The organism is Erythrobacter oryzae, from assembly GCF_030271515.1.
Lineage (GTDB): Bacteria > Pseudomonadota > Alphaproteobacteria > Sphingomonadales > Sphingomonadaceae > Erythrobacter > Erythrobacter oryzae.
Genome location: NZ_JASCXI010000003.1, coordinates 493,084 through 546,997 on the forward strand (window position 1 = coordinate 493,084; position 53,914 = coordinate 546,997).

64 protein-coding genes (2 of these 64 running past the window's edge) are annotated in these 53,914 nt (G+C 68.2%); 38 read left to right on the forward strand and 26 right to left on the reverse strand.

The window, feature by feature from the left end:
- From PFX90_RS11260 to PFX90_RS11345, 18 genes are all read left to right on the forward strand, one after another.
- Nucleotides 1-294 carry the 3' end of a ribose-phosphate pyrophosphokinase gene (locus tag PFX90_RS11260; RefSeq protein ID WP_068349956.1) on the forward strand. 642 nt of this gene lie to the left of the window's left edge, so only the last 294 of its 936 coding nucleotides appear in the window; the start codon falls outside the window, past its left edge; it ends in the stop codon at nt 292-294.
- Nucleotides 294-647 (forward strand): ribose-phosphate pyrophosphokinase, encoded by a 354-nt coding sequence (locus PFX90_RS11265; protein ID WP_285712541.1) that lies wholly within the window; start codon nt 294-296, stop codon nt 645-647. The genes PFX90_RS11260 and PFX90_RS11265 overlap by 1 nt, the downstream gene beginning before the upstream one ends.
- Nucleotides 637-1,407: a histidinol-phosphatase gene (hisN, locus tag PFX90_RS11270; protein WP_285712542.1), complete on the forward strand. Its 771-nt coding sequence runs from the start codon at nt 637-639 to the stop codon at nt 1,405-1,407. Before PFX90_RS11265 ends, hisN begins: the two co-directional genes overlap by 11 nt.
- 1 nt (nt 1,408) lies before the next feature.
- The gene (locus tag PFX90_RS11275) at nt 1,409-1,813 is read left to right on the forward strand and encodes a gamma-glutamylcyclotransferase family protein (protein WP_285712543.1); all 405 of its coding nucleotides are present in this window, start codon (nt 1,409-1,411) and stop codon (nt 1,811-1,813) included.
- A 64-nt stretch (nt 1,814-1,877) separates the two neighbouring features.
- Entirely contained in the window at nt 1,878-3,263 is a 1,386-nt protein-coding gene (locus tag PFX90_RS11280) for a 50S ribosomal protein L11 methyltransferase (protein ID WP_285712544.1), read from the forward strand.
- A gap of 147 nt (nt 3,264-3,410) precedes the next feature.
- Nucleotides 3,411-3,614 carry a 50S ribosomal protein L35 gene (gene rpmI, locus PFX90_RS11285; protein ID WP_026092007.1) on the forward strand — a complete coding sequence of 68 codons (204 nt, stop codon included), beginning with the start codon at nt 3,411-3,413 and terminating at the stop codon, nt 3,612-3,614.
- 50 nt (nt 3,615-3,664) lie between these two features.
- Nucleotides 3,665-4,024: a 50S ribosomal protein L20 gene (gene rplT / locus PFX90_RS11290; RefSeq protein WP_086737378.1), complete on the forward strand. Its 360-nt coding sequence runs from the start codon at nt 3,665-3,667 to the stop codon at nt 4,022-4,024.
- Nucleotides 4,025-4,188: 164 nt separating this feature from the next.
- Nucleotides 4,189-5,124, forward strand: a complete 936-nt coding sequence (locus PFX90_RS11295; protein ID WP_285712547.1) for a helix-turn-helix domain-containing protein — start codon at nt 4,189-4,191, stop codon at nt 5,122-5,124.
- A 134-nt stretch (nt 5,125-5,258) separates the two neighbouring features.
- Nucleotides 5,259-6,149 (forward strand): helix-turn-helix transcriptional regulator, encoded by an 891-nt coding sequence (locus tag PFX90_RS11300; RefSeq protein ID WP_285712548.1) that lies wholly within the window; start codon nt 5,259-5,261, stop codon nt 6,147-6,149.
- Nucleotides 6,150-6,242: 93 nt separating this feature from the next.
- Entirely contained in the window at nt 6,243-7,343 is a 1,101-nt protein-coding gene (gene pheS / locus PFX90_RS11305) for a phenylalanine--tRNA ligase subunit alpha (RefSeq protein WP_285712549.1), read from the forward strand.
- The gene (pheT, locus tag PFX90_RS11310; RefSeq protein ID WP_285712550.1) at nt 7,340-9,727 is read left to right on the forward strand and encodes a phenylalanine--tRNA ligase subunit beta; all 2,388 of its coding nucleotides are present in this window, start codon (nt 7,340-7,342) and stop codon (nt 9,725-9,727) included. Before pheS ends, pheT begins: the two co-directional genes overlap by 4 nt.
- Nucleotides 9,724-10,470, forward strand: coding sequence for an SDR family NAD(P)-dependent oxidoreductase (locus PFX90_RS11315; protein WP_285712551.1), 747 nt, complete (start codon nt 9,724-9,726; stop codon nt 10,468-10,470). Before pheT ends, PFX90_RS11315 begins: the two co-directional genes overlap by 4 nt.
- Nucleotides 10,470-10,835, forward strand: a complete 366-nt coding sequence (locus tag PFX90_RS11320) for a hypothetical protein (RefSeq protein ID WP_285712552.1) — start codon at nt 10,470-10,472, stop codon at nt 10,833-10,835. Before PFX90_RS11315 ends, PFX90_RS11320 begins: the two co-directional genes overlap by 1 nt.
- A complete protein-coding gene (locus PFX90_RS11325; RefSeq protein WP_285712553.1) occupies nt 10,832-12,352 on the forward strand; it encodes a peptide chain release factor 3 in 1,521 nt (506 codons plus the stop codon). The genes PFX90_RS11320 and PFX90_RS11325 overlap by 4 nt, the downstream gene beginning before the upstream one ends.
- Nucleotides 12,353-12,390: 38 nt before the next feature.
- Complete coding sequence (locus tag PFX90_RS11330; RefSeq protein WP_285712554.1) at nt 12,391-13,260, forward strand: alpha/beta fold hydrolase; 870 nt, start codon at nt 12,391-12,393, stop codon at nt 13,258-13,260.
- 259 nt (nt 13,261-13,519) lie between these two features.
- Entirely contained in the window at nt 13,520-14,077 is a 558-nt protein-coding gene (locus PFX90_RS11335) for a pyridoxamine 5'-phosphate oxidase family protein (protein WP_285712555.1), read from the forward strand.
- Nucleotides 14,078-14,259: 182 nt separating this feature from the next.
- Nucleotides 14,260-14,598: a P-II family nitrogen regulator gene (locus PFX90_RS11340; RefSeq protein WP_017664998.1), complete on the forward strand. Its 339-nt coding sequence runs from the start codon at nt 14,260-14,262 to the stop codon at nt 14,596-14,598.
- A gap of 14 nt (nt 14,599-14,612) precedes the next feature.
- The gene (locus tag PFX90_RS11345) at nt 14,613-16,034 is read left to right on the forward strand and encodes an ammonium transporter (RefSeq protein ID WP_285712556.1); all 1,422 of its coding nucleotides are present in this window, start codon (nt 14,613-14,615) and stop codon (nt 16,032-16,034) included.
- Nucleotides 16,035-16,586: 552 nt separating this feature from the next.
- Here the strand turns inward: PFX90_RS11345 and PFX90_RS11350 are convergent.
- Genes PFX90_RS11350 through PFX90_RS11365 form a run of 4 tightly spaced genes read right to left on the reverse strand, consistent with a single transcriptional unit; the run spans nt 16,587 to nt 20,016 of the window.
- Nucleotides 16,587-18,176 carry a GMC family oxidoreductase gene (locus PFX90_RS11350; protein WP_285712558.1) on the reverse strand — a complete coding sequence of 530 codons (1,590 nt, stop codon included), beginning with the start codon at nt 18,174-18,176 and terminating at the stop codon, nt 16,587-16,589.
- A gap of 24 nt (nt 18,177-18,200) precedes the next feature.
- Nucleotides 18,201-19,160 (reverse strand): sterol desaturase family protein, encoded by a 960-nt coding sequence (locus PFX90_RS11355; RefSeq protein ID WP_285712559.1) that lies wholly within the window; start codon nt 19,158-19,160, stop codon nt 18,201-18,203.
- Complete coding sequence (locus PFX90_RS11360) at nt 19,153-19,572, reverse strand: hypothetical protein (protein ID WP_285712560.1); 420 nt, start codon at nt 19,570-19,572, stop codon at nt 19,153-19,155. Before PFX90_RS11360 ends, PFX90_RS11355 begins: the two co-directional genes overlap by 8 nt.
- A 12-nt stretch (nt 19,573-19,584) precedes the next feature.
- Nucleotides 19,585-20,016, reverse strand: coding sequence for a protein tyrosine phosphatase family protein (locus PFX90_RS11365; RefSeq protein WP_285712561.1), 432 nt, complete (start codon nt 20,014-20,016; stop codon nt 19,585-19,587).
- Nucleotides 20,017-20,278: 262 nt separating this feature from the next.
- Here PFX90_RS11365 and PFX90_RS11370 point away from each other — a divergent pair, with 262 nt between their 5' ends.
- The 7 genes from PFX90_RS11370 to PFX90_RS11400 all read left to right on the forward strand — a co-directional run bounded on the left by PFX90_RS11370 (nt 20,279) and on the right by PFX90_RS11400 (nt 27,112).
- Nucleotides 20,279-21,064 (forward strand): cold-shock protein, encoded by a 786-nt coding sequence (locus PFX90_RS11370; RefSeq protein WP_285712564.1) that lies wholly within the window; start codon nt 20,279-20,281, stop codon nt 21,062-21,064.
- 133 nt (nt 21,065-21,197) lie between these two features.
- Entirely contained in the window at nt 21,198-22,394 is a 1,197-nt protein-coding gene (locus tag PFX90_RS11375) for an aspartate aminotransferase family protein (protein WP_285712565.1), read from the forward strand.
- On the forward strand, nt 22,391-23,320 hold the full coding sequence (gene argF / locus PFX90_RS11380) for an ornithine carbamoyltransferase (RefSeq protein WP_285712566.1): 930 nt from the start codon (nt 22,391-22,393) through the stop codon (nt 23,318-23,320). The genes PFX90_RS11375 and argF overlap by 4 nt, the downstream gene beginning before the upstream one ends.
- Nucleotides 23,321-23,363: 43 nt before the next feature.
- Nucleotides 23,364-24,263: an Hsp33 family molecular chaperone HslO gene (hslO, locus tag PFX90_RS11385; RefSeq protein ID WP_285712568.1), complete on the forward strand. Its 900-nt coding sequence runs from the start codon at nt 23,364-23,366 to the stop codon at nt 24,261-24,263.
- A gap of 85 nt (nt 24,264-24,348) precedes the next feature.
- Nucleotides 24,349-24,768, forward strand: coding sequence for a DUF3617 domain-containing protein (locus PFX90_RS11390; RefSeq protein WP_285712569.1), 420 nt, complete (start codon nt 24,349-24,351; stop codon nt 24,766-24,768).
- Between the two features lie 45 nt (nt 24,769-24,813).
- Nucleotides 24,814-25,506 carry a 7-cyano-7-deazaguanine synthase QueC gene (queC, locus tag PFX90_RS11395; protein ID WP_285712570.1) on the forward strand — a complete coding sequence of 231 codons (693 nt, stop codon included), beginning with the start codon at nt 24,814-24,816 and terminating at the stop codon, nt 25,504-25,506.
- A gap of 46 nt (nt 25,507-25,552) precedes the next feature.
- A complete protein-coding gene (locus tag PFX90_RS11400) occupies nt 25,553-27,112 on the forward strand; it encodes a spinster family MFS transporter (protein WP_285712571.1) in 1,560 nt (519 codons plus the stop codon).
- 294 nt (nt 27,113-27,406) lie between these two features.
- Here PFX90_RS11400 and PFX90_RS11405 read toward each other — a convergent pair whose 3' ends face one another.
- The 18 genes from PFX90_RS11405 to PFX90_RS11490 all read right to left on the reverse strand — a co-directional run bounded on the left by PFX90_RS11405 (nt 27,407) and on the right by PFX90_RS11490 (nt 42,661).
- Complete coding sequence (locus tag PFX90_RS11405; RefSeq protein ID WP_285712572.1) at nt 27,407-28,558, reverse strand: OmpA family protein; 1,152 nt, start codon at nt 28,556-28,558, stop codon at nt 27,407-27,409.
- Nucleotides 28,559-28,727: 169 nt separating this feature from the next.
- On the reverse strand, nt 28,728-29,192 hold the full coding sequence (locus PFX90_RS11410; RefSeq protein ID WP_285712573.1) for a DUF2793 domain-containing protein: 465 nt from the start codon (nt 29,190-29,192) through the stop codon (nt 28,728-28,730).
- A gap of 16 nt (nt 29,193-29,208) precedes the next feature.
- Nucleotides 29,209-31,392: a phage tail protein gene (locus PFX90_RS11415; RefSeq protein ID WP_285712574.1), complete on the reverse strand. Its 2,184-nt coding sequence runs from the start codon at nt 31,390-31,392 to the stop codon at nt 29,209-29,211.
- Between the two features lie 4 nt (nt 31,393-31,396).
- Nucleotides 31,397-31,816: an NlpC/P60 family protein gene (locus PFX90_RS11420; RefSeq protein ID WP_285712575.1), complete on the reverse strand. Its 420-nt coding sequence runs from the start codon at nt 31,814-31,816 to the stop codon at nt 31,397-31,399.
- Nucleotides 31,813-32,625, reverse strand: coding sequence for a DUF2163 domain-containing protein (locus PFX90_RS11425; protein WP_285712576.1), 813 nt, complete (start codon nt 32,623-32,625; stop codon nt 31,813-31,815). Before PFX90_RS11425 ends, PFX90_RS11420 begins: the two co-directional genes overlap by 4 nt.
- Complete coding sequence (locus PFX90_RS11430; RefSeq protein WP_285712577.1) at nt 32,625-34,949, reverse strand: DUF2460 domain-containing protein; 2,325 nt, start codon at nt 34,947-34,949, stop codon at nt 32,625-32,627. The genes PFX90_RS11425 and PFX90_RS11430 overlap by 1 nt, the downstream gene beginning before the upstream one ends.
- A 15-nt stretch (nt 34,950-34,964) precedes the next feature.
- The gene (locus tag PFX90_RS11435) at nt 34,965-35,546 is read right to left on the reverse strand and encodes a tail tape measure protein (protein WP_285712578.1); all 582 of its coding nucleotides are present in this window, start codon (nt 35,544-35,546) and stop codon (nt 34,965-34,967) included.
- Complete coding sequence (locus PFX90_RS11440; protein WP_285712579.1) at nt 35,536-35,739, reverse strand: phage tail assembly chaperone; 204 nt, start codon at nt 35,737-35,739, stop codon at nt 35,536-35,538. Before PFX90_RS11440 ends, PFX90_RS11435 begins: the two co-directional genes overlap by 11 nt.
- A complete protein-coding gene (locus tag PFX90_RS11445) occupies nt 35,736-36,050 on the reverse strand; it encodes a gene transfer agent family protein (RefSeq protein WP_285712580.1) in 315 nt (104 codons plus the stop codon). The genes PFX90_RS11440 and PFX90_RS11445 overlap by 4 nt, the downstream gene beginning before the upstream one ends.
- On the reverse strand, nt 36,047-36,454 hold the full coding sequence (locus tag PFX90_RS11450) for a phage tail protein (protein WP_285712581.1): 408 nt from the start codon (nt 36,452-36,454) through the stop codon (nt 36,047-36,049). The genes PFX90_RS11445 and PFX90_RS11450 overlap by 4 nt, the downstream gene beginning before the upstream one ends.
- 14 nt (nt 36,455-36,468) lie before the next feature.
- Nucleotides 36,469-36,858 carry a DUF3168 domain-containing protein gene (locus tag PFX90_RS11455; protein WP_285712583.1) on the reverse strand — a complete coding sequence of 130 codons (390 nt, stop codon included), beginning with the start codon at nt 36,856-36,858 and terminating at the stop codon, nt 36,469-36,471.
- A gap of 162 nt (nt 36,859-37,020) precedes the next feature.
- Nucleotides 37,021-37,566, reverse strand: coding sequence for a head-tail connector protein (locus PFX90_RS11460; RefSeq protein ID WP_285712584.1), 546 nt, complete (start codon nt 37,564-37,566; stop codon nt 37,021-37,023).
- A 143-nt stretch (nt 37,567-37,709) separates the two neighbouring features.
- Complete coding sequence (locus tag PFX90_RS11465) at nt 37,710-38,870, reverse strand: phage major capsid protein (protein WP_285712586.1); 1,161 nt, start codon at nt 38,868-38,870, stop codon at nt 37,710-37,712.
- Nucleotides 38,871-38,948: 78 nt separating this feature from the next.
- The gene (locus PFX90_RS11470; RefSeq protein ID WP_285712587.1) at nt 38,949-39,359 is read right to left on the reverse strand and encodes an HK97 family phage prohead protease; all 411 of its coding nucleotides are present in this window, start codon (nt 39,357-39,359) and stop codon (nt 38,949-38,951) included.
- Nucleotides 39,356-39,661 carry a DUF6127 family protein gene (locus tag PFX90_RS11475; RefSeq protein ID WP_285712588.1) on the reverse strand — a complete coding sequence of 102 codons (306 nt, stop codon included), beginning with the start codon at nt 39,659-39,661 and terminating at the stop codon, nt 39,356-39,358. The genes PFX90_RS11470 and PFX90_RS11475 overlap by 4 nt, the downstream gene beginning before the upstream one ends.
- A complete protein-coding gene (locus tag PFX90_RS11480; protein WP_285712589.1) occupies nt 39,658-40,815 on the reverse strand; it encodes a phage portal protein in 1,158 nt (385 codons plus the stop codon). Before PFX90_RS11480 ends, PFX90_RS11475 begins: the two co-directional genes overlap by 4 nt.
- A gap of 26 nt (nt 40,816-40,841) precedes the next feature.
- Nucleotides 40,842-42,206, reverse strand: a complete 1,365-nt coding sequence (locus PFX90_RS11485) for a DNA-packaging protein (protein WP_285712590.1) — start codon at nt 42,204-42,206, stop codon at nt 40,842-40,844.
- Nucleotides 42,203-42,661 (reverse strand): hypothetical protein, encoded by a 459-nt coding sequence (locus PFX90_RS11490; protein ID WP_285712591.1) that lies wholly within the window; start codon nt 42,659-42,661, stop codon nt 42,203-42,205. The genes PFX90_RS11485 and PFX90_RS11490 overlap by 4 nt, the downstream gene beginning before the upstream one ends.
- Before the next feature lie 220 nt (nt 42,662-42,881).
- Between PFX90_RS11490 and PFX90_RS11495 the strand changes: the two genes are divergently transcribed.
- Together PFX90_RS11495 and PFX90_RS11500 are read left to right on the forward strand one after the other, a co-directional pair.
- Nucleotides 42,882-43,520 (forward strand): YqaA family protein, encoded by a 639-nt coding sequence (locus tag PFX90_RS11495; RefSeq protein ID WP_285712592.1) that lies wholly within the window; start codon nt 42,882-42,884, stop codon nt 43,518-43,520.
- Nucleotides 43,521-43,636: 116 nt separating this feature from the next.
- Nucleotides 43,637-43,906, forward strand: a complete 270-nt coding sequence (locus PFX90_RS11500) for an usg protein (RefSeq protein WP_285712594.1) — start codon at nt 43,637-43,639, stop codon at nt 43,904-43,906.
- A 31-nt stretch (nt 43,907-43,937) separates the two neighbouring features.
- Here the strand turns inward: PFX90_RS11500 and spt are convergent, their stop codons facing one another.
- The gene (gene spt, locus PFX90_RS11505; protein ID WP_285712595.1) at nt 43,938-45,176 is read right to left on the reverse strand and encodes a serine palmitoyltransferase; all 1,239 of its coding nucleotides are present in this window, start codon (nt 45,174-45,176) and stop codon (nt 43,938-43,940) included.
- Between the two features lie 2 nt (nt 45,177-45,178).
- Nucleotides 45,179-45,421 (reverse strand): acyl carrier protein, encoded by a 243-nt coding sequence (locus tag PFX90_RS11510; RefSeq protein WP_285712596.1) that lies wholly within the window; start codon nt 45,419-45,421, stop codon nt 45,179-45,181.
- A gap of 136 nt (nt 45,422-45,557) precedes the next feature.
- Here PFX90_RS11510 and PFX90_RS11515 point away from each other — a divergent pair, with 136 nt between their 5' ends.
- Together PFX90_RS11515 and PFX90_RS11520 are read left to right on the forward strand one after the other, a co-directional pair.
- Nucleotides 45,558-46,133, forward strand: a complete 576-nt coding sequence (locus PFX90_RS11515; RefSeq protein ID WP_285712598.1) for a Pycsar system effector family protein — start codon at nt 45,558-45,560, stop codon at nt 46,131-46,133.
- Between the two features lie 94 nt (nt 46,134-46,227).
- Entirely contained in the window at nt 46,228-46,506 is a 279-nt protein-coding gene (locus PFX90_RS11520) for a hypothetical protein (RefSeq protein ID WP_285712599.1), read from the forward strand.
- A 31-nt stretch (nt 46,507-46,537) separates the two neighbouring features.
- Here PFX90_RS11520 and PFX90_RS11525 read toward each other — a convergent pair whose 3' ends face one another.
- Nucleotides 46,538-46,900 (reverse strand): response regulator, encoded by a 363-nt coding sequence (locus PFX90_RS11525; protein ID WP_285712600.1) that lies wholly within the window; start codon nt 46,898-46,900, stop codon nt 46,538-46,540.
- Between the two features lie 95 nt (nt 46,901-46,995).
- Here PFX90_RS11525 and PFX90_RS11530 point away from each other — a divergent pair, with 95 nt between their 5' ends.
- From PFX90_RS11530 to PFX90_RS11550, 5 genes are read left to right on the forward strand one after another with little or no spacing between them, the layout of a single operon-like run.
- Entirely contained in the window at nt 46,996-47,232 is a 237-nt protein-coding gene (locus tag PFX90_RS11530) for a DUF3572 family protein (protein WP_285712601.1), read from the forward strand.
- A complete protein-coding gene (locus PFX90_RS11535) occupies nt 47,229-47,849 on the forward strand; it encodes an HAD family hydrolase (RefSeq protein WP_285712602.1) in 621 nt (206 codons plus the stop codon). The genes PFX90_RS11530 and PFX90_RS11535 overlap by 4 nt, the downstream gene beginning before the upstream one ends.
- 3 nt (nt 47,850-47,852) lie before the next feature.
- Nucleotides 47,853-48,308 carry a RidA family protein gene (locus tag PFX90_RS11540; protein WP_285712603.1) on the forward strand — a complete coding sequence of 152 codons (456 nt, stop codon included), beginning with the start codon at nt 47,853-47,855 and terminating at the stop codon, nt 48,306-48,308.
- Nucleotides 48,305-49,045: a glycerophosphodiester phosphodiesterase family protein gene (locus PFX90_RS11545; RefSeq protein ID WP_285712604.1), complete on the forward strand. Its 741-nt coding sequence runs from the start codon at nt 48,305-48,307 to the stop codon at nt 49,043-49,045. Before PFX90_RS11540 ends, PFX90_RS11545 begins: the two co-directional genes overlap by 4 nt.
- A complete protein-coding gene (locus PFX90_RS11550; protein WP_285712605.1) occupies nt 49,042-50,181 on the forward strand; it encodes a GNAT family N-acetyltransferase in 1,140 nt (379 codons plus the stop codon). The genes PFX90_RS11545 and PFX90_RS11550 overlap by 4 nt, the downstream gene beginning before the upstream one ends.
- A gap of 175 nt (nt 50,182-50,356) precedes the next feature.
- Here PFX90_RS11550 and PFX90_RS11555 read toward each other — a convergent pair whose 3' ends face one another.
- On the reverse strand, nt 50,357-50,677 hold the full coding sequence (locus tag PFX90_RS11555; RefSeq protein WP_285712606.1) for a hypothetical protein: 321 nt from the start codon (nt 50,675-50,677) through the stop codon (nt 50,357-50,359).
- 287 nt (nt 50,678-50,964) lie between these two features.
- On the opposite strand from PFX90_RS11555, the gene dksA reads away from it, so the two are divergent.
- The 4 genes from dksA to PFX90_RS11575 all read left to right on the forward strand — a co-directional run.
- Nucleotides 50,965-51,423 (forward strand): RNA polymerase-binding protein DksA, encoded by a 459-nt coding sequence (gene dksA, locus PFX90_RS11560; RefSeq protein WP_285712607.1) that lies wholly within the window; start codon nt 50,965-50,967, stop codon nt 51,421-51,423.
- 208 nt (nt 51,424-51,631) lie between these two features.
- Nucleotides 51,632-52,009, forward strand: a complete 378-nt coding sequence (locus PFX90_RS11565) for a PilZ domain-containing protein (protein ID WP_285712608.1) — start codon at nt 51,632-51,634, stop codon at nt 52,007-52,009.
- Between the two features lie 130 nt (nt 52,010-52,139).
- Complete coding sequence (locus tag PFX90_RS11570; RefSeq protein ID WP_285712853.1) at nt 52,140-53,588, forward strand: ABC transporter substrate-binding protein; 1,449 nt, start codon at nt 52,140-52,142, stop codon at nt 53,586-53,588.
- 18 nt (nt 53,589-53,606) lie between these two features.
- On the forward strand, nt 53,607-53,914 hold the 5' portion of the coding sequence (locus PFX90_RS11575; RefSeq protein ID WP_285712609.1) for a DUF4112 domain-containing protein. 103 nt of this gene lie beyond the right edge of the window; 308 of the gene's 411 nt are visible here — the first part of the coding sequence; the start codon lies at nt 53,607-53,609; its stop codon lies beyond the right edge, outside the window.

The following is a 53,914-nucleotide window of genomic DNA, read 5'->3' on the forward strand; positions in this document are numbered from 1 at the left end:
CTGATCGACGACATCGTCGATTCGGGCGGCACGCTGTGCAACGCGGCCGAGGCGCTGCTCGAGGGCGGGGCGAAGTCGGTCGCGGCCTATATTACCCACGGCGTGCTGTCGGGCGGGGCGGTGGCGCGCATCAACGGCTCGGCGCTCAAGGAGCTGGTGATCACCGACTCGATCCGCCCGACCGAGGCGACCGAACAGTCCGACCGCATCCGCGTGCTGCCGATTGCCCCGCTGGTGGGCGAGGCGATCCGGCGGATTGCGGACGAGAGCTCGGTCAGCTCGCTGTTCGACTGATGTTTGACCCTGCCGAAGTGCGCGGCCTGCTAATCGAAGCGGCCCGCCAGCGGCAGACCTTCACCTACGGCGCGCTGCTCGGCATCCTCGGCCACACCTTCACGCGCCCACTGATGCGCCAGCTGTGCAAGGTGCTCGACCGGATTGACGAGGACGGTCGGGCGGCGGGCGAGCCGGGGCTGGCGGTGCTGGTCGTGCGCCAGTCGGACGGGCTGCCGGGGCAGGGCTGGTTCGTCAGCCGCACCGGCGTCTACGACGACCTGCCGCTGGAGTGGGAGGGGCCGGAGGCGCGGCGCTATACTCAGGCTCGACAGGCCGAAGCCTTCGATTATTGGGAAGCGCATGACCGATAAAGACCTCGCCCTCGCCCTGCGCCTTGCCGATGCCGCCGGGGCCGCGATCCGCCCCCTGTTCCGCGGCCAGTGGTCCGAGGAGCGCAAGGCCGACCGCTCCTACGTCACCGAAGCCGACCGCGCCGCCGAGGCCGCTATGCGCAAGCTGATCGAGGCGGAATTCCCGCGCGACGGCATCATCGGCGAGGAATACGGCACCCGCAACGAGGGCGCGGGGCGGCAATGGGTGCTCGACCCGATCGACGGCACCACCAGCTTCATCGCGGGCCGCCCGATCTTCGGCACGCTGATCGCATTGCTGCAGGATGGTTGGCCGGTGCTCGGGATCATCGACCAGCCGGTGAGCGGCGAGCGCTGGGTGGGCCGCATCGGCCAGCCGACGCTGTTCAACGGCAAGCCCGCGCAGACCAAACCCCTGAAGGAGCTGTCGGACGCGGTGCTCGCCACCACCAGCCCGCATCTCTTCACCAATGAGGAGGCCGACGCCTTCATGTCGGTCGCCAAGCAGGTGGCGGAGAAGAAGATCGTGTTCGGCGGGGACTGCTACAATTACGGCCTCGTCGCCAGCGGCCATGTCGACATCGTGATCGAGGCGGGTCTCAAGCTCTATGACTACGCCGCGCTGGTGCCGGTGGTGGAGGGCGCGGGCGGGATGATGGCCGACTGGCAGGGCAACCCGCTCGATGCGGGCTCCGACGGCACGGTGATCGCGCTCGGCGATCCGGCGCGGCTCGAGGATGTGCTCGAGGCGATGGGCTAGGGTGCTCCTGTTCGTCTACGGCGTGCTGCGCGAGGGGCTGGGCGACTGGCCGTTCCTCGCCGGGATCGGCCCCGGACGGACCGCGACCGCCAGCGGCGCGCTGTTCGCGATTCCCGATCCGCAGGGCTGGTATCCCGCGCTCGTGCCGGGCGAGGGCACGGTGATCGGCGCGGTGCGCGATGCGAGCCGCATCGACATGGCCGCGGTCGATGCCTTCGAAGGCGCGGACTACGCCCGCCGCCCGATCTCCGTCCTGTGCGCGGGCGAGACGATCATGGCCGAGGCCTACCTCTGGACCGCGCCGCTCCCCGCCAGGGCCCCGCGCATCGCCCATGGCGATTTCGCGCGCTGGCTCGCCGAGACCGGCCGCGCGCCCCTCGGGAACACCCCTAGCCGCGCGCGGTAGGCCCTTAACGGGCTTGGTTAATAACTCCCGGTCAGTGGCCCCATCCGGCGGTCCGGGAGACATCATGACCAAGCAGCTCAAAGCCATCGCCGGTGCCCGCACCATCCTCGAAAACGCCCTTCGCGCCCACGAAGCGGGCGATCTCGCCGCTGCCGAGGCGGGCTATGCCATGGTTATCGAGGCCGGTTACCGCCTCGCGGACGTGCTGCCGATCCTCGCCGGGATGCTCGGCCAGCGCGGCGCGGATGAAGAGGCACTGGCGCTGTGGGAGCGGCTGCTGACGATCGACCCGGGCAACGCGGTGGCGCTGCACGAACAGGGCCTGATCTTCGCCCGCACCGGCCAGCGCGACCGTGCCATCGCCGCGCTCGAGGCGAGCTGCGCCGCCGATCCCGCCAATGCCGTGGCCGCCAACAACCTCGCGGTGTTCCTCGCCGATGCGGGGCGCAAGCACGAGGCTTTGGGCAAGTTCCGCGCGGCGCTCGCGCTCCAGCCGGGCAACATCCATATCGAGCACCAGATCCGCCGGTTGTGCGCCGAGCTGGTGCCCTTCTGGCATATCCCCATGCTCAACGACACGCGCCGCAACGATGCCTTCGAGGCGGCGATCATCGCTGCGATTGCGGCCAAGGGCCACGAAGCGCGGGTGCTCGACATCGGCACCGGCAGCGGCCTGCTGTCGATGATGGCCGCGCGCGCCGGGGCGCTCTCGGTGACCGCCTGCGAAATGGTGCCGGTGATCGCCGACACCGCCCGCGCGATCATTGCAGGCAACGGCCATGCCGAGCGCATCACCGTCCACACCGCCCCCTCGGGCGCGCTTGAGGTGGGCGAACACCTGCCCGCGCGCGCCGACATCCTCGTTTCGGAAATCCTCTCGAGCGACCTCCTCACCGAAAAGGTGATCGACACCTTCGAGGATGCCCATGCGCGCCTCCTCGCGCCCGATGCCATCGTCATCCCGCGCGCGGCGGCTGCCATCGGGTGCCTGGTCGAGAGCCGGGTGCTCGAGGACTATGTCTTCGTCGGCGAGGTCTCGGGCTTCGACGTCTCGGCCTTCGGGGGGCTGGCCTCGCAGAAGCTGCCGATCCACGGCACCATGACCGGCTGGAAGCGCCTGTCGGGCGATGTTGAGCTCATGCGGATCGACCTCACCCGCAAGGCCCATCCGGCCGACCTGCAACTGCTCAGCATCCCCGTGGCGGCCGACGGGGTCGCGGCGGGGATCGTGCAGTGGATGCAGGTGGATCTGGCCGAGGGCATCACCTTCGACAATCACCCCGACGGCTACACCGATGGCGGCTGGTTGCAGGTGCTCCACGCCTTCCCCCAGCCGATCGCAGTGCGCGCGGGCGACGTGCTGCATCTGGCCGCGGGGCACGACCGGGTGACGCTGATCCTGCGCCCGCTCGAGCTGGCGACCGCCGAAGCGCGCGCCAATGCCGCCTGAGCGAGGGCAGGGCGGGCGCGCCTTCCCCCTTGCCTTTCGCGGCTCTCCCGCCTAAGCGCGCGCACTTCACTGACACGAATCAATCAGCCAGCCTGGCGACAAGGGCTGCCATGGCCGGTTCCGACGTGTCTCGATCAGGAGATGAAAATGCCCAAGCTGAAGACCAAGAGCGGTGTGAAGAAGCGCTTCAAGATCACCGCAACCGGCAAGGTCAAGCACGGCGTCGCTGGCAAGCGTCACCGTCTGATCAGCCACAACGCCAAGTATATCCGCACCAACCGCGGCACCTCGGTCCTGTCGGCCAATGATACGCCGACGATCAAGAAGTGGGCGCCCTACGGGCTGGATTGATGCGAGCGGGCTCCGGCCCTCACGCACCTTAGAAACAAGGATATACTGATATGGCACGCGTCAAAAGGGGTGTTACCACCCGCGCCAAGCACAAGCGGATTCTGGACCAGGCCAAGGGCTATCGCGGTCGCCGCAAGAACACCATCCGCATCGCCCGTCAGGCGGTCGAAAAGGCCGGGCAGTACGCCTACCGCGACCGCAAGGTGAAGAAGAGGACTTTCCGCGCTCTCTGGATCCAGCGCATCAACGCCGCGGTCCGCATGGAAGGCCTGACCTATTCGCAGTTCATGCACGGCATCAAGCTTGCCGGCATTGAACTCGATCGCAAGGCGATGGCCGATCTCGCCATGAACGAAGGCGGCGCCTTCAAGGCCGTGATCCAGCAGGCGAAGGCGGCTCTGCCCGCGTAACAGCGGGCGGGGGCAGCGCTTCCGGCGTAAGCCTCGCGCGGCTCCGGCCAGCAAGAATTCAAGGGGCAGGCTTCCTTCGGGTAGCCTGCCCCTTTTGCGTTCCGGTTTGTAGAAATCCGCCAGAACCCTTGTAGAACCGCGCCACATGCGCTTTAGTGCATTGCATGGGGGATGCAGACGACAAGCGCGCTGAAAGGCGTAATGGGCCACTGCCGCCGGAGCGGCTGGTCGCCGAATTCCGCGAACCGCCGCCGGAATTCGCGGGGTGCTTCACGTCCCTTTATCACCTGACGCTCGATCTGCCCGAGGGGGCTGAGCGGGTGACCGATTATCTCCAGCCCGAATGGGCCAATATCCGCTTCTTCTGCGGTACTACGCCGGAAGCCTCGCTCGGCGACACGACGCTAGAAGGCGCGCGATTCGTCGGCACCGGGCCAAGCTCGCGCGCGTGCCATTTTTCGCTCGGCAAGGTGCGGATGTGGGGGGTGGGGTTCCTGCCGCTGGGCTGGGCGCGGTTCTTCGATGCCGATGCGAGCGCGGTCACCAACCTCATCTGCGATGGTGCCGCACACCCGGCCTTCGCCCATTTCGCGCCGCTGGCCGATGTGCTGTGCGATCCTGAATCGGACATCGAGGCGCAGTACGATGCGCTGGTCGCCGCCCTGTCGCGCGCCATGCGGCCGAGCCGCGACGAGCAGCGCATCGCCCGGGTCCACGCCGCGCTGGTCAACGGTGATCACACCTCGGTCCACGACCTTGCCAGCGCCTGCGCGATGAGCATCCGGACGCTCGAACGCGTCTGCACCCGCTATTTCGGCTTCTCCCCCAAATTGCTGATGCGCCGCCAGCGCTTCATGCGCAGCCTCACGACCTTCATGCTCCAGCGCGGCGGGCGCCCGTGGACCGAGGCGATGGACGCGCATTATCACGACCAGGCGCAGTTCACGCGCGAGTTCCGCGACTTCATGACGATGAACCCGAGCGAATATGCCGCGCTCGATCACCCGATCCTGACATCGTTCATGGAGGCGAGGGCGAAGGTCTGGGGGAGCGCCGCGCAGACTCTCGATCCGCCCGCACCCCCGCCGCCGCGACGCTGACGGGCGCCCGGCGACCCCGCTACAGCTGCCGTGCCGATCGTGCTATCCGCGCCGCGCTGGCCCGCACAGGGTCACAAAGCGGTCACATCACGCAGGCCTTGCCGGCGCGCGATGTGCTTGGGGAAGGGGGAAAGATGCACGCGCTAGCGGGGGATTTGGTCCAGTTGCGCTTCGCCTTGCCGGCAGAGCCGCTGCGCCGGTTCGTGACAACCTTCTACCGCACCGACGTGGTCTGTTCGGTAAAACGTCCCTGGCTGGAGGACTGGCTGCATCCGGAATGGGCCAATATCCGCTTCCTCGGCGCGGTGCCTGCGCATTCGGTGATCGGCACGGGGACGGTGGCGCGGTGTCCCGCCTTCACGGTGACCGGGCCGACCAGCCGCGCCGCGCGCTTCCGGCTGGGATCGGGGCACAGCTGGGGCATCGGTCTGCTGCCGCTCGGCTGGGCGCGGATCGTGGCGGCGGGGGCGTGCGACTATGCCGACCGCTTTGTCGATGGCGCGTCTGACCCGGTGTTCGCCGGCTTTGCCCCCCTGTCCGAGGCGCTGGCGGCGAGCGACGGCGATCATGCGAGGGAGCTGGCCATGATCGAATCGCACATGGCCAAATTGCTGGCAGGCCCCGAGCAGCCCGGGGAGGCCGCGATCCTCGCGATCCACGCGGCTCTCGTCGACCCCGACACGCTGACCGTGACCGATATCGCCGCACGGGTGGGGATGCAGGTGCGCAGCCTCGAGCGCCTCTCGCGCCGCGCCTTCGGCTTTCCGCCCAAGCTGCTGCTGCGCCGCCAGCGATTCCTGCGCAGCCTCGCGCAATTCATGATCGATCCGTCGCGCAAGTGGCTCGGCACGCTCGATTGCACCTATCATGATCAGTCGCATTTCGTGCGCGATTTCCGGCGGTTCATGGGGATGAGCCCGTCGCAATATGCGCGCATGCCCAAGCCGCTGCTGGCCGCTGCGGCACAGGCGCGCATGGCAGCGGCGGGGCAGGCGGTGCAGGGGCTCCACGCGCCGACCCCCTGAGGCTCCCCCGAAGCGTCCAACGTCCTTTGCAATCGGGGCGATTTGCCGCTAGCGGGCGGCGGCGAAATCCTCTCGTCCAGAGCATCCAGTTCCATGACCGACATCACATCCCAGACCGAGGCCGCGCTGGCCGCCATCGCCGCCGCAGGCAGCCTCGACGCGCTCGAGGCCGAGCGGCTCGAAACCCTCGGCAAGAAGGGCTGGGTGAGCCTTGCCTTGAAGACGCTGGGCGGGATGAGCCCGGAAGAGCGCACGGCGGCAGCTCCCGCGATCCAGTCCGCGCGTGCCGCGATTGCCGAGGCGCTGGATGCCAAGAAAGCGGCGCTCGAGGCTGCGGCGCTGGAAGAACAACTGGCGCGCGAAACCATCGACCTCACCCTGCCCGCAGTGGCCGCCCCCAAGGGATCGGTGCATCCCGTCAGCCAGGTGATGGACGAGCTCGCTGAGATCTTCGCCGACCTCGGCTTCGCGGTCGCCACCGGCCCCGAGATCGAGGACGACTGGCACAACTTCACCGCGCTCAACATGGACGAGACCCACCCGGCGCGGGCGATGCACGACACGTTCTACTTCCCGGACAAGACCAATGAGGGGAGGGATGTGCTGCTGCGCACCCACACCTCGCCGGTGCAGATCCGCGCAATGCTGGATCAGGGCGCGCCGATCCGCATCATCGCGCCGGGACGCGTCTACCGTTCGGACAGCGACGCCACCCACACCCCGATGTTCCATCAGGTCGAAGGCCTCGTGATCGACCGCGACATTCACCTCGGGCACCTCAAGTGGACGCTGGAGACCTTCTTCAAGGCCTTCTTCGAGCGCGAGGACATCACCCTGCGCCTGCGCCCAAGCTATTTCCCCTTCACCGAGCCGAGCGTCGAGGTCGACGTCGGCTACTCCACCGAAGGCGGCCGCCGCGTCGTCGGCGGGCACGGCGATGCGCCGGGCCATGCGTGGATGGAGCTGGGCGGCAGCGGGATGGTCAATGCGCGGGTGCTGGAATTCGCGGGGCTTGACTCGAAGGAATGGCAGGGCTTCGCCTTCGGCCTCGGGATCGACCGCATCGCGATGCTCAAATACGGGATGAACGACCTGCGCGCCTTCTTCGACGGCGACCCGCGCTGGCTCCAGCACTACGGCTTCTCGCCCTTCGACCAGCCCACCCTGTCTGCCGGCGTGGGAGCACGCGCATGAAGTTCTCGCTGACCTGGCTCAAGGATTACCTTGAAACCGACGCCACCGTCGCGGAGATCTGCGATGCGCTCAATGCCATCGGGCTCGAAGTCGAGGGTGTCGAGGACCCGGCCGAGAAGCTGGCCGGTTTCCGCATCGCCCATGTGCTGACCGCCGCGCGGCATCCCGATGCCGACAAGCTGCAGGTGCTCACCGTTGACACGGGCGACGGCCAGCCGCTGCAAGTCGTCTGCGGCGCGCCCAATGCCCGTGCAGGCATGAAGGGCGTGCTGGGTCTGCCCGGCGCGGTCGTTCCCGCCAACGGCATGGTCTTGCGCAAGAGCGCGATCCGGGGCGTCGAGAGCAACGGCATGATGTGCTCGACCCGCGAGCTCGAGCTGGGCGAGGACCATGACGGGATCATCGAACTGCCCGATGACGCGCCGGTCGGCACCGATTTCGCCGACTACCAGGGCAGCGATCCGGTGATCGAGGTCGCCGTGACCCCCAACCGCCCCGATTGCATGGGTGTCTACGGCATCGCTCGCGATCTGGCGGCCAAGGGGCTGGGGACATTGAAGCCCGTCACCATGCCCGCCTTCACGGCAAGCGGCGCGTGCCCGGTCGAAATCCGCACCGACGACGCCGAGGGTTGCCCCGCCTTCTATGGCCGCGTCGTGACGGGCGTGACCAACGGCCCCTCGCCCGATTGGCTTCAGGCGCGGCTCAAGAGCGCGGGCCAGCGCCCGATCTCGCTGCTGGTCGACCTCACCAACTACCTGATGCTGGGCTTCGGGCGTCCGGCGCACGCCTATGACCTCGCCAAGCTCTCGGGCGCGGTTGTGGCCCGCCGCGCCAATGACGGCGAGGAGGTGCTGGCGCTCAACGAGAAAACCTACACGCTCGACAGCGAAATGATGGTGATCGCCGACGATAACGGCGTGCACGACATCGCCGGGATCATGGGTGGCGAGCATTCGGGGGTGCAGGACGACACCACCGACGTCCTGCTCGAAATCGCCTATTTCGATCCGGCGCGGATCGGCGCGACCGGGCGCAAGCTGGGGCTGTCGAGCGATGCCCGCACGCGGTTCGAGCGGGGGGTGGACCCCGAGTTTCTGGATCAGGGCCTCGATCTGCTCACCGGGCTGATCGTGGAGCTGGCGGGCGGCACGCCGAGCGATGCCGTGCATGCCGGTTCGCCGCCCTCCGCGCCCAAGGTCGTCGCATTCGACCCCGGCCAGACGCTCCGCCTCGGCGGGGTGGAGGTGCCGGAGGCCGAACAGCAGCGAATCCTCGAAAGCCTCGGTTTCACGGTTGGCGAAGGCTGGCAGGTCACCTGCCCGCTGCGCCGCAATGACATCGAAGGCCCGGCTGATCTGGTCGAGGAAGTCGTCCGCATCCACGGCCTCGACAAGGTGGCGAGCGTCGCGCTGCCCCGTGTCGAAGGTGTCGCCCGCCCCACCGCCACCCCGCAGCAGAAGCTCGAGCGCGGCCTTCGCCGCGCCGCTGCCGCCAGCGGCCTCAACGAGGCGGTGACGTGGTCCTTCCTCCCCACCTGGGCCGCCGAGCACTTCGGTTCGGACCAGCCCCTGTGGGTGCTCGCCAACCCGATCAGCGAGGACATGAAGGCGATGCGCCCCTCGCTGCTGCCGGGCCTCCTGATGGCGGCCAAGCGCAATGCCGATCGCGGCGCGGCGTCCTCGCGCCTGTTCGAGATCGGGCGGCGCTATTTCCGCAGCGGCAACGGCCTCAGCGACGAGAAGCCCACCCTCGGCATCGTACTCGCGGGCGAGAAGACCGCGCGCGGATGGCAGAGCGGCAAGGCCAGGCCCTTCGACGCCTATGACGCCAAGGCGCTCGCGCTCCAGCTGCTCGAAGCGGCGGGGGCGCCGGTTGCCAATCTGATGGTGATGGGCGAGGCGGGGGCGCAGTTCCACCCGGGTCAGTCGGCCACCCTCAGGCTCGGCCCCAAGGTGGTGCTGGCGCGCTTCGGGATGGTGCATCCCGCGACGCTCAAGGCCTTCGACGCCGACGGGCCGATTGCCGCGGTCGAGCTGTTCCTCGACGCGATCCCCGCCAAGAAGGGCGCGGCCTTTGCTCGCCCGGGCTTCACGCCTCCGGCGCTGCAAGCCGTGACCCGCGACTTTGCCTTCCTCGTCCCGGCCACGCTGGCGGCGGGCGATCTGGTGCGGGCGGTGCAGGGCGCCGACAAGGCGAGCATCACCGGCGTGCGCGTGTTCGACGTCTTTGCCGGCCAAGGCGTGCCCGAGGGCAAGAAGTCCGTCGCGGTCGAAGTCACGCTCCAGCCGGGTGAGGCGAGTTTCAAGGACGCCGACCTCAAGGCCATTGCCGAAAAGGTCGTGGCGGCGGCGGCCAAGCTGGGCGGGGAGCTACGCGGATGAAGACGGCTTTCATCACCGGCGCCACCGCCGGGATCGGCCTTGCCACCGTGCGCCGCCTCGTCGCGGACGGCTGGCGCTGCGTCGCCACCGGGCGGCGGCAGGAGCGGCTCGACGCGCTGGTCGCGGAGCTGGGCGCGGACAAGATCCACGCGGTGTGCTTCGACGTGCGCGACACCGCCGCGATGGACGCCGCACTCGCCACCCTGCCCGAGGGCTTCCGCGACATCGACCTCCTCGTCAACAACGCGGGCCTCGCGCAAGGCCTCAGCCCGGCGCAGAATGCCAATCTCGACGACTGGCACACGATGATCGACACCAACGTCACCGCGATGGTGGTGCTGACCCGCAAGCTCCTCCCCCAGCTGATCGAGCGCAAGGGCGCGATCATCGCCATCGGCTCGGTCGCTGGGAACTACGTCTATCCCGGCGGCAATGTCTATGCGGGCTCCAAGGCCTTCGTGAACCACTTCACCCTCGCCCTGCGCGCCGATCTCCACGGCACCGGCGTGCGCGTCACCAGCATCGAGCCGGGGATGGTCGAGACCGAGTTCACCCTCGTGCGCACCGGCAGTCAGGAGGCCTCCGACAAGCTCTACGCGGGCGTCAATCCGATGACGGGCGAGGACATCGCCGACACCATCGGCTGGATCGCCAGCCTGCCGCCGCATCTCAACATCAACCGGATCGAGCTGATGCCGGTCAACCAGGACTTCGCCGGCTTCCGCGTCGCGCGCGAAGGGTGATGCGCCGCGAGGTGCTTCTGGCGGTTGGCGTGGCTCTTGCCGGTGTGGCGGTCGCCTGCTGGGTGGGGATGGGCTTTCTCGGCATGACGCCGGGCCATAATGAGGACAGTCTGATGCTGGCCCTGATGGCGGCCTTCTTCGGCGGCTTTCCGGCGGTGCTCGTCCTGCTTCCCACCCGCGTCGCGCTCGCGATCCTGATCGGGATCGCGGTGCTGCTCGGCCTGTGGGGCGCATCGGTGCTCAGCCTGCCCGGCGACGGCGCGATCGGCGGCTTCATCCTGCTGTTTGCCGACGTCGTTTTCCTGCTTTTCGGCCTGTCCATGATCGGCCTGCGTTACGCCATCATCAAGAAGCCCGTTCCATGACCTCCAACCGCCGCACCTTCGCGATCATCTCCCACCCCGACGCGGGGAAGACCACGCTCACCGAGAAGCTGCTGCTCCAGGGCGGCGCGATCCACTTGGCCGGCGAGGTCAAGGCGCGCGGGGCGGCGCGGCGGGCGCGGTCGGACTGGATGAAGATCGAGCAGCAGCGCGGGATTTCCGTGACTTCCTCGGTGATGACCTTCCAGAAGGACGGCATTGTCTTCAACCTGCTCGACACCCCGGGCCACGAGGACTTCTCGGAGGACACCTACCGCACGCTGACCGCCGTCGACTCCGCCGTGATGGTGATCGATGCCGCCAAGGGCATCGAGCCGCAGACCCGCAAGCTGTTCGAGGTCTGCCGCCTGCGCTCGGTGCCGATCCTCACCTTCGTCAACAAGGTCGACCGCGAGGGCCGCGATCCCTTCGAGACGCTCGACGAGGTCGCCGACATGCTGGCGCTCGATGTCAGCCCGCAGATGTGGCCCATCGGCATGGGCGGGGAGTTCGAGGGCCTGCTCGACTTCGCCACCGAAACCATCAGCCGCCCCGAGGGGCCGAGCCGCGAGTTCCTCGGGACCCGCGACACCGCCGCCATTCCCCAGCGCTTCCTCGACGAGATCGAGCTGGCGCGCGGCGGCTACCCCGAGTTCGACCTCGAGGCCTTCCGCCACGGGGACCTGACGCCGGTCTATTTCGGATCGGCGCTCAAGAACTTCGGCGTCACCGAGCTGATCGACGCCATCGCCCGCTTCGCGCCCCCACCGCGCCCCCAACCCGCGGGCGAGGAGCAGATCCCGCCGACCCGTGACGAGGTCACCGGCTTCATCTTCAAGGTGCAGGCCAACATGGACCCCAACCACCGCGACCGCATCGCCTTCATGCGGCAGGTCTCGGGCACCTTCAAACGCGGCATGAAGCTGACCCCGTCAGGGCTGGGCAAGCCGATCGCGGTCCACTCCCCGATCCTGTTCTTCGCGCAGGACCGCGAGCTCGCCGACACCGCCGAGGCGGGCGACATCATCGGCATCCCCAACCACGGCACCCTGCGCGTGGGCGATACCCTGTCCGAGCGCAATCAGGTGCGCTTCACGGGCCTTCCCAACTTCGCGCCGGAAATCCTGCGCCGCGTCCAATTGAAAGACCCGACCAAGACCAAGCAATTGCGCAAGGCGCTCGACGACCTTTCCGAGGAGGGCGTGATCCAGGTCTTCTACCCCGAGATCGGCTCGGCCCACATCGTCGGCGTCGTCGGCCAGCTCCAGCTCGAGGTGCTGATCAGCCGGCTCGAGGCGGAGTACAAGGTCGAAGCCGTGCTCGAACCGTCGCCCTTTGCCACCGCGCGCTGGATCAAGGGGGACGACAAGACGCTCGACGAATTCGCGGGCTTCAACCGCGCCAACCTCGCCAAGGACCGCGACGGCGACCTCGTCTTCATGGCCAAGAGCCCGTGGGACGTGACCTACCAGGTCGAGAAGAACCCGCAGCTGACCTTCTCGGCGACCAAGGAACGCTAGTCTTGCGGCAGGGCGAGGTTCGCGGCATGGCAAGGCCCATGCTCGACACCGTTCCGACCTCGCAAAGCTTCATCTCGCAGCGCCTCAAGCTCAACTACCTCGACTGGGGCGGGCGCGGGAAGCCGCCGCTGGTGCTGGTCCACGGGGGCCGCGACCATGCGCGCTCATGGGACTGGACCGCCGAGGCGCTGCGCGAGGACTACCATGTCATCGCCATGGACCACCGCGGGCATGGCGATAGCGACTGGGTCTCGGACGGGGTCTATTCGGCCGGCGACATGGTCTATGACCTCGCCCAGCTGATTCACCAACTGGGCGTTGGCCCGGTGCGGATGGTGGCGCATTCGATGGGCGGGAACGTCGCGCTGCGCTATGCGGGCGCCTTCCCCGATATGGTCACCAAGCTGGTCGCGATCGAGGGCCTCGGCCCCTCGCCGGAGTGGCGCGCCAAGCAGCGCGCCCAGCCCTATCCCGAGCGCCTCGCCGAGTGGATCGAAAAGAAGCGCAAGGCCGCCGGCCGCACCCCGCGCAAATACGAGAGCATCGAGGCGGCCTTCGCCCGCATGATCGAGGAGAACGCCTACCTCACCGAGGAACAGGCGCGGCATTTGACCGTCCACGGGGTCAACCGCAACGAGGACGGAACCTACAGCTGGAAGTTCGACCCGCACCTCAATGTCTGGCCGGTCGAGGATATCGGCGATGAATTCATCGAACAGCTGTGGGGCGCGATCACTTGCCCGACGCTGCTGCTCTACGGCGCGGACAGCTGGGCCTCCAACCCGGAGAAGGACGGGCGGATTGCCCACTTCAAGACCGCCAGCGTGATCGAGTTCGAAAAGGCCGGCCACTGGCTCCACCACGACCAGTTCGACCGCTTTATCAAGACCTTGCGCGAGTTTCTGTAAGCCGGACGGGCCACCGGCGAAGTTTACAAAGTTGACACTGTAAACTTCGCAATCCTACAAGAATTTCGCTCTTGTTTCTGTGCCTTGCGCGCGGAAACCGAAGTTGACATTGTGCGCGGCGTTCACCTGCCCGAGTGGGGCTTCAGACCTCCCTGCGTGGCAACGACGATGCGAAAGAGCCGCCGGCAATCTACCCCGGCACCATGGCTGTAGGAAAGCCCGCTTTTGCAGGCTAGAACGCCGCAAGGAGGGTCCGCGCATGGCCGATTTCACCGAGGCGCTCACCGAAAAGCACATCGCCATGATCGCCGCGCAGCCGGTGTTCTTCGTGGCGACGGCGGCGGGCGAGGGGCGGATCAACCTCAGCCCCAAGGGCTATGACGCCTTTCGCGTGCTCTCGCCGACGCGGGTGGCTTATCTCGATCTCGGCGGATCGGGCAACGAGACCCACGCGCATCTGGCCGCAGACGGGCGCATCACGGTGATGTTCTGCAACTTCCAGCAACCCGCGCTGATCCTGCGCATCTACGGACGCGGGCGGGCGGTGTTGCCGCAGGACGCCGAGTGGGAGGCGCTCGCGGCACAGTTCACCCTGATGCCCGGCACGCGCCAGATCTTCGATATCGCGGTCGAGAGCGTGCAGTCCTCCTGCGGCTGGGGCGTGCCCTTCATGACGCTGGAGGGCGAGCGCGAGACGCTCAAGAAAGCCCACCGCCAGTCCGACCCCGCCCAGTGGGAGGCCAAGATGGCGGCGCGCACCCGCAGCATCGACGGCCTGCCGACCCGCGCGACCGACCGCTACATCGCGGGGGAATGACGCGCAGCTGACCGCAAAAATTGCCTAAGTGTTAATCACGTGCCCGTAATTTAGGCAGGTATTATCCCGCAGGTGCGAAAAAACGTGCTGATTCCTTTGCGTCAACCGCGTTACACAATCTTGGCACGCTTGTTGCTGTGACTCCGTCGGCCGGAAAAAATCCGGTGCAACAGGGGCCACAGATGAAGTTCATCATCGCCATCATCAAACCGTTCAAGCTCGACACCGTGCGCGAGGCTTTGAGCGGCATCGGCATCGCCGGGATGACCGTGACCGAAGTCAAGGGCTTCGGACGCCAGAAGGGTCAGACCGAAATCTACCGCGGCGCCGAATACTCCACCAACATGCTTCCCAAGGTGAAGCTCGAGATCGCTGCCAGCGACGAGATCGCGGCGCAAGTGGTCGAAACCATCCAGCAGACCGCCAACACGGGCGCGATCGGCGACGGCAAGATCTTCGTGCTGGATCTTTCGTCCGCCACCCGCATCCGCACCGGCGAGTCCGGCGAAACCGCGCTGTAAGGGGACCCAAAGCAATGAAGCGCATTCTCTCCAATCTGGCGATGGCAGCGACCGGGGCGGCGCTGCTCGCCGCGCCGGCCATGGCCGCGCCCGCGGCGGCACCCACGCCGTTCGTGCCCACCGCCGACATGGTCAACAAGGGCGATGTCGCCTGGATGATGGTCTCGACCGCGCTGGTCCTGATGATGAGCGTTCCCGCACTCGCGCTGTTCTACGGCGGCCTGGTGCGCGCCAAGAACATGCTTTCGGTGCTGATGCAGGTGCTCACCATCGTCTGCGTCGCCGCGCTGGTGTGGTTCGGCTGGGGCTACTCGATGGCCTTCACCTCGACCAACAGCCTGGTCGATCCGCTGTTCGTCGGCGGGCTCGACAAGGCCTTCCTCAAGGGCGTCACCGTCACCAGCCTTGCGGCGACCTTCTCGAACGGGGTTTACCTCCCCGAGCTGGTCTTCGTGATGTTCCAGATGACCTTCGCCTGCATCACGCCCGCGCTGATCGTCGGCGCCTTTGCCGAGCGCGTGAAGTTCACCCCGCTGATCATCTTCGTGGTCGCGTGGATGACGCTCGCCTATTTCCCGATCGCGCACATGGTGTGGTACTGGGCCGGCCCGGACTTCCTCCACGCCGCGCCGACCGACTACGGCCTGCTGTGGGGCTGGGGTGCGCTCGACTTCGCCGGCGGCACCGTGGTGCACATCAATGCAGGCATCGCCGGTCTCGTCGGCTGCCTCGTGATCGGCCCGCGCATCGGCTACAAGAAGGAGCCCATGCCCCCGCACAGCCTGGTGATGACCATGATCGGCGCCAGCCTGCTGTGGATCGGCTGGTTCGGGTTCAACGCCGGCTCGGCGCTCGAATCCAACGCCTTCGCCGCGCTGGCCTTCGTCAACACCTTCGTGGCGACCGCTGCGGCGGGTGCGACCTGGGCGATCATCGAGCAGATCACCCACAAGAAGCCCTCGTTGCTCGGCGGTGTCTCGGGTGTGGTGGCCGGCCTCGTGGCAATCACCCCGGCGGCGGGCTTTGCCCACCCCGGCACCGCGATCATCCTCGGCGCTGTGGCTTCGGTGGTCTGCTACTTCTTCGTCACCACGGTGAAGAACAAGCTCAACTATGACGACAGCCTCGATGTCTTCGGCATCCACGCTGTCGGCGGGATCATCGGCGCGATCGGGACCGGCATCGTCGCCGACCCCGCGCTCGGCGGCCAGGGCTGGATCGACTACACCGCTCCGGTGGCCAAGGCGGGCGAGTTCGACCTCGTCGGCCAGGTGACCACCCAGATCTACGCGGTCGGCGTGACCGTCGCCTGGACCGGGATCGTCTCGGCGGTGCTGTTCCTCGCCCTCAAGTACACCATCGGGCTGCGCCCCGACGCCGAAGCCGAGACCAACGGCCTCGACATCACCGAACACGGGGAGCGCGCCTACAACTAGGCGCCCACCCACCAAGCTTGGCGGGGGGAGGACCTCTCTCTCCCTCTCCCCTCCCCCCGCCTCACCTCGTTCCTCCTGCGAACGAACAGACTGAATAAGGCCGGAGTGGCGATAAGCCCTCCGGCCCTTTTTTGTTTAATTGCGGCGCAAATCTTCAGAAGTGCTGTGAAGCAAAGAGGTCATGAGCCGTACAAAACATTCACGGCGGGTGTCGAATGACTCACTCCCCATATTTTTCTTCACAGATTCAATTTGGGGCTTGCAGAGCCCGCGACTCAAGCTTGCTCCATGCGTCGCAGGTTTGACGCAGGGCTGAAACACCTACGTCATGGTAACTCCGTGCTTAATCTGCCGTTGACGGGAGTCGGAGGGTGATTAATCCTCTAGTGGTCTAGCGGGGTCCAAACCTAGATGGATCGGGGGGCACGTCGCTACGCTTGCAGGCCTACAGACTATTCATACGTCTGGATGCGCGACGTCGCCCCCTCTTTTCAATGATCCATTAATTGGCCCCGTTGAGCAATACGGGTTCTCCAAAAGTGGACAACATTTTCACGCTCTCTCCGCCGCCATCACAAAATCAGCACACCTTTCGCCGATCATGATGCTCGGCGCGTTGGTGTTGCCGCTGACGATCTTGGGCATCACGCTGGCATCCGCCACCCACAGGCCCTCGAGCCCGTTGAGCTTGAGGCTGGGATCGACCACCGCATGCGCATCGCTCCCCATGCGGCAGGTGCCGACGGGGTGGTAGACCGTGTCCGCCCGCGCGCGGATCAGCGCATCCAGAGCGGCATCGTCATGGAGGTCGACGGGGTGGCGGTCTCTTGGACCGAAGGCCTGCATCGGCGGAGCCTCGGCGATGCGGTGCGACAGGCGCACGCCGGCGCGCATCACCGCCATGTCGCGTTCGTCATCGAGGAAGTTGGGGTCGATCACCGGCGCGGCGGCCGCATCGGCGCTGCCGAGGCGCACCGTTCCGCGGCTCTCGGGCCGCAGCACGCAGGCGTGGAGCGAGAAGCCGTGCGCCTTCACCTTCTCGCGCCCGTGATCCTCGAGCACGGCAGGGACGAAGTGCCACTGCACGTCGGGGGCGGGGCTGTCGGGCATGACGGTCCAGAACCCGCCCGCCTCGGCATAGCAGGTGGTCATCACGCCCGTGCGCTTCAGCCGGTGCTCGACCATCGCCGCCGCCATCCGCAGCGTGCCCTTGAGCGTCCCGCCGATCAGCAGGTCACTTTCGGTCTCCCAGCCGGAGACATAGTCGATGTGGTCCTGGAGATTGCCGCCCACCGCAGGCCGGTCGAGCACCACGTCGATCCCGTGGGCCTTCAGGTGGTCGGCCGGGCCGATGCCGGAGAGCATCAGGATCTGGGGCGAGTTGAACGCCCCCGCGCTCAGCACCACGCCGCGCCGCGCCAGCAGCGTCTCGGACTTGCCGCCGCGCCGGATCTGCACGCCCGTGACGCGCCCGGCCTCGATCACCAGTTTCTCGACCAGCGTGTCGGTGCGCACCGCGAAATTGCCCGAATCGCGGATCGGCTCCACGTAAGCGCGCGCCGCCGACCAGCGTTCGCCCTTGCGCTGGGTGACCTGATAGAGGCCGAAGCCCTCCTGCCGCTCGCCGTTGAAATCGGGGTTGGTGCGCAGCTGCAATGCCGCAGCCGCGTCGACGAAGGCGTGGGAGGCGGGGTTGGCGCTCTTCTGGTCCTCGACGAACAGGGGCCCGCCCGCGCCGTGAAAGTCGTCGTCCCCGCGCTCGTTGGCTTCGGCGCGCTTGAAGTAGGGGAGCACGTCGTCATAGCCCCAGCCGGTCGCGCCCATCGCCGCCCAGTTGTCGTAATCCCAGCGGTTGCCGCGGATATAGACCATCGCGTTGATCGCGCTCGACCCGCCCAGACCCCGTCCGCGCGGCTGGTAGCCGGTGCGGCCATTGAGACCCTTCTGCGGCACGGTCTCGTATTTGTAGTTCGACTTTTCGGGGATGAAGGGCATGAAGCCCGGCGTCTTGATGAAGACGTTGTCGTTGCGCCCGCCCGCCTCGAGCAGGCACACCCGGCGCGTGCCGTCCACCGCGAGCCGCCCCGCAACCGCGCTGCCCGCGCTGCCACCGCCGATGACGATGTAGTCGAAACTTTCCATGATCTCTCCCTTTGCGGAAGAGACTTAAGCAGCTTCCGCGCCGCCCGCAATCGGGTTTCGATCAGCTACTGAAGTTGCGAGTGGTGCAACAGTGCCGACCCGCGCCTGCCATCTCGCGCGGATCATGTCGCTGGTCTCGCGGCTGCCGTCATGGCTCCAGCCGGGCTCGCGCAGGAGGTAGGAAAGCTTGTGCTGCCACGGCGCGCGCCAGATGTCGGTCAGCATCCCGATCCACTCGTGGAACACCGACCACAAGAGGTTGAAGCTGCCCAGCTGCTTGACGATCCCGTAGCGGATTGTCTCTTCATCGACCTCGGGCGTGAAGGTTCCGAACATCCTGTCCCAGATGATGAAGACGCCCGCGTAATTGGTGTCGAGATAGCGCGGGTTGGTCGCATGGTGGACACGGTGGTGGCTGGGCGTGTTCATCACCGCCTCGAACCAGCGCGGCATCCGGTGGATCGCCTCGGTGTGGATCCAGAACTGGTAGATCAGGTTGAACCCGCCGCAGATCGCGATCATCGCCGGGTGGAAGCCGAGCAGCACCAGCGGCACCGCGAAGAGGAAGCCGAAGGTGAACATCCCCGTCCATGTCTGCCTGAGGGCGGTGGAGAGGTTGTAGTGCTGGCTCGAATGGTGGTTCACATGGCTCGCCCACATCCAGCGGATGCGGTGCCCGGCGCGGTGGACCCAGTAATATTTGAGGTCGTCAAGCACGAAGCAGACCGGCCAGGCCCACCACACGGCCCACCACTCGGGCCCGAAATCGAAGATGCGGTATTCGTAGGTCTTGATGAACACGGTGAGCGCGAAGCCGCCCAGCAAGGCCCCGGCCACGGTCGATCCCAGCCCGAAGGCGAGGCTGACGAGGGTATCCTTGGGCTCGTAAGCCTCGGGCGCGCGGAACTTCGCCCAGATCATCTCGGCCAGCACCGCCACCACGAACAGCGGCACGGCATATTGGGTGGGGTTGAAGTCAGGCATCCTGCGCCCCGCTTACCCGATTGATCGCATCCGCCCAAGCCTCCGCGTCGGGGAGGGTCAGGAACACCTTGCCGAAGCGCGGCTCGCCCGGATCGACGACGAGGTTGAACTCGCCCGGCTGAACCTCGGGCCGCGCGCCGGCACCGGGGCCGAGCACGCGTCCGGCGAAGCGGTTGCCGTGGCGCTTGATCACCATGATCCGCCCCGCGCCGTCCCGCGCGAGAGCGCTCGCTCCTTCGGCATCGAATGATGTGGCGACCGGCGCGAACCCGTCCTCGACCTCGCCCGCCGCGCGCGCGACCGCCTCGGCGCTGTCGAGCCGCGGCGCGCCGCCGAGCTTCAGCCACCACGCCAATCCGGCAAGCGCGAGAATCGCGACCAGCGAGACGGCGGTCTGGGTCAGCAGGGCCATGTCGCTTGCGCCTCAGCGCTGGCTGAGCATGTCGATCAGGCTGCGAATCGGGCTCACGTCATAGCCCGCCTGCGCCGCGGTGCGGGCGATGGTGTCGGGATCGCCGCCCTGCTTCGCGCTCGCCAGCGCCCACAAAAGCGTGGAGCGCGTGCCCGATCGGCAATAGGCGAGAATCGGCCCCTCGGCCTGCTCCAGCGCGGCGATCATCGCGTCGACCTGCGGCTCGGAAAAGCCCGAATGGCCGATGGGAATGGCGACATAGTTGAGCCCCGCGGCCGTCGCCGCCGCCTCGATCGCGTCGCCCTGCGGGGCCGAGGGCTCCTCGCCGTCGGGGCGGTTGTTGACGATGGTGGTGACGCCGAGCGCGGCTGCGGCGGCGATATCTTCGAGCGCAAGCTGCGGGCTCACCAACACATTTTCGTTGAGGCGGCGAAAATCGCTCATGCTGTCGTCCTGCTTTGCCGATGACCCTTGGGCCGCATTCATGCCCAAACCCGCAGGCCCGCACAAGCGCACGCTTGGCGCAGAGTTACAAGACCCCGAGCGCCACGGTTATTTCATTCGCAAAGCAGGCTTTTGTGCGCTATACCTGAAGCCACGTGCGCTGCCGGACCACAAGATCGGCGCGACTGTGTCCGGTGCGGCTCACTGCTCACGACATCGGCGCTTTGGAGGACGGGCAGTGTGGCAAGGTACGTACTGATCTATGGGTTACGATAGGGGACGCCGGCGCGGCCGCGACAAGCGCGACGGTTTCGGCGAAGATGGCTTCGATCCGTTTGGCGGCGGGAATGACGGTTTCCCGCCCCGCGATTTCGGCGGCGACCGGTTCGGAGGCGGTGGAGATCGCTTCGGGGGCGGCGGTGACCGGTTTGGCGGCGGCGGCGGTGATCGCTTCGGCGGCGGCGGCGGTGCCCCGCGCGGCGGTGGCGGCGGCTTCGGTGGCGGCCCGCGTGGTCCGGGCGGCGGCGGCGGTGGTGGCGGCGGTTTCAGCCGCATGCCCGCCCAGATCGTCGGCACCGGCAAGGGCACCGTGAAGTTCTTCAACGCCCAGAAGGGTTTCGGCTTCATCCAGCAGGATGGCGGCGGTGAGGACGTGTTCGTCCACATCTCTGCGGTCGAGCGTGCCGGCCTCGAAGGCCTCGCCGAGGGGCAGGAGCTCCAGTACAACCTCGTGGATCGCGGCGGCAAGGTGTCGGCGCAGGATCTCCAGGTCGTGGGTGACGTGATCGCCGTGGCGGCCAAGCCCGCCGCGCCGCAGCGCGAGCTGACCGGTGAGCGCGCCAAGGGCACGGTCAAGTTCTTCAACGCGATGAAGGGCTTCGGCTTCCTCGTGCGCGATGACGGCCAGCCGGACGCCTTCGTCCACATCAGCGCGGTCGAACGCTCGGGCCTTTCGGGCATCAACGAGGGCGAACGCTACGAATTCGATCTCGAGGTCGATCGACGCGGAAAGTACTCCGCCGTCAATCTGGCACCGATCGAAGGCTGACCCGGCCCGGACCGCTCCCCGCGGTTTGACGATGGGGAAGCGGAAGATTAAACGGAATGCAGATGGCGGCTCTGGTTCAGGGCCGCCATTTGCGTTTCAGACCCCCACGATTTTCAATTTCAGGAAGCTGCTTATGTCCATCACCCCGCTCATGCCCGTCTATCCGCGTTGCGGTGTCCGGCCGGTGCGCGGCGAGCACTGCCATCTGATCGGCGAGGACGGCACCCGCTACCTCGATTTCGCCAGCGGCATCGCGGTCAACCTGCTCGGCCATTCGCACGAGGGGCTGATCGGCGCGATCCAGCAGCAGGCCGCGACGCTGATGCACGTCTCGAACCTGTACGGCAGCCCGCAGGGGGAGAAGCTGGCGCAGTGGCTGGTCAACAAGACCTTCGGCGACACGGTGTTCTTCACCAATTCGGGCGCCGAAGCGGTCGAAGCCGCGATCAAGACCGCGCGCGCCTATCACCAGAACGGGGAAGGGGGCGACAAGAATCGCTTCGAGCTGATCACCTTCCACAACGCCTTCCACGGGCGCACGATGGCGACCATCTCGGCCTCGAACCAGGAGAAGATGCACCACGGCTTCTCGCCGCTGCTCGCCGGGTTCAAGTATGCGCCCTTCGACGATCTGGAAGCGGCCAAGGCGCTGATCGGGCCGAACACCGCGGGCTTCCTCGTCGAGCCGATCCAGGGCGAGGGCGGGATTCGTCCGGCCTCGATGGAGTTCATGCAGGGCCTGCGCAAGCTCGCCGACGAGCATGACCTGATGCTGGTGCTCGACGAAGTGCAGTGCGGCGTCGCGCGCACCGGCAAGCTCTATGCCTACGAGCATTACGGGATCGAGCCTGACATCCTCGCCACCGCCAAGGGCATCGGCGGCGGCTTCCCGCTCGGCGCGTGCATCGCCACCGAAAAGGCCGCGCGCGGCATGACCTTCGGCACCCACGGTTCGACCTATGGCGGCAACCCGCTCGCGATGGCGGCGGGGACGGCGGTGATGGAAGCCGTGGCGAATGACGAATTCCTCGCATCGGTCGCCGAGAAGGGCGAGCGGCTGCGCGCGCGGCTCGAACAGTTCATCGGCAACTACCCCGAGCTGTTCGAACTGGTGCGCGGCAAGGGCCTGATGCTCGGCATCAAGATGAAGATGGAGAGCCGCCCCTTCTACGTCCACCTGCGCGACAACCACCAGCTGCTGACCGTGGCCGCGGGCGACAACACCATCCGCATCATCCCGCCGCTGGTGATCGGCGATGCCGAGATCGACGAATTCTTCGACAAGCTGTCGGCCGGTGCGGCGAGCTTCAAGGTGCCTGAAGCGGCATGAAGCACTTCCTCGATCTCGGCGATGCCGGGGGTGACGCGATCGCCGCCATGATCAACGACGCGATCGACCGCAAGGCCGCACGCGCCGGCCTGCCCAAGGGCGCGCCCGATGCCGACGCGCCGCTTGCGGGCCGCGTGCTGGCGCTGGTGTTCGAGAAGAACTCGACCCGCACCCGCGTCAGCTTCGACATCGCGATGCGCCAGCTGGGCGGCACGGTGCTGCTGCTCGATTCGGCCTCGAGCCAGCTCGGGCGCGGCGAGACCATTGCCGACACCGCGCGGGTGCTGAACCGCATGGTCGACGGCATCATGCTGCGCACCGACGATCACGCCAAGATCGAGGAGATGGCTGCGCACGCGAGCGTGCCGGTCATCAACGGCCTCACCGACATGTCGCACCCCTGCCAGATCCTCGCCGATCTGCTGACGGTGATCGAGCACGGCAAGGCGCTTTCGGGGCTGGAAGTGGCGTGGTTCGGGGACGGCAACAATGTGCTGCACTCGATCCTCGAGGCGGCCGGGCTGATGAAGTTCAATGTCCGCGTGGCGACGCCTGCGGGTTACGAGCCCGATCCGGCCTTCGTCGACCTCGCCCGCGCGGGCGGGGCGACGGTCACGCTGACGCATGACGCGGCAGCGGCGGCGCGCGGGGCGGACGTGATCGTCACCGACACCTGGATCTCGATGGGTCAGGCCCATGCCGAGGCCAAGCTCGCCGCGATGGCGCCCTATCAGGTCAATCCCGACCTGATGGCGCTGGCCAAGCCCGATGCGGTCTTCCTCCACTGCCTGCCTGCGCACGTGGGCGAGGAAGTCAGCGAAGAGGTGTTCGAAGGCCCGCAATCGGTGGTGTTCGACGAGGCGGAGAACCGCATCCACGCGCAGAAATCGGTGCTGCTGTGGGCCTTCGGGATGCTCGGGCACTGACGGGGGGTTTCGCCGCGCGCCATGCGTCCCCATATGGCGGCGCATGACCGACACGACCTCCGCAACCGAGACCTTCTCCGACACCCTGATGGGCTTCACCCTGCCCTCGCGCAACGCGCGCGGGCGGGTGGTGCGGCTCGAAGGCGTGCTCGAGGAAGTGCTCTCCGCCCATGATTACCCCGCCCCGATCACGCATCTGCTGGGCGAGGCGCTGGTGCTGGGCGCGCTGATGGGCGGGCTGCTCAAGGGCGAGAACGCGCAGATGACCCTCCAGGCGCAGACCCAGGGCGGGATCGTCAAGCTGCTGGTGTGCGACTATCGCGCAGGCGCGGTGCGCGGCTATGCCGATTTCGACGGCGAGCGGCTGGCGACCCTCGGTGCGAACCCGAGCCTCGCGGCGCTGTTCGGCGAGGGCTACCTTGCGATCACCTTCGAGACCGAAGGCCGTCAGCGCTATCAGGGGATCGTCCCGCTCGAAGGCGACAGCCTTGCCGAGGCGTGCGAGAGCTACTTCAGCCAGTCCGAGCAAATCCCGACCCTGATCCGCGTCGCCAGCCGCGCAGGCTCGACCGGGCGCATGGCGGCGGGGCTGCTGGTACAGCACCTGCCCGATGGCGAGGAAGGGCGCGAGCGGCTTCACGTGCGGCTCGACCACCCCGATTGGGAGCATGTCGCGGTGCTGGCGGGGACGATCAGCCATGACGAACTGCTCGATCCCGCGCTCTCGCTGGAGGGGATTGCGTGGCGGCTGTTCCACGAGGAGCCCGAGGTGCGCGTCCAGCCGGGCGATGCCCTCTCGCGCGGGTGCCGCTGCACCGCGGCGCATTACGAGACGATCATCGCCCGCTTCCCGGTGGAAGAACAGGAGGAGATGCGCGGCCCCGACGGGATCATCGCGGTCGACTGCGCGTTCTGTTCCAAGACGTTCGCGCTGGCGATCTGACGCTTGGTCGAAAACATCGCGATATGCGAAGAATTGCGTCCAAAATTTGCAAGGCGTCGCGGCGCAAAGCTGGCAAGAGGGGTGCATGAACAAGGGGAATGACAGCAGGAAGCGGACGGCGGTGCTGGCGCTCGCCGCGGCTGGCGCGGTGCTGGGCTATGCCGTGCCGGTGCTGGCGCAGGGCAACGGGCTCGCCATGCTCGGCTCGCTCACCAAGGGCGAATGGACCATCCGCCAGCGCGGCGGCGCGCCCGATCGCAAGATCTGCGTGCGCTCCGGCGCCGAGCTGATCCAGCTGATGCACCGCGAAAACGGGTGCAGCCAGTTCGTGGTCGAGGACGGCGCGGCGCGGGTGACGGTGCAGTATACCTGCCCCGGCAACGGCTATGGCCGCACCAGCATCCGCCGCGAGACGCCCGGTCTGGTGCAGCTCGAAAGCCAGGGGATCGAGGGCAAGATGCCCTTCCAGCTGACCGCCGAGGCGCGCCGCACGGGAACGTGCTGACGCCCCGCGATTGCCTTTGCGCAGCGCCGTGATAGGGCGGCGCGCATGACTGATCCGGCACAATCCCAGCCGCTCGCCGTGGTGCTGCTTTCGGGCGGGCTCGATTCGATGGTGACCGCCGCGCTCGCGCAGGAGGCGGGCTTTGCGGTCCATGCGCTGAGCGTCGACTACGGCCAACGCCACAAGCTCGAACTGCAATCGGCGGCGCGCATCGCGCAGAAGCTGGGGCTGGCGCGCCACACCCCGATCGCGCTCGATCTGCGCGCGTTCGGCGGATCGGCGCTGACCGACAGCATCGCCGTGCCCAAGGGCGGGGTCGGCGACGACATTCCGGTCACCTATGTGCCCGCGCGCAACCTCGTGTTCCTCGCGCTGACGACGGCCTGCGCCGAGGCGGCGGGGGCGCGCGACGTGTTCATCGGGGTCAACGCGCTCGACTATTCGGGCTATCCCGATTGCCGCCCCGAATTCATTGCCAGCTTCGCCGAGACCGCGCGCTTGGGCACCAAGGCGGGGGTGGAGGGCGCGCCCTTCACGATCCACGCGCCGCTCCAGCACATGACCAAGGCCGACATCGCCCGCGAATGCGCGCGCCTCGGGCTCGATCCGGCGTGGAGCTGGTCGTGCTACGACCCGACACCCGACGGGCTGGCCTGCGGGCTGTGCGATTCGTGCCGTTTGCGGAAAAAGGGTTTTGCCGAGGCGGGGATTGTCGATAGCACCCGCTATAACGCCTGACCGGCCGCGCGCCGGTTGTGAGCAGGGATACGGGAAGGGATCGAACTTGAGCGAGGACACCACGGCGGCGCCCGTCAGCAGCGAGGCGCCCGCGTCGGCCTACAGCTGGTATGTGCTGGGGGTGCTGGTTGTGGTCTACATCCTCAACTTCATCGACCGGCAGATCCTCTCGATCCTCGCGGTCGACATCAAGCGCGACCTTGCGCTGACCGACGGCCAGCTGGGCTTTCTGGGCGGCGCGGCCTTCGCGGTGTTCTACGCGCTGTTCGGGGTGCCGCTCGGCCGGTTGGCGGATCGCTGGCACCGGGTGCGGCTGCTGACGATCGGCCTGTTGCTGTGGTCGACGATGACCGCAGCGTCGGGCTTTGCGCGGAATTACCTCAGCCTGTCGCTCGCGCGCATGGGCGTGGGCGTGGGCGAGGCGACCGCGAGCCCGACCGCCTATTCGCTGATCTCGGACTATTTCCCCTCGCGCCAGCGGGCGACCGCGCTCGCGATCTATTCCTCGGGGCTGTATCTCGGGGGCGGAGTTTCGCTGCTGATCGGGGCGAAGATTTCGCAGGTGTGGGACGCGGCCTATCCCGGTGGCGGGTTCCTGGGGCTGGTCGGCTGGCAGGCGGCGTTTCTCGCCGTGGGCGTGCCCGGCGTGCTGCTCGCGGGCTGGGTCGCCTCGCTGCGCGAGCCCGCGCGCCAGCCCGACGCTGCGAGCGGCACGCGCCATCCGCTCGCGGATTTCTTCGTCGACCTGTCGATGCTGCTGCCGCCCTTCACCCTGCTCCACGCGCTGCGGCGCGGGCCGATGGCGGCGCTGGTCAACGTGGTGATGGCTGCGGCGATGATCGGCTTTGCCCTGCTGATGATCAAGCTGACGAAGAACGTGCCGCAGTGGTCGGCGATCGCCTTCGGCTATTACGCGGTGTTCTCCTGGGCCTCGACCCTCAGGCGCCACGATCCGGCGACCTTCCGGCTGATCTGGGGGACGCCCGCCTTCATCTGCACCGCGCTGGGTTACGGGCTGGTCTCGCTCGGCGCCTATGCGCTGGCGTTCTGGGCGGCGCCCTATGCCGAGACGGTGCTGAAGCTGCCCAAGGCCGAGCTCGCTTTCGTGCTCGGCGGGAGTGGGGCGCTGTCGGGCTTTCTCGGGGTGATCCTCGGCGGGCGGCTGTCGGACTGGCTGCGGGGGCGCAATCCCTCGGGGCGGATTCTGGTGGTGATGTTCGGGATTCTCGCGCCGGTGGTGCCGATCTGGGTGGGCTTCACCACCGAGAGCGCACTGCTGTTCTATGCGATGAACTTCCTTGCGGGGATGTTCGCGGCGACAGCGCTGGGCGCGGCGGCGGCGACGACGCAGGACCTCGTCCTGCCGCGGATGCGCGGGACTGCGACGGCCTCATTCTTCCTCGCGACGACGCTGGTCGGGCTGGGGCTCGGGCCCTACATGGTGGGCGCGATCTCGGAGGCGAGCGGGAGCCTGCGGGTCGGGGTGCTGTCGCTGATCGGGGTGGCGCCGATCTCGCTGGCGCTGCTGATCTACGCCTACCGATCGCTGCCCAAGGCCGAGGCGACAATCGCCGAACGCGCCGCTGCGGCGGCGGGCGGGGCGTAGGGAGCGCTCGGGTTAGGTAGGGTCAATCCCGCGTTCCGGTCCGGCCGAGGTCTCAGACCAATCTTCTCCAGACATGCGAAAGCGCGCGCCACAGCTCGGGCATAGGCCCGGCTGCGGCGCGCGCTTTGGTTTGCGGGAGGCGAGAGGGAATTTGCCGGGCTGAGGAGGCAGGCCCCACCGGGTAGCGCGAGCAGCCGCGCTTGTCGGGTGTGCTGGCCGCTGTGCCGGGCGCAGGGCAACAAAAAAGGGGCCGGATCGCTCCGGCCCCTCTTCGTGTTCCGTTCGAACTTGGACTTACATGCCCGAGCCCGGGCCGTAGGTCACTTCCACGCGGCGGTTCTGCGCTTCGCGCACACCGTCGGCGGTCGGGACGCGCGGCTTGGTTTCGCCGAACGACTGGCCGGTGATGCGGCCGGCGGGGATGCCGCGGCCGGTCAGGTAGGCGGTGACCGCCTTGTTGCGACGATCGGCCAAGCCTTCGTTGTACTTGGTGCTGCCCGCGCGGTCGGTGTGACCGGCCAGCATCACGCTCGCCGTGCCGCAGTTGGCATAGGCGGTGACGGCGCTGTTGAGGATGCCGGCGGCTTCCGACGTGATGTCCGACTTATCGAAGTCGAAGAACACGATGTACGGGCCCGTGTTGCACGCAACCTTGGGCGGCGGCGGCGGGGGCGGCGGAGGCGGCGGGGGCGGCGGCGGGGGCGGCGGGGGCGGGGTCACCGCAACCGGCGCAACCACCGGCGGCTCTTCGCCACCGAAGTTGTAGGTGATCGAGCCGAGCAGCGAGTGCGAGGCCAGTTCGGTGTTCAGGCTGCGGCCGAGCGGATCGACGAGGTTGATGTCGGGCGCGTTGAAGAAGCGATACTTCAGGCCGACGTCCCACGAATCGTTGATCGGGGCGCGGATGCCCGCGAGCAGCTGCCAGGCGAAGCCGGTGTCCGAATCGTTCCAGACGCCCGGGCCGTTGGCATTCACGCGGCCGTCCATGTCGATGCGGGCCACACCCACACCGCCACCGACGAAGCCCTGCACGCCGTCGTCATCGCCGAAATCGACGAGGCCGTTGAGCATGAAGCTCAGCGCGTTGACTTCGCCCAGCGCGTCGCGCGTGCCGGTGAAGGTGCTGAAACCGCCCGGCGCGTTCGCGGCGGGGTTGAGCACGAGGCCCTGGCTGCCAGCGGTCACGTCCGCGAGATCGGCCGCACGATAGCTGGCTTCGGCTTCGAGACGGAAGCCGCCGAAGTCATAGCCGACAAGCCCGCCGAAATCGTAGCCGGTGTCATAGTTGGCCGAGGCATTCTCCTCGACACCATTGACCTCGATCGACTGGTCCTCGACGATCATGACGCCGCCATCACCCTGGATATACCACTGGCCGTCGCGGGCCATGGCGGGCGTGGTCAGCGCGGTCGAAGCCATCGCCATTCCAATGACGAGTTTGCGCATTTCCGAAATTCCCCTTTGCGTTAAACTTGAGGCACCGGGTGTCTCTATCTTTTCCCCCCGCGCGAGGCAAGCAGTCAATGCCCTCATGGTGTTGCAAGAATGTCGCTGAAAAGGCCTTGTGGATAAAAATGTAACTTCAAAAGCCACGGTAATCCGCCATTCGCGCGCCTCAGGCGGGGGGCGCAGCGAGCACACCCATGGTCTTGAGCGCGGCGATCAGGGCGGTCAGCGTGGCCCTTGCCTGAACGTCGATGACCGTGCCGCCCGATGCTGCGGCGACGACAACCGCGGGCTCCCATTGCGACCGGTAAATGACCATCCGGGCAGCCGCACGGTCGAACACCACCATGCCCTCGGCCGGCGCGATGAAATGCCAGGCGCCCCCGACAAGCACCGCAAGCCGGCCCTCCTGCCCCGCCCATGCTCCGGTTGCGGTCGCCGTCACCCGGTAGCACGCGCCTTCGGGAGGGCTTGCGGGCGGGGAGGGCTGCGAGGCGATGACCGCGCGAGCATGGAGCGCGTCGAGCACGCACAGCGCCTCGTTGACGAAGAACTCCTTCTGCGCCTGCCCGGCAAACAGCAGCGGCAGGCCCAACGCGGGGGTCGAACTGGGAAAAGCGATCGGATCGGACATCGGGGCCTCCGGGTGGTCAGGTGAGGTTGGCGAGCAGCAGCGCCGGGGAGCGGTCGAAGGTGCCGACCTGCCGGGCCCACAGCGGGCCGGGCCCGTGCGCGGCGGTCAGGGCGGCGCGTTCGGCGGCGGTGAGCGCGAGCGCGGGCGTGTCGACCTGCCAGACGGCATGGGGCGCATCGACCGGGCCAAAGCCGGCGAGATAGGCCTCGCGCTCCTCGACCAGCGGGACCTCGACGCTGTCTTCCCAGCGATACTGGCCGCGCGCGCGGCGGGTCCAGCGGTAGGTCCTGGTGCCATCGGCAGCGCTGTCCACGCGCGGGTGCACCGGGCACAGCGGGCGGCGCGAGAGGCCGGCATTGGCGAGCGGGGCGATCACCGGGGCGGTATCCCCGGTCGACAGCGCCGCGACCCGCGAGGTCGCGAGCGGCGGCACCAGCACCGGATCGAGCGGCACGAAGCTGTCGTCGATCAGGATCGCTGGGGCTCCTGCGCCGTGGCCGATCGCTGCGGCCGGCTCGGTGCCGCCGCGTCCGCGCAGCAGCCCGGCGAGCTTCCAGCGCCCGGCGCCCAGCGGCGCGGCGTGCAGGAACTGCACGAGCTCGCCCCCGATCAGCATCCGGTTCGCGCCCGCCGTAAGCCCGTCGCGATCGGTTTCGGCTAGGTCGAGATCCGCCGCGACCAGCGCCACGATGGCCTCGGCACCGGGCTCGAACAGCAGAGCGGGCGACGGTCCAAGCGGCGCTTCGAGCACCCCGGTCACCGCCCGCTGGCTGCCGGTTTTGCCGAGATCGACCAGCGCGGTGCCCTGCACGGCATAGAGCGCCGCCCCGCGCCACGCGCTGTTGGTGGCCGAAGCGGCGGCGAAGATCAGCGGCTGGGCGGGATTGGCACCGGCCTCGGGCGGAACCTCGAAGGCGGCGAGGGTGGTGGCGGGGATCGGCAGGTCGGTCGGGGGAAGGTTCTGGCCCGGGTCGCTCGCGCGCGGGGCGCCGCCGGACGGCGCGAGCCGTTCCAGCTCGAGCGCGATGCCGCGGTCCAGCCATTCCCAGCTGCGCAGCAGCCAATATCCGGGCGCATCCGGCTGCCGCACGATGCTGCCGGGGGTCAGCCGCGGGTCGAGCTCGCCGATCCGCCAGGTGACGGTCTCGTGCTGCCAGCGCGCGCGGTTTGCGCTGTCGTTGGCGAGCTGGCGCGCGCCGCCGGCGGTGAGCGTGGCGGGCAGATCGATCATCAGCTCGCGCCCCGCCTCCCGGGTGCCGCTCGCGCGCTGCACGCCGGTCTGGTAGTCGCGCTCCTCGTCGTAATAGCGCAGCGCCGCAGGGGTGCGCGCGGGCACGCCTGCACGCTGCCGGACGCGGTTCTCGTCACGCTCGCGGTCATCGCGGGCGAGCTGGGGAGGGAGCGTCATCACCTCGCCTTCGGGCAGAGCGCGGGTGGCAAGGGTGAGACCCTCGTGACCCGAAGCGCAGACCAGCGGGATGACCTGATCGATCGCCGCCAGCGTCGAGGCGAGCGCGCCGCCCTCGTCGGCAAAGCCGCGCGTCTGCGCCAGCGGGGGTTCGGAAGGCGGGAGCACCGCGGCCGGCACCAGCCGGGCGAGCGAAACCGTCTCGTCGCCGCCGTCGGCGAAGATCTCGAAGCTCATCGCCGGAATGCGGTTGCCGTAGTCGCCCAGCTCGAGGTTCTCGAACACGACATAGGCGCAGTCGCGGAAAGCGGGCGCGAGCGGGCCCTTGGCGGCCGCGATCAGCGGGTCGACCGGATCGTCGCCGAACCCGCGATAGAAGCGCATGGTCCCGCCGACCTTCAGATCCTCCTGCGCGCCCCGCAGAAGGTTGCCATCGGCCCAGATCCGTCCGAGCCGGTCGACCGGCGTGCTCGACAGCGCGATCGCGAAGGAGGCGGAATAGGAATATACGGTGGTCGAAGGCTGGCCCTTGCGGCCCTTCTGCTTCTGCTTGCTCTCGATGAGATCGGTCGACCAGATCACGCTCCCCGCGACCCGCATCCGCCCGAACTGGCGCGGGATCGGCTGGCCGTAGCTCGAGGTGCTGATGGTCAGGTCCTTGAGCCGCGGCCCCTCGCGCCCCTTGGGGCCGAAGACGCGCGCGTCGATCTGGTTGCCGATCAGCCCGCCGATCGCGCCGCCAAGCGGGCCGCCGATCGCGGTGCCGAGGGTGGTTAGGAGCAAGGTCGCCATGGGATCAGCTTTCGCAAGAGGAGGCGAGGCGCCAGGCGGCCTCGATCTGCCAGGCGGGATCGCGCGGCTGGCGGACGACCCGCCGCAGGCCCGCATGGGCGTGGACGACCTGCTCGGCGTCGAGCGCGATCACCAGATGGTGCTGCGCAAATCCGAGCGAGATCAGCAGGATGTCGCTCTCGCGGATCGGGCCGTGCGCCGCGACAAGGCCCGATTGTGCGGCGGCGGGGAGCCAGCCATCGACCGCGATGTTGCGCAAAGCATAGCCGCGCGGTGCCACGGGCGCGCATCCGGCTGCTGCCAGCGCGGCATGGACCAGCCCGATGCAGTCGAGCCCGGTTGCGGGGTCGCGCCCGTGCAGCCGGAACCGGCAGCCGACAAGACCGAGTGCGGCCTCGGCGACCGCCTCCTCGCGCACGCTCATGGCTGGCCGTAGCGCGCGAGCAGGTCGTTACCCGGCAGGAACGGCTCGCCACGGAAATTGGCAGCATTGGCGAAACGGCCCGAGCAGGTGGCGATGGTGTGGTCGCAGCCCTCGCGCAGCTCCGCCCGGGTCCCGGGCACCGTGCCTGCGACCAGCGGGCGGTCGAGCACCAGCCACTCGCCGACGGCATCGATGATCCCGAAGGCAACGCCGGTCTGCGGCCCCGCCATGAAGCGCAGCCGCCCGTCGACATGGGCCTCGCCGTCGATCCCGGCAAAACGCACGCGGTTGCCCTCGAGATCGACCTCCGCGAGCACCTGCTGCGCGGTGAAGCGCGCCGCCGAAAGCCCGCAGCCCGGCCCGCAGAACACGGCCCGGCACGTGGGCGAGGTGCGCGGCACGAGGTCCTGTTCGAGCAGGCTCTTGTTCGAGCGCAGCTCGGCGGAGAACTGCACCTCGTCGTCCTCGATCCGGCCGATCTGGCCGGTGTAGAGCGTGTGGTGCTCGAGGCTCGTCCAGTCGACCGCCCCGATCTCGATCGCCGCGTCGTCGAACAACCCGGCGGCCAGCTCGCTCTCGCGGATCGAATCGTGGTTGAGCGCGCCCTGCACCTCGGCGCTGTCATTGGCGAGTTCGGCGGTGAGGCGGATTGCGGCGGGGATCATGCCCGGCGCGGCGAGGTGGCGCATGCCGCCGAAGGTGAGGTCGCGGTCGTGGCTGGTGAAGGCGAGCGCGCTGCCGTCGCGGCGGTAGATGCGCCAGAAGGTCGCCACGGTATCGAGCTCGCGGTCGAAGAACACGCGCGGCATCAGGCGGTCTCCCGGATCTCGATCAGCGGCACCGAGGGCGCCTCCCCGGCGGAAAAATTCACCGCCGAGACGTCGAGCCGGTCTTCGGCAAAGCGCACGGGCACGTCGAAGCGGAAGCCCGCGCGTACCTCGGCGCCGGCAGCGGGGGCGGTGGCGAGGCGCAGCATGCCCTTCTCGCCGAGCGTGAAGGCGGTGGTGGCGACGCCGCCGACGCTCACCAGCAAGGTATCGGCGCGGGGGCGGGTGATCGCGCGCACCTGCGGTTCGGTGCCGCCGCCATAGAGCTTCACCAGCTGGAAATCCGCGCGCACGCCGTCACCCAACCCGAGCAGCTGGTCGAGCCGCGTTGGGGTGCCGGCCATGCCGTTGGAGCTGTTGTCGAAGGGGTCCATCAGCCGGAAGCCGCGTGCGGGCCCGCGGCGGGCGCGGAAGAAGGCGATGAGATCGGCCAGCTCGGCCTCCGACCGGATGCCCGGGCCGACATCGAAATGCAGCCTTGCGTCCGACCACAGCGAATTGCGCCGCTCGTGCCCCGACGCGGTCACCGCGATCGAGGTCGAGAACTCGGGCGCGACCGAGGCGCTGCGGCCGAGCGCGAAGGGGTAGAGCACGTCGTCGAAGGGGTCCATGGCTGGCTCCGGGGGAGGGGCGAGGCGGGTGTAGCCGTCGCGGTTGACCTGCGGCAGCGCCCAGACATAGCGGCGCGCGATGCCGCGGGTGGCGGCCTCGTCGAGCCCGGCGTCGATGCGCGTCCAGAATGTCTTGGCATTGGCGGGGTCGAGCACAAAGCCCGCGAGGTAGTCCTGCGCCGCCAGCGGATAGCCGAGCCGCGTGTTGACGAAGGCGTACGCCGCGCGCCGCTGGGCGTCCGCGCCCGAGGTGAGCCAATCGTAATCCTCGATCTGCAGGCGGTCGAAGGCGGGGTAGGCCCATCCGGTCGGCATGTTGGCGCGGTATAGTTCGGGCATGTTCGCCGCGAGGATCGTCGGGGTGAAGGCGAGCAGCAGCACTTCCGACGGGCCCTGGGCCGCGTTGCGCACTGCGGTGGTCAGCGCCGCGGTCGACTGCGCGAGCACGATGCCCGCCCCGTTGAGCAGGGATCTCTCGGCGCTGCCGAGCGGCGCCGCCATGTCCGGGATCACGATCGGATTGCCGCCGAGCGCGGTCTTGGCGGCGGCATCGTAGATGCAGATCTCGCGGTTCGCCGTCACCCACCACCACGGCTCGCCGATCTGGAAGCGCACGGGCTGCCCGGCGGCCTTGAGCAGCGCGACAAACGCCCCCGCAGCACCGGCGAGCCATGTCCGCACCGCCGTGAGGGCAGGGGTGAGCAGGCACGAGGGCGGCACCCAACCGGTCAGCGCCGGCGCGCCGCTGGCAGTGCGCTGTTTCCAGGCCTCGTGGCAATAGCTGTCGAACAGCTCGTAGGAGAGCGAGGCGATCACCTCGAACCCGGCCGCCTTGGCCGCCGCGAAGTAATTGCCGTGCCACGCCGATGCCGGGGTGCACAGCGCGCCGGTGGCATCGGCCTTCAGCGAGCTGTCCGCCTGCCGCACCACCCGCATGAAGTGGCTCATCCCGACATAGTGGACGATGTCCCCGCGATAGCCGAGCCCGGTCGCCGCGCGCAGCAGGCGGGCGGGGGTCTGGTTGTAGGCATCGTCATAGGCGGTCGCCATGCGCTCGCCGTGCGGCGGCACGAGCACGTCGCCGAGCTCGATCATCGCCCGCGAACCGTCGGCGCGGATGTCCGACATGGTCACCGACCCGTTGAACCGCACCGGGAGCACCGTGGCGCTCCCCGCGACGAAGCCGGGCGCGACCAGCGAGATGAACATGCGATCGATGTCGCCCGCGAAGATCGGCTCGCCGGGGAGGCCATAGCCGCTCTGGAGGGTGGAGAAGGGCAGTGTGATCTGCGCGTCGGTGGGCGTGCCCACGGCATAGTTCCACAGCCGGACATACCAGACCCGCGGCGCCCCAGCCGCATCGCGCCCCTCGATCGTCAGCGTCGGTCCGTTGGGCTGGTCGAGCGCGATCACGCCGGTCGATTGCCAGTGGAAACTCAGCGTCGTGTAGCGATAGTCGCGGTCCGTGGCATAGGCGAGCAGCGGGTGATCGAGCGTATCGACGCTCTCCCAGATCAGCCCCACGAGCGCGCCCGCGGTGTAGAGTTCGAGATCGACCTTGAGCGCATCGGGCGCTGTGGTGATCACCGAGGCCATCGCAGGGCGCGGGAAATTGACCGTCCAGAAGCGCGGATCGAAGCGCTGCATGAAGGTGGTTTCCTGCGCCCGGGGGGAACGGGCGAGCCAGAATGCCATGGGCGGTTTCCTTGCTCAGGCCTGTTGCAGGGCGCGGCGCACGGCGCTCGCGATCTGGCGCGAGGAGCGCTGCATTGCTGTGGGCGCGGCCTGGCCGCGCGGCACTGCGACCTGGATCGCGACCCGCACGTCGCGGCCCGGTGCGCTCGCAGCGCCGTTCTCGATCCGGCCGGCGGCAGTCGGCACGAACACCTCCGGCCCGCGCTCGCCGACGACATAGGCGCGGCCCGGGGCGACCGGCCCGCCGGTGGCACGGCCCGGCAGGCCTAAGGCTGCGCTGAGCGTGCCGCTGAGGAGCCCGCCGAGCCCCCCGGCATTGCCTGCGCCGCCACCGCCGAAGATGCTGCCGATCCCGGCTTGCAAGGCGTAGGCCGCGATTTCGGACAGGGCGGCGAAAGCGACCCGCTTGAGGTCGTCGAAGCCCAGACTCCCGCGCCGCAGCGCGCCCAGCAGGCCGCGCTCGAGCACCGCGCCCGCGCGGCCGAAACCGTCGGTGAGCGATCCGTCGAGCGAGCGGCGCATGGCTTCGACGTCGCTCGCAAAGCCATCCGTCTTGGCGCGCACGTCGACCACCAGTTCCTCGAAATTATTGTCCATCGGCGTCGCGCTCCATCATGCGGGCGATTGCCTCGCGGCTTGGCGGGGGAAGGGAGGAAAGATCGTCGGGAGGGGCGAGCGCGGTCGCGAGTTCGATCGGGGTGGCGGCCCAGAATTCGGCCGGACGCCAACCGAGCGCCTGCGCGGCAAGGCCTGCCCAGCGCAGGGCAGCATCGCCGAAGCGGGCAGTCATGCCTCGCCCTGGAGCACCTGCGCGAGCACGGCGCGCACCGGCACCGTCGCGCCGACCAGCCCCATGCCCAGCACAGCCTCGCCTACCGCGACCCGTTCGGGGCGGTGTTCGGACGGCAGGCAGTGCCACAGCAGCGCGGTCATGTCGGTGAGCGTCAGCCCGCCTGCCGCCGCGCGCTCGACCAGCGCGAAGAGCGAGCCGAGTTCGGCCTCGGCCAGCACTAGGTTCTCGAAGCTCGGGCGCAGCACATGGGTGACGCCGGCGACCACCAGCGTGGCCTCGCCGCGCAGGGGGTTGGCGGTGCGCGTCACGATGCCACCACCGGGCCCGAGCTTTCGAGCTGGAGCGTGTAGCTGCGCTCGCCATTGAAATCGCCGGCATAGTCGAGCCGCTGGACCAGGAACTTGCCGCGCAGCTTGGCCCCGTCCTCGAAGGACAGCTCGTAATCGTCGAGCGTCCCGTCGAGCGCGCGGGTGCGCACCGTGTTCTCGGCTACGCTGCCAAGGAAGATCCCCGCCGCGCTCACCGAGACCGAGCGCGTGCCCGCGCCCGAGAGCAGGTCGCGCCAGCCGCCCGATTGCTTGTGGGTGACGACCACGGTGTCGCCGTTGATCGAAAGCTGCGTGGTCCTGAGACCGGCAATCGTCTGGTACACCGCGGGCGTGGCGCCGTTGGTGATCTTGAGTAGGAAGGCGGCGCCGGATTGTGCGGGCATGGTGGGCTACTCCGTCAAAGGGGTTCGAAGATGCGGAAGCGGTATTCGAGCAGCGCCCCGCGCAGATTGTCCGCACGGGCCTCGCTGCGCGAGCGCAGGAAGCGGATCGAGGCGAGTTCGAAGCCGGGCTGGAACGGCGGCAGATCGAGCACGCGGCGTTCGATGGCGGCGAGCAGCGGGGCGTCCTCGGCCGCCGCATCGGTGCGGCTTTCGAGCTCGAGCGCGATGCGCACCTCGCGCCCGGCGCGGTCCTTGGCGCCCCAGTCGATCGACCCGCTCGCGGCGATGCCGAGCCACGGCGGGGTGACGGAGAGCGGGGCCTCCTCCTCGATCGCGTTGATCGCGGCCAGCGCCGGGTCGGCGCGGAGCCAGGCGATCAGCGCGGCGCGCAGGTCATTCTCCATCGCGGCGTACTCCGGTGAAGTCGGGCCAAAGGGCGGTGGCCGAATGCCAGTCTGTCGGTGTGCGGCGCCGCCGACCGCGGACGGCGGCCCGGGTGACGGCGAGGCGTGCGGCGCGGGCGCGCAGGCGCTGGACGAGCGCGGCGGACCGCGAAGCGAGCGTGATCATCCCAGCCGCACTTCGCGCCACGGCCGCCACAGCGCGGTGACGCTGGCGGGCGGAACGGTGGCCGACTTGCCCTCGCGGTCGCGGAAATGGAACGCGGCGAGGCGGACGATACCGTGGCGCAAGGGGGCGGGGAGCGCGTTCCAGTCGGCCGCGATCCCGACCACCATCTGCACCGCCACGCCGCGGCCCTCGAACGGGCGCAGCAGCCGGATGCAGGCGCTGGTCCCGATCCGCCATTCGAGCGCATCGCCGCTCAGCGCGAGGGTGGTGCGCGCGCCATCCTGCGCAATCAGCGCGGCGGCGGTGATATTCTGCACTGGCCGCGAGACCAGTTCCTGCCAGTCGCTCACCAGCGGGATGGTCTCCTCGACCGTCTGCCGGAGCGGGGTCTTGCCGGTGAAGGCCTCGCAGATCGCGAGGCTGGTCGCGAGCAGCTGGTTCAGCGTCTCGTCTTCGTTGGGGCGGGTGATGCCGAGCCAGTGCTTGAGTTCCGCCAGAGCAGCGTCGCCCGGCACCGGGGGCTGCACGATTGTCCGCTGCATCGCGGTTTCTCCCGATTGATGATCCACAAGGTTGCGCCCGCATCGCGGCAATCAGGCGGGAGGAACGGCCTGAGGCGATGCGGGCGCGAGAGCCCGGCAGCGGCGCGAAGGGGGGACGCGCCGCTGCCGGGGAACAGGGGGCCTTAGGCCTCGACCTTGAGCAGCTTGATCGCCGCCGAATCGAGCACCTTCCCGCCCAGCCGTTTCGTCGCGTAGAAGTGCACGAAGGGCTTGTTGCTGAAGGGATCGCGCAGGATCCGCGTCGCGCTGCGCTCGGCGATCAGATAGCCGTTGCGGAAGTTGCCGAAGGCGATCGGGAAGGCGCCGCCGGCCACATCGGGCATGTCCTCGGCCTCGATCACCGGATAGCCCAGCAGGCGGTTCGGCTGGCCTTCGACCATGCCCGGCTGCCACAGGAAGGCCCCGTCGGAGGTCTTGAGCTTGCGCACCGCGGCGAGCGTGGTCGAATTCATCACGAACACCGCGCCCTGGCGATGGCCGGGGCGCAGGGCATGGATGAGGTCGATCAGCTTGGTGTCGAGCGCCGTGCCGAGCCCGGTGGCGTTGCCCGTGCCGATGTATTGCATCGTCCCGAAGGCGCGCACGCCGTCCTCGGCGGTCGCCTTGGCGCCGACAAGGAAGCCCTCGGGCTGGTTGACGCCGGTGCCGTTGACGAAGGCTGCCCCCTCGGCGCGGGCGAATTCGATCGCGATCTCGCCGGCCAGCCAGTTTTCGAGATTGAAGGCGGCATCGTCGAGCATCGCCTGGCTCGCCGCCGGATTGGCGTAGAGATCCCCGCTCGGCGGGGCGATCTCGGCGAACTGGGGCGTGCCGGTTTCGGGCCGCGGCGCGCTCTCGCTGACCCAGCCAGAGGCGACGCTGGTGGTGGCGACGAGCTTGCGATAGCCCGCGGTGCCGGTCTGCACGACCTGGGCGACCGAGCGGATCGGGCTCATCTTGCGGATCCGCACGGCGATCTCGGCGTCGATCTGGCGCGGCACCGCAAAGCCGCCGTCTCCCGGAGGGGTGCTGGTGATCGACTTCAGTTCGGTCTCGCGGCCGAGCCGCAGGTAGCCGTCGACGAAGCTCTTCACCTCGGGCGCGTCGGCGGCGGGCGCGGCCCCGCCGATCGCCGGACGACCGGCCGCGCGGGCGACCTTGTCGAGGCGCGACTTCACCTCGTCGACATCGCTGCGCAGCGCGGCGATGTCGGCTTCGGCCTGGTCCTGGCGGGCGACGATGTCGAAGCTGGCGTCGAGCGGATCGGCAGCGGCGGGGTTTGCGGGAGTGGTCACGTTATCCATGGGGCAGAGGCCTTTCGGTTGGGCAGAAAAAAGGCCGCCCCAATGGCGGCCGGTGGGAGAGACGGGAGGGGAGAAAACTCAGGTGACGAGGTGAATCCGCGCCATCGGATGGAGCGGGTGGGTGACGAGGCTGACTTCGAACAGCTCGACTTCGAGCAACTCGCGCCCCGCGTCCGTCTGCCGTGCAGCACGGGTGCGGAAGCCGAAGCTGAGGCCGTTGACCTGTCCGGCAGCCAGCAGCTGCGCCGCGCGGCTCGCGGGACGGTCGATCCGGGCGATGACGCGCAGGCCGCGGGCGTCCTCTGCGGCCTGTTCGATCACGCCGATCGGCTGATCGGGACGGTGCTGCCAGTAGAGCGGCAGCGGCGTGCTGCGCGCAGCCAGCGTGGCCGCGAAAGCGCCGCGGCGGATCGTGTCGCGGCCGGCATCGGCGATGTCGAACAGCGCGGCATATCCGGCAAAGCGGATGGGGAAGGCGGGCGCCGTCACAGCAGCTTCCACACGCCGAGCCGCACCGCGATGCCGACCAGCAGCAGCGCCAGAACGCCGCGGATCGCCCAGTCGATGAAGGCCTTCCACGCGCTGGTCTTGGCATCGCGCCACGCCTGCAGCAGCTCGCGCAGCTCGACGAGATCGCCCTCGGCGCCCGGATCACCGAGCCCGAGGCGCTCGAGCGCGCGGTCGGTGGCGAGCGTGCTCGCCTCCTCGACGATCGCGCGCAGAGTGACGAGACCTGCCCCTTCCTCGCGCGCCTGCGCCATCAGGCTGGCCAGTATGTCTTCGCGGCTCATGGGGCATTCTCCTCTGCCGGGAAGCCCAGCATCTGGCGCTTTTCGGCGCGGCTCAGGAAATCGGCGTCGGAGACCTGCGACCACAGCCGCTCGCGGTCCTCCGAGAGCGCGGGCACGAGGTCGAGATCGATCCCGAGCTGGCTCTCGGGGAACCACGGGGCGAGGCCTTCGCGCAGGGCGGCGAAGATCTTCTCCGCCAGCGGCAGCAGCGTCAGTCGCCACAGCGCGCGGTTGGCCTCGCGGTAATTGGCATAAGTGTTGTCGCCCGGCAGGCCGAGCAGCATCGGCGGCACCCCGAAAGCGAGCGCGATGTCGCGCGCGGCCGCGCTCTTGAGGGTCGCGAAGTCCATGTCGGCCGGGGTCAGCGCCATGCTCTGCCACTTGAGGCCGCCGTCGAGCAGCATCGGGCGTCCCGCATTGGCCGCACCCGAGAAGGCGATGTCGAGCTCGCGCTTGAGCCGCTCGAACTGTTCGTGCGCCAGGCTCGCCCCGTCGCCGGTCTCGTAGACCAGCGCGCCCGAGGGCCGCGCCGCGTTTTCGAGCAGCGCGCGGTTCCAGCGGGTCGCGGCATTGTGGATCAGCACCGCCTGCCACGCCGCCTCGAGCGCGCCCGCGCCGCAGTGATCGTCGAGCGGATGCATCGTGCGGATCGCGATGATCTCGGGCCAGCCGTTCTCGTCCTCGACCGGAAGGCGGGTGGCGTCGCCAGCAACGGCATAGTCATAGGCGACCGGCCAGCCATTGCGGTCGAGCACCACCTGCACCCGGTCGGGGCGCAGGGCGAACAGCTCGACCGGCGTGCCGCTCGCGTCCTTGAGGATCTGGACATAGCCGTTGCCGTGCAGCAGCAGATTGGCCGCCAGTGTCTCGACCAGCGACTGGCCCGCACTGGTCTCGGTCACCAGCGCGGCCAGGCGCGGCTCGGAGCAGGCGAGCGGGGCCTGGCCGATCCCCTCGGCCAGCAGCCGCACCGAGCGCTGGGCGATGGGGTTGGCAAGGAAGCCCTCCGCGATGCCGCGCGCGTAGCTGTAGTGGCCATTGGCCGGGCCGCTCTCGAAAGCGGGGATCCAGCCCTGCGCAAGGCCGCTCGCCAGAGGCACATGGGATTGCGCCCCGCCCTTGAAGGCGGAGCGGAAAATGTCGAGCAAGGCCATGAGAATTCCTTTGTTTTGCTGTTCGGTCACAGCGCGGTGACGCTTGGCCGCTGGGTTCGCCCAAGCAGCAGCTCGCTCAGCGCCCAGACCAGCGCGTCGGCGCGGTCGGGGCTGTTGCCGGGCCCTGCATAGGTGCCGCCGACGAGCATCCCGCACAGCTGGTCTTCCAGCCGCGCGAACACCCCGACATGGCGCACGCGCCCGGCGGCATAGAGCGCCGCCACCGGCTCGGCGCGGGCGACCTTGCCGCGCGAGGCGTGGACCAGCTTCACCGGCAGCATCTCGTCGGCCGCGCGCAGCACGGTTTCGACCATCGCGCCGCCCTGGTTGGCTTCGGCCACCACCCGGTCGGCGGTCCATTCACGCGCGGTCTCGGCGACCCGCTTCGCCCATTCCGCAGGCGCCGCGCCGCCGATCGAGCAATCGGCCACGATCCGTGCGATCCCGTCGACGCCGAGGGCAGCGACGATGATGCCGCACTCGTCGCCATTGGCACTGGCGGGCGGATCGACCGCGACCACCATGCGGGCCGCGTCGGGCACAGAGCCCGCCTCGCGCGATTGCTCGAGCAGCGAGCGGGTCCACAGCGCGCCCTCGATATCCTCGAGCAGCTCGCCGTCCATCTCCTGCCGCGCCAGCAGCGTGCCGGCATATTCGCTCTTCATCGCGTCGTGGAAGCGGTCGGGTAAACGGTCATTGTCGCCGGTCTTGCCGTGGGTGATCACGACCTCGTCGCCCTTGGCCGCCTGCGCCGCCAGCCGTTTCACCAGCGGCACCGCACGCGGCGTTGTAGTGACGGCGACGCGCGGGTCCTCGCCCAGCCGAAGGCCCAGCATCAGGTTGTCCCAGCACCGCGTCGCCCGCTCGCCGGAGAGCGGCCACTTGCCGATCTCGTCGCACCAGGCGTGGCTGTGCTGCGGCCCGCGCAGGGCCTCGGGCTCGGCGGCCGAGAACAGCTGCGCCTGCGCCCCGTTGGCGAAGCGGATACGGTGGAGCGAAGGCTCGAAATGCGGCTTGTGGCCCGGGCGGCAGATCGCCAGCAGCCCGCTCTCGCCCTCGACCATCACCGCGCGCGCCTCGGCGAGCGAGGAAGAGACCAGCGCGATCCGCGCGTCGGGATTGGCATCGGCGATCATCCGCACCCATTCGGCGCCCGCGCGCGTCTTGCCGAAGCCGCGCCCGGCCATGATCATCCACACCCGCCAGTCGCCCGGCGGCGGGAGCTGCTCCTTGCGGGCGGTGTATTCCCAGAGGTAGTCGAAGCTGTTCTTCTGGTCCTGATCGAGTTCGTCGGGCAGCTCGCGAAAGACCCTCTCGCTCTCGGCCTTTTCGCTCTCGGTCTTCTTCGGATCGGCCATCTGGTCGATCAACTCGTCATAGGGGCCGCTCATTCGCCCTTGCCTTCTGCGGCGGCTTTCTCGCGGGCGATGCGGCGGCGGATGTCCTCGATCTTGCGGTCGATCGAGGCGCGCACTTCTGCGGCGGTGACATCGCGCACCTGGCTTGCGGTGCGCCCCACGCTGTCGCGGTGGGATGTCAGCAGGCGGATCGCGTTGGCGAAGTCGAACTTCTCGCCGTCACCGGTCTTGGCGTCGCCTTCGCGCAGGCGGCGGATAACCTCCAGTTCGAGGCCGAGATAGCCATCGGCGAGAGCGGCCTGCCAGCCGCGGGCGAAATCAGGCTCGTCGCGCCGGGCCTGATAGGCTTCGGCGATGCTCACTCCGGCATTGCCCGCAGCGCGCTCGAGGCTTGAGGTTGCGCTCAAGGTGTCGAGGAACCGCTTCTGCCAGTGCCGCCCCGAGGCGGCGCCATCGCTGCGGGAACGGGCAGGCACGTTGCTGGCCATCGGCACCACTCCTTGGGCGAACGGAGGCGGTCGGCGCTTCCGTGGGGAAGGCCGGCCGGCGGCGACTCGCTATTTCTGGATGATGCCTTCTGATAACCATAGAGCGTCACGATGTCAAGAAAAATAACCGTTATGGTTACTTTACACCCGCTTGCCTGTCACGCCGCGCTCGCCTAATGCGCCCGCACTGCGGCAATCGGGCGGCATTGGGGAATTTTGCGTGCGTTGGTTGCGCTTTCTGTACGACTGGACCTTGGCCAAGGCCGCGCACCGCCACGCGCCGGCCTGGCTCGCGCTGTTCAGCTTCATGGAAGCGAGCTTCTTCCCCATCCCGCCCCACCCGCTGCTCGGGTTGATGTGCCTTGCCGAACCGAAGAAGGCGATCCGCTTCGCCGCGATCGCCACGCTCGCCTCGGTCGCGGGCGGTCTGCTCGGCTACGGCATCGGGCACTTCCTTTATGAGAGCGTCGGCACCCAGCTGCTCGCGTTGCTCGGCCTGACCGAAAGTTTCCCCAAGGCGGCCTGCTATCTGCGCGAGATGGGCTTCTGGATCTTCGTCGCCAAGGGCGCGACGCCGATCCCGTTCAAGCTGCTCACCATCACCGCCGGTTTCATCGCCATGCCGATCGGCTGGTTCCTGCTCGCCAGCCTTGTGAGCCGCTCGATCAGCTTCATGATCGTCGGGATCCTGTTCCGACTGTTCGGCGCGCCGATCAAGGCCTTCATCGACAAGTATCTCGGCCTCGTCACCGCCGCCTTCATCATCGCGGTGGTCGGCGGTTTCGCGGCGCTCACGCTGATCGGGGGCGAGAGCGGCGGGGCAGCCTCGGCGTGCGAGGCAGCCACCCTGCCGGGCTGACCGGCCCCGCGCCGCAGCCGCAATCGGCAACATTATTGCCGAAAAAGCATTGACGACTGCCCGAACCGTGTGATTCTTCTCCCAAGCTTTTCTTCTTTGAAGCCTGAGGAGGAGTGATGACGGACCGCGCGTTCCTGGCCCAGATGGCAGGCTACGGCCTGTCGACGGTCGAAATCCATTACTACATGCCTGATCACCGCAGCCTGTTGCAGCAGTTCGTGATGCAGCAATACGATGTCGCGCCCCAGTTCCCGGAGCTTGACCGCTTCCTGTCATTCTGGCGGCGCGAGATCGACGCGGTGCTGCACTCGGTCCGGGTCGCGCACAAGCACCTGATCGGCCCGCAGGAATGGCGCGCCGTGGACGGAATCATCTCGATCCACTGATTTTGCGGGCGGGGGAGCCCCCGCGCCCCGCTCAGATAATCCCGATCGCCTTGCCCGCGCGCTCGAACATGCCGAGGATGGTCTGCACCTGCTCGGACGAATGCTCCGCGCACAGCGAGCAGCGCAGCAGGGTCATGCCCGCAGGGGTCGCCGGGGGACGCGCGAGGTTGACGTAGAGGCCCTCCTTCAAGAGCGCTTCCCACATCATCGCGCCCTTTTCGAGATCGGGCATGATCACCGCGATGATCGCGCTTTGCGGAGTTTCCGTCCCGAGCTGGAAGCCCAGATCACGCAGCCCCTTGTGCAGCGTGCGGCTGTTCTCCCACAGATGCGCGCGCTTGTTGCCGCCGTGCATCAGCTTGCGGATCGAGGTTGCCGAGCTCGCCATCACGCTTGGCGGCAGCGCGGCGGTGAAGACATAGGGGCGGCACACCAGCCGCAGCACTTCGAACTTGGGGTGGTTGGAGACACAGAAGCCGCCAACAGTCCCGACGCTCTTGGAGAAGGTGCCGATGATGAAATCGACGTCGTCGATCACGCCCTGGTCCTCGGCCACGCCCCGGCCATGTTCGCCGATGAAGCCCATCGAGTGCGCCTCGTCGACCAGCACCATCGCGCCGTGCGCCTTGGAGATTCGGACCATTTCCTTCAAGGGTGCAACATCGCCCATCATCGAATAGACGCCTTCGAGCACCACCAGCTTGCCCGCTCCTTCGGGCACGCGCTTCAGGCGCTTCTCCAGTGCCTCGACGTCGTTGTGCTTGAAGGGCACGACCTCGGCATTGCCCATCGCGCAGCCATCCCAGATCGAGGCGTGGCTGTCGATGTCGAGGATGATATAGTCACCCTTGCCCGCCAGCGTCGAGATGATGCCGAGATTGGCCTGATAGCCGGTCGAGAAGACCATCGCGTGGTCCATCGCGTAGAATTCGCGCAGCGCCGCTTCGACATCGCGGTGGTCGCGGAAGGTGCCGTTGAGCACGCGGCTGCCGGTCGTCCCCGCGCCGAAATCCTCCATCGCCTGCTTGCCTGCCGCGATGACATCATCGTCGAAGGTCATGCCCATGTAGTTGTAGGTGCCGAGCAGGATCGTATCGCGCCCGTTGCAGATCGCGCGGGTAGGCGAGAGCACCTGCTCCATCACCAGATTGAACGGATCCTCCACCCCGGCGGCGAGCAGCTGCTCGCGGGTCTGGATGATCGGATCGAACTTGGCGAGCAGGTCGACAGGTTCGGCGGCGGTCGTGGTTTCGGTCATGGCGGTTGCCATTATCAGCTATCCTGAAGCTTGTGGACTGCCGCGACGAGCTGACCCCAGTTTTCGATCTCGGCCTGCTGGTTCATCGAGATGATGACGTCGAAGGCGTCCTCGATCTCGGCGACGAAATCCATCACGGTGAGGCTGTCGAATTCGAGATCGCCGGCAAAGGTGGTCGCGTCCTCGATGGCGACGCCCTTCTTGTTGAAGGGTTCGATCAGGGTGCGGATCTTGGCGTCGACGTCTGCGGGGCTCATGGGGCGGAGTGCTTTCGTTGCATCGGTTGTCGGGCGGGCCTTAGCCCTCTATTACGGCTGCAAAGCGGCGGATGATGCAGCTTGTCAAGCTTTGGCCATGCCGCGCCTCGGCCAGAGGTCTTTCCGGGGGGGAAGTATGAACGATCATCGGGACCCAGCCGAACCGCCCAAGGCAGCACCGTCGCTGCCTTCGCCGTCCGGCTATTCCAACCACGCGATCCATCTGGTGCGCACCACGCAGCAGATCAACCTCGCGCTGAGCCAGATGGCCGACCAGAAGGCCTCGATCCTGATGGGGGCGACGTTCCTCGTCTTCACCATCGCTGTCGGGCAGGCGCGGGGCGGGAGCCTCCCTGTCTCGCTCGCGGTGCTGGCGCTGTTTGCCTTCATCTCGGCGATGTGCGCGGTTTTTGCGGTGCTGCCCTCGGTCAGCACGCCCGCCTCGGCCAAGCTCAACGACGGCGTGCCCAACAAGCTGTTCTTCGGCTATTTCACCCACATGGACGAGGACGTCTGGGCCCAGAGCATTCTCGAGGAGTTGCACGCCGACGAGACCGTGTTCCGCACCATGCTGCACGACATCTACCAGAACGGGCAGGTGCTCCAGCGCAAGAAATACAAATTCCTCGCCTATGCCTACAAGAGCTTCATGTTCGGCATGTGCTTGACGGCGATTACGTTCTTCGTCGAAATCGCTGCCCGTTACGCGTGACCTGCGTCAGACCAGTGCGTTGACCGCTGAGGCGGAAAGCGATTGAAAATCTTCCGTTAAGTTGAGATGCTCGGCTGAGCGGAGAGCAGGTTCAATGTCATGGCGCGAACACTTCCTGTACTGGCTGGATAGCCAGATCTCGGTCGGCCCCCTTTTCTGGTACAGCGACCTGCGATGGCTGCTCGGCATCCCTGCCATCCCGTTCCTGATCGTGGCTGTGTTCTGGGCCGATTCACCGGCAGCGGAAATCATTACCGGAGTGGGCCTTGCGCTGTGTGTGCCGTGGGGCTTCCTGATCTTCCGCCGCCGCCGCATCAAGAAGGAAAGCTGGATCGAGTCGGACCGGTTTTCCGACCAAAACAACGGCTATTGACGCAGCGGCTGTTGCAGGGCGTGCTCAACGCTTACACCAGCGCGTTGACTGCGCTCATAAAGGGGCCGATCGAGACCGGCTTGGAGAGATAGCCTTCCGCCCCCGCTGCGCGGATGCGTTCCTCGTCACCCTTGGCGGCGAAGGCGGTCACCGCCAGCACCGGGATCGACGACAGCCGCCGGTCGCGTTTGGCCGCCTCGATCAGGTCGACGCCCGAGATTCCGCCCAGCTGGATGTCCATGATGATGAGATCGGGCGAGACCGCGCGCGCGGTGTCGAGCACCTTGTCGCCCTCGGCCACGGGCTCCACCTCGAAGCCGTTGGCGCGTAGGACATCACAGAACAATTTCCGGTTGAGGTCATTGTCCTCGACAACCATGATCCGCTTTGTCACTGAACGCCCCGCTTTCGCTCACCTGTTTAAACTAACCCCAGCCAAAGGACAGGACAATCCCGCTTCGTCCCGCATCCGAGCCGCAGAACCCGCAGGTGCTGGCGCTCGCAGCGCTCGGCTGGGTGCTGGAATGCGAGGATCGTGCCGCGCGATACCTTGAACTCACCGGCCTCGATCCCGATTCTCTGAGGCAAGGGCTGGGCGATCCGCTGATTCTCGCCTCGGCGCTCGAATTCCTCGCCAACCACGAACCCGATCTCATCCGCGCCGCCGAAGCCCTCGCCGTCACGCCCGAGGAACTGGTCGCCGCCAAGGACGCTTTGACCGCATGACCCGCCCCCTGATCATCTCCGACTGCGACGAAGTGCTGCTGCACATGGTCGCCCCCTTTAAGAACTGGCTCGAGGCCAGCCAGGGCGTGAGCTTCCACCTCGAAGGCCACAATTTCGCCGAGGCGCTGCGCTGGCAGGAGAGCGGCGAACTGCTCGCGCCGCCCGATATCTGGAAGATGCTGCGGCTTTTCTTCGACAACGAGATGGATTCGCAGATGCCGATCGCCGGTGCGGTCGAGGGGATCAACACGCTCGCCGAGAAGGCCGACGTGGTGATCCTCACCAACCTCGTCGACCACCACCGCGACGCGCGCGCCGAGCAGCTCGCCAAGGTCGGGATCAATGCGCGGGTGTTCACCAATCAGGGCCCCAAGGGGCCGCCGCTGAAGGCAATCATCGACGAGTACCGGCCCAGCAAGGCGATCTTCATCGACGATCTCGCGCAGCACCACGCGAGCGTCGCCGAGATCACCCCCGACGTCACCCGCCTGCACCTGTGCGGCGAGCCGATGATCGCCCACGCCATCGACTGCGCCCACAAGGCCGGCCACGCCCATTCGCGGATCGACCGCTGGGACGAGGCGCTGCCGTGGCTGCTTGCCAAACTGGAGGACTGACACATGACTATCGCCGCAAAGCTCGCCGAACTCGGCATCACCCTGCCCAAGGCCGCCGCGCCGGTCGCCAGCTACGTGCCCGTGGTGGTGCATGGCGGCTTCGCGCATGTCTCGGGCCAGCTGCCCTTCGTCGACGGGCAGGTGGTCAAGGGCCGGCTGGGCGATGACGTGTCGGTCGAGGAAGGCCTGGCCGCGGCGCGCGCCTGCGCCCTGATGATCGTCGCCCAGCTGGAGGCGGCGGGGCTGCTCGAGCAGGTCGCGCGGATCGTGAAGCTCGGCGCCTTCATCAACTGCACCGCCGATTTCACCCAGCAGCCCGAGGTGGCCAACGGCGCCTCGGACCTGATGGAGCAGGTGTTCGGTGGCGCTGGCCAGCACGCGCGTGCCGCGGTCGGCGTGCCCGCCCTGCCGCGCGGCGCGGCGGTCGAGGTCGATGCGGTGGTCGCTCTGAAGGCATGAGCGCAAGGCCCGCTCCCGGCTGGCTGACGCAGTGGGAGTTCGCCCACCGCGGGTTGCATGGGCCCGGAGCCGATGGGCTTGTCCCCGAGAACTCGCTCACCGCCGCCGAGGGCGCGATCGCGCGGGGCATGGGGATCGAGTGCGACATCCAGCGCAGCTGTGACGATCACCCGATGGTGTTCCACGACTGGGACCTCCCGCGGCTGACGGGCGAGACCGGCGTCGCGGCCGAGCGCAGCGCTGACGAACTCGAGGCTCTGCACCTGCTCGGCACCGACCAGCACCCGGTGCGGCTGGCGCGGTTCCTCGAAGTGGTCGCAGGCCGGGTGCCGCTGCTGATCGAGATCAAGTCGCTGCCCGGCTATGATGTCGAGTGGACCTGTTCTTCGGTTGCATGGCTGCTGGACTCCTACACGCATGACGTTGCGGTTATGAGCTTCGACCCCCGCGTGCCGATGTGGTTCGCAGCCGAGGCGCCCGATGTCACCCGCGGCCTCGTCGGCACCGACTCCTACGAGAACGGCTTCGAGGGCGTGTGGCGCTCTCAAGACGCCATCGCCGCCGCGGCGCCCGACTTCCTCGCCATCGACGTGCGCGACCTTGCGCGCCCCGAGGCGGCGGCGTGGCGGGCCGCGGGGCGACCGCTGCTCACCTGGACCGTCCGCTCGCCCGAGACCCGCGCCACCGGCCTCGCGCTCGCCGACGCCCTCATCGTCGAGGGGGACGGGCTGGCGTGACCTCGCCCGAGTTGACCGTCCGCATCGCCTCCTCAGTCGGCGCCTTCGACGCGGGCCAGTGGGACGCGCTGGGCGGCAACGACAACCCGTTCATATCCCACGCCTTCCTTACCGCGATGGAAGACTCCGGCTCCGTCGGCCCCGGCACCGGCTGGGAGCCGGCGCCCATCGCCATCACCGCCGAGGACGGCGCCCTGCTCGCCGCGCTGCCAGCCTATGCCAAGGGCCACAGCCAGGGCGAGTATGTCTTCGACCACTCCTGGGCCGATGCCTGGCACCGGGCAGGGGGCCGCTACTACCCCAAGCTCCAGATCGCCGCGCCCTTCACGCCGGCGACAGGCCCGCGGCTGCTGCTCTCCGACCCCGCACTCGCCCCGCACCTCCTCAAGGGCGCCGAGGCGGTGTGCCTCCAGAACAAGCTGTCGAGCGCCCACGCGACCTTCATCGACCCCGCCCAACTCCCGCTGTTTGAAGCGGCCGACTGGATGCCCCGCGCCGACATCCAGTTCCACTGGTTCAACCGCGGGTATTCGACCTTTGAGGACTTCCTCGGCGCGCTGTCCTCGAGGAAACGCAAGGATCTGCGCAAGGAGCGCGCCGCAGCCACCGAGGGCCTCACCATCCGCCACCTGACCGGCCCCGAGATCCGCGAGGAGCACTGGGATGCCTTCTGGGTGTTCTACCAGGACACGGGCGCGCGCAAATGGGGGAGCCCCTACCTGACCCGCGAGGCCTTCTCGCTGCTCGGGCAAAGGATGGGGGAGCGGATCGTGCTGATCCTTGCCTATGACGGGGCCACCCCGATTGCAGGGGCGCTGAACTTCGCCGGTACCGATGCGCTCTACGGGCGCTACTGGGGCTGCACCCGCGAGGTGCGCTTCCTGCACTTCGAGCTGTGCTACTATCAGGCGATCGACATTGCGATCGCGCGCGGCCTGCAGCGGGTCGAGGCCGGCGCGCAGGGCGGGCACAAGCTGGCGCGGGGCTATGAGCCGGTGCAGACCTGGTCGGCGCACTGGATTGCCGATCCGGGTTTCCGCAGCGCGGTCGCCGACTTCCTCGAGCGCGAGCGGGCGGGCGTTGCCAGCGACCAGCTCTACCTCGGCAGCCGCACCCCGTTCCGCAAGGGCGAGTGAGGCTGTCTCCCGCCGTGTTGGAGACACATGAGACACTGTATATTGGCAGAATTCTCTCCCCACGCGCGAACGGCTCGAAGGCGCGGGAAAGAGGCTTGCGACAGGTCATTCACCGACGGTGCCGCAACCGATCCGGGTAGGAAAATCCTTTTGATCCAACTGCGAGCGCAAAACCTCAGGCAGCGCGCAGACGGCCCTCGGCGAGCCACTGGCGCGCGCGGCGCTGGGCTTCGGCGATCTCGCGCGCGGTCATTTCTTCCGAGATGTCGGCGCGGCAATGGGCGGCTTCCTCGTGCCCGCGCGCAGCGGCGAGGTTAAACCACTTGTGCGCTTCGATCAGATCGCACGGCGCCCCGTTGCTCCCCGTGGAGAAGGCCACGCCAAGGTCGTAGCACGCCCCCGCATCGCCGCGGGCGGCACCCGCCAGCCAACCGCCGATCAGGCCTTCGTCACCATTCTCGCGGGAGGCATTGGCTCCGATTGCGATGATGTTCATTTGCAGTCCCCTTCACCCGGTCGCCCCCCTCGGCGACCTTCCGTGATGACGAAGGTGCGGCAATTATGGTCAAAAATTAGTTAACGCCGTTTGCGCCTTGTGCGGGCAGCCTTTTCGCAGGGCTTTTTGCCCCCATCTTGCTTGCCAAAGCCGCTTGTGCGCCCTCGGGCGCTTGCCTATAGGGCGCGCATTGCCTTCCGCTTGCTGGGACCAAGTTGGCCAATGAAAACATTCATGGCGTCAGGACGCGACGGTCTCCCCGGCGGCTCACGAAATGAGAGTGCGTGATGCCAACCACCGCGTCTGACGACATCGATATCCTCGAAAAGGCCAAGCGTCTTCTGGCTCCGGACTACGTCCCGAGCGAGGACGAGGAATATATGAACGAGCGCCAGCAGGCCTATTTCCGGATGCTGCTGATCGAATGGAAGCGCTCGATCCACTCCGCTGCCGGGCAGACGCTGCAATCGCTCCAGGACGGCCCGCTGCGCGAGGCCGACCTCACCGACCGCGCCTCGAGCGAGACCGACTGGGGCATCGAGCTGCGCACCCGTGACCGGCAGAGGAAGCTGGTCTCCAAGATCGACGCGGCGCTGCGGCGCATCGATTCGGGCGAATATGGCTATTGCGAGGTGACCGGCGATCCGATCGGCCTGCGCCGCCTGATCGCGCGCCCCGTCGCGACCATGACGGTCGAGGCGCAGGAAGCCCACGAGCGCCGCGAGAAGGTCTCGCGCGACGATTGATTGATTGGGCACGGCGGCGGGTTTTAACAGCACGCGCCATTCTGTTCCGGCTTGGGACAGGTGCCAAGAGCAGCGCTCCACGGGGGTAAAGCTTTACTGCCCGTTAACTGCAAAAGGCGCACCAGCATTCCCGCACACAGACGGGACCGCGCACCGGATCCCGCCGGGTCCGCGACATGATTATTCGGCTCAGGAGGTTAACCGGAAGATGACGGGGGTTGAGACACGCAGTGTTGCGCGCGACAGCCTGTTTCTGCTGGCTGACATCCGCGTCGAACAGAACGCCGAGACCTACCGCGTGCGGGTCCGCAACCTGTCGGACGGTGGCATGATGGGAGAGGGCCATCTGCGCGTGCAGCGCGGTCATCGCGTGTCGGTCGAGCTGCGCAATATCGGCGCGGTCGGCGGGACGGTCGCGTGGGTGCAGGACAACCGCTTCGGGGTCGCCTTCGACGAGGAAATCGATTCGCAGAAGGCCCGCCGCCCGCTGCAGGGCGAAGAGGACCCGGCCGCGGCCGTGGTCAAGCCCTCCTGGGCCCACCGCGCGCCTCCGCCGCCGCATCCGACGACGCTGCGCAAGATCTGATCCGCAAGCGGGGTGCGCCCCAGCCCCCCGCTCGCCCGCTCTCCCCGCCCAAGCGGGCCGGCGCGCTTCCACCCGACCGAAACAGGCTCTAGGCTTGCGGGCGATGCGAATCTGCCTGCTTCCGTTGGCTGTGCTGGCCCTGTCGTCCTGCGGCCCCTCGTCGGGTGACGGGGCGATTGAGGTCGCGATCATCGGCACGCCGGCCGCGCTGTTCGAGGACGGCGTGCGCCTCCCCGCCGCCGCCCAGCTGCTGCGCGGCGCGACGCATGAAGGGCTGGTCGCGCTCGATGCCTCGGGGCAGGTCGTGCCCGCCATCGCCGAGCGCTGGATCGTCACCGATGACGGCCTCAGCTACATCTTCCGCCTGCGCGATAGCACCTGGCCGGGCGGCGAGGAGATCGAGGCGACCGATGTGCGCGACCAGCTGCGCCGCAGGATCGCGCAGCTCGAGGGCACCTCGCTGGGGCTCGACCTTGCCAATATCCGCGAGATCCGGGCGATGACGGGGCGGGTGATCGAGGTGCGGCTGGATGCGCCGATGCCCGATTTCCTGCGCCTGATGGCCCAGAGCGAGCTGGGCTTCGCCCGCGGCGGCAGCGGCGCGGGGCCGATGGCGATGTCGCGCGGGGAGGGTGAGGGCGGGGCCAACGCCCGGCTCTCCGCGCTGCCGCCCGAATCGCGCGGGCTGCCCGCGCGTCAGGACTGGGAGGAAGTCGCGCGCCCGGTCGCGGTGCGCGCGCTCGCAGCGGACAAGGCGGTGGCGGCCTTCGCGGAAGGGAAGGTCGATCTGGTGCTGGGCGGGAGCATCGTCGATTTCCCCGAGGCGACGACCGCGGCCGGGCCGTTGTCGCGCGGGACGATCCAGGTCGATCCGACGTTCGGTCTGCTGGGGCTGACTGTGCGGCGCGAGGCGGGGCTGCTCGCCGATCCCTCGCGGCGCGAGGCGCTGTCGATGGCGATCGACCGGGCGGCGCTGATCCAGGCTTTCGGGCTGGGCGGCTGGCGCGAGAACAGCTGGATCGTCCCGCCCGAGGTGTTCTCCGCGCCCGGCTACCTTCAGGACCGCTGGGCCGGCATGTCGATCGACGAGCGGCGCCAGATGGCGGCCGGGCGGGTTGCGGCGTGGGCAGGCCCGGGACGCGAGGCGGTCGTGCGCGTTGCGTTGCCGCGCGGCAAGGGCAGCGACCTGCTGCTGCGCCAGCTGGCCGAGCAATGGGCCACCATCGGCGTCACCACCCGCCGCGCCGCGCCGGGCGAGGCCGCCGATCTCGAGCTGCGCGATGTGCTGGCGCGCTATGTCTCGCCGGTGTGGTACCTCAACCAGTTCAATTGCCGGCTGGGTGCGGGGCTTTGCGCGCCCGCGGTCGATGCGCTGGTCAAGCAGGCACAGGCGACCCGCGATCCGGCGCAGCGCGAGGTGCTGCTCGCCGAAGCGCATAAGGCGCTCGCCCAAAGCGAGGTCTACATCCCGCTCGGCGTTCCCGTGCGCTGGTCGATGGTGCGCGGCACCTTGCAGAGTTTCCAGCCCAACGCCTTCGCCTTCCACCCCTTGTTCCCGCTCTCGCAGCCCACCACATAATCGGGTATGGAAAAGCCCATGCCCCGCCGCCCCGAGCCCATGTCCTTCTCGCTGCCCGCCGGAACCGATCCCGCATCGGTGCGTGCACGGGTGGTGATGCTGGAGCGGCTGCTCGAACGCAGCTTCACCATTCCGGGCGTGAATGTGCCGGTCGGGCTCGATGCGATCATCGGGCTGGTGCCGGTGCTGGGCGACGTCGTGACCACGGCGCTGGGCGCCTATGTCGTGTGGGAGGCGAAGAACCTCGGCCTGCCCAAGTGGAAGCTCGCGCGGATGGGCGCGAACGTGCTGCTCGACACCGCGATCGGTGCGATCCCGGTGGTCGG

Coding starts and splice junctions, on each gene's coding strand:
- PFX90_RS11265 (WP_285712541.1), top strand. CDS start 294: ATGTTTGACCCTGCCGAAGTGCGCGGCCTGCTAATCGAAGCGGCCCGC.
- hisN (WP_285712542.1), top strand. CDS start 637: ATGACCGATAAAGACCTCGCCCTCGCCCTGCGCCTTGCCGATGCCGCC.
- PFX90_RS11280 (WP_285712544.1), top strand. CDS start 1,878: ATGACCAAGCAGCTCAAAGCCATCGCCGGTGCCCGCACCATCCTCGAA.
- rpmI (WP_026092007.1), top strand. CDS start 3,411: ATGCCCAAGCTGAAGACCAAGAGCGGTGTGAAGAAGCGCTTCAAGATC.
- rplT (WP_086737378.1), top strand. CDS start 3,665: ATGGCACGCGTCAAAAGGGGTGTTACCACCCGCGCCAAGCACAAGCGG.
- PFX90_RS11295 (WP_285712547.1), top strand. CDS start 4,189: ATGGGGGATGCAGACGACAAGCGCGCTGAAAGGCGTAATGGGCCACTG.
- PFX90_RS11300 (WP_285712548.1), top strand. CDS start 5,259: ATGCACGCGCTAGCGGGGGATTTGGTCCAGTTGCGCTTCGCCTTGCCG.
- pheS (WP_285712549.1), top strand. CDS start 6,243: ATGACCGACATCACATCCCAGACCGAGGCCGCGCTGGCCGCCATCGCC.
- pheT (WP_285712550.1), top strand. CDS start 7,340: ATGAAGTTCTCGCTGACCTGGCTCAAGGATTACCTTGAAACCGACGCC.
- PFX90_RS11315 (WP_285712551.1), top strand. CDS start 9,724: ATGAAGACGGCTTTCATCACCGGCGCCACCGCCGGGATCGGCCTTGCC.
- PFX90_RS11320 (WP_285712552.1), top strand. CDS start 10,470: ATGCGCCGCGAGGTGCTTCTGGCGGTTGGCGTGGCTCTTGCCGGTGTG.
- PFX90_RS11325 (WP_285712553.1), top strand. CDS start 10,832: ATGACCTCCAACCGCCGCACCTTCGCGATCATCTCCCACCCCGACGCG.
- PFX90_RS11330 (WP_285712554.1), top strand. CDS start 12,391: ATGCTCGACACCGTTCCGACCTCGCAAAGCTTCATCTCGCAGCGCCTC.
- PFX90_RS11335 (WP_285712555.1), top strand. CDS start 13,520: ATGGCCGATTTCACCGAGGCGCTCACCGAAAAGCACATCGCCATGATC.
- PFX90_RS11340 (WP_017664998.1), top strand. CDS start 14,260: ATGAAGTTCATCATCGCCATCATCAAACCGTTCAAGCTCGACACCGTG.
- PFX90_RS11345 (WP_285712556.1), top strand. CDS start 14,613: ATGAAGCGCATTCTCTCCAATCTGGCGATGGCAGCGACCGGGGCGGCG.
- PFX90_RS11350 (WP_285712558.1), bottom strand. CDS start 18,176: ATGGAAAGTTTCGACTACATCGTCATCGGCGGTGGCAGCGCGGGCAGC.
- PFX90_RS11355 (WP_285712559.1), bottom strand. CDS start 19,160: ATGCCTGACTTCAACCCCACCCAATATGCCGTGCCGCTGTTCGTGGTG.
- PFX90_RS11360 (WP_285712560.1), bottom strand. CDS start 19,572: ATGGCCCTGCTGACCCAGACCGCCGTCTCGCTGGTCGCGATTCTCGCG.
- PFX90_RS11365 (WP_285712561.1), bottom strand. CDS start 20,016: ATGAGCGATTTTCGCCGCCTCAACGAAAATGTGTTGGTGAGCCCGCAG.
- PFX90_RS11370 (WP_285712564.1), top strand. CDS start 20,279: ATGGGTTACGATAGGGGACGCCGGCGCGGCCGCGACAAGCGCGACGGT.
- PFX90_RS11375 (WP_285712565.1), top strand. CDS start 21,198: ATGTCCATCACCCCGCTCATGCCCGTCTATCCGCGTTGCGGTGTCCGG.
- argF (WP_285712566.1), top strand. CDS start 22,391: ATGAAGCACTTCCTCGATCTCGGCGATGCCGGGGGTGACGCGATCGCC.
- hslO (WP_285712568.1), top strand. CDS start 23,364: ATGACCGACACGACCTCCGCAACCGAGACCTTCTCCGACACCCTGATG.
- PFX90_RS11390 (WP_285712569.1), top strand. CDS start 24,349: ATGAACAAGGGGAATGACAGCAGGAAGCGGACGGCGGTGCTGGCGCTC.
- queC (WP_285712570.1), top strand. CDS start 24,814: ATGACTGATCCGGCACAATCCCAGCCGCTCGCCGTGGTGCTGCTTTCG.
- PFX90_RS11405 (WP_285712572.1), bottom strand. CDS start 28,558: ATGCGCAAACTCGTCATTGGAATGGCGATGGCTTCGACCGCGCTGACC.
- PFX90_RS11410 (WP_285712573.1), bottom strand. CDS start 29,192: ATGTCCGATCCGATCGCTTTTCCCAGTTCGACCCCCGCGTTGGGCCTG.
- PFX90_RS11415 (WP_285712574.1), bottom strand. CDS start 31,392: ATGGCGACCTTGCTCCTAACCACCCTCGGCACCGCGATCGGCGGCCCG.
- PFX90_RS11420 (WP_285712575.1), bottom strand. CDS start 31,816: ATGAGCGTGCGCGAGGAGGCGGTCGCCGAGGCCGCACTCGGTCTTGTC.
- PFX90_RS11425 (WP_285712576.1), bottom strand. CDS start 32,625: ATGCCGCGCGTGTTCTTCGACCGCGAGCTCGATACCGTGGCGACCTTC.
- PFX90_RS11430 (WP_285712577.1), bottom strand. CDS start 34,949: ATGGCATTCTGGCTCGCCCGTTCCCCCCGGGCGCAGGAAACCACCTTC.
- PFX90_RS11435 (WP_285712578.1), bottom strand. CDS start 35,546: ATGGACAATAATTTCGAGGAACTGGTGGTCGACGTGCGCGCCAAGACG.
- PFX90_RS11440 (WP_285712579.1), bottom strand. CDS start 35,739: ATGACTGCCCGCTTCGGCGATGCTGCCCTGCGCTGGGCAGGCCTTGCC.
- PFX90_RS11450 (WP_285712581.1), bottom strand. CDS start 36,454: ATGCCCGCACAATCCGGCGCCGCCTTCCTACTCAAGATCACCAACGGC.
- PFX90_RS11455 (WP_285712583.1), bottom strand. CDS start 36,858: ATGGAGAATGACCTGCGCGCCGCGCTGATCGCCTGGCTCCGCGCCGAC.
- PFX90_RS11460 (WP_285712584.1), bottom strand. CDS start 37,566: ATGCAGCGGACAATCGTGCAGCCCCCGGTGCCGGGCGACGCTGCTCTG.
- PFX90_RS11465 (WP_285712586.1), bottom strand. CDS start 38,870: ATGGATAACGTGACCACTCCCGCAAACCCCGCCGCTGCCGATCCGCTC.
- PFX90_RS11475 (WP_285712588.1), bottom strand. CDS start 39,661: ATGAGCCGCGAAGACATACTGGCCAGCCTGATGGCGCAGGCGCGCGAG.
- PFX90_RS11480 (WP_285712589.1), bottom strand. CDS start 40,815: ATGGCCTTGCTCGACATTTTCCGCTCCGCCTTCAAGGGCGGGGCGCAA.
- PFX90_RS11485 (WP_285712590.1), bottom strand. CDS start 42,206: ATGAGCGGCCCCTATGACGAGTTGATCGACCAGATGGCCGATCCGAAG.
- PFX90_RS11490 (WP_285712591.1), bottom strand. CDS start 42,661: ATGGCCAGCAACGTGCCTGCCCGTTCCCGCAGCGATGGCGCCGCCTCG.
- PFX90_RS11500 (WP_285712594.1), top strand. CDS start 43,637: ATGACGGACCGCGCGTTCCTGGCCCAGATGGCAGGCTACGGCCTGTCG.
- spt (WP_285712595.1), bottom strand. CDS start 45,176: ATGGCAACCGCCATGACCGAAACCACGACCGCCGCCGAACCTGTCGAC.
- PFX90_RS11510 (WP_285712596.1), bottom strand. CDS start 45,421: ATGAGCCCCGCAGACGTCGACGCCAAGATCCGCACCCTGATCGAACCC.
- PFX90_RS11515 (WP_285712598.1), top strand. CDS start 45,558: ATGAACGATCATCGGGACCCAGCCGAACCGCCCAAGGCAGCACCGTCG.
- PFX90_RS11520 (WP_285712599.1), top strand. CDS start 46,228: ATGTCATGGCGCGAACACTTCCTGTACTGGCTGGATAGCCAGATCTCG.
- PFX90_RS11535 (WP_285712602.1), top strand. CDS start 47,229: ATGACCCGCCCCCTGATCATCTCCGACTGCGACGAAGTGCTGCTGCAC.
- PFX90_RS11540 (WP_285712603.1), top strand. CDS start 47,853: ATGACTATCGCCGCAAAGCTCGCCGAACTCGGCATCACCCTGCCCAAG.
- PFX90_RS11545 (WP_285712604.1), top strand. CDS start 48,305: ATGAGCGCAAGGCCCGCTCCCGGCTGGCTGACGCAGTGGGAGTTCGCC.
- PFX90_RS11555 (WP_285712606.1), bottom strand. CDS start 50,677: ATGAACATCATCGCAATCGGAGCCAATGCCTCCCGCGAGAATGGTGAC.
- dksA (WP_285712607.1), top strand. CDS start 50,965: ATGCCAACCACCGCGTCTGACGACATCGATATCCTCGAAAAGGCCAAG.
- PFX90_RS11565 (WP_285712608.1), top strand. CDS start 51,632: ATGACGGGGGTTGAGACACGCAGTGTTGCGCGCGACAGCCTGTTTCTG.